General features: G+C 59.2%; 45 protein-coding genes (2 of these 45 only partly in view). 18 read left to right on the forward strand and 27 right to left on the reverse strand.

Annotated elements, in window-relative coordinates:
* Positions 1 to 410 carry the start of an ATP-binding cassette domain-containing protein gene (locus tag ACYJRZ_RS16050; protein WP_459460393.1) on the reverse strand. It extends 1,180 nt beyond the left edge of the window, so only the first 410 of its 1,590 coding nucleotides appear in the window; its start codon is at positions 408 to 410; its stop codon lies off the left edge, out of view.
* On the reverse strand, positions 407 to 2,008 hold the full coding sequence (locus ACYJRZ_RS16055; protein ID WP_459460395.1) for an ATP-binding cassette domain-containing protein: 1,602 nt from the start codon (positions 2,006 to 2,008) through the stop codon (positions 407 to 409). Before ACYJRZ_RS16055 ends, ACYJRZ_RS16050 begins: the two co-directional genes overlap by 4 nt.
* Positions 2,009 to 2,109: 101 nt before the next feature.
* Between ACYJRZ_RS16055 and ACYJRZ_RS16060 the strand changes: the two genes are divergently transcribed.
* The 6 genes from ACYJRZ_RS16060 to ACYJRZ_RS16085 all read left to right on the forward strand — a co-directional run bounded on the left by ACYJRZ_RS16060 (position 2,110) and on the right by ACYJRZ_RS16085 (position 10,221).
* The gene (locus tag ACYJRZ_RS16060) at positions 2,110 to 3,693 is read left to right on the forward strand and encodes a cytochrome ubiquinol oxidase subunit I (protein WP_459460397.1); all 1,584 of its coding nucleotides are present in this window, start codon (positions 2,110 to 2,112) and stop codon (positions 3,691 to 3,693) included.
* A gap of 24 nt (positions 3,694 to 3,717) precedes the next feature.
* Positions 3,718 to 4,872, forward strand: coding sequence for a cytochrome d ubiquinol oxidase subunit II (gene cydB / locus ACYJRZ_RS16065; RefSeq protein WP_459460399.1), 1,155 nt, complete (start codon positions 3,718 to 3,720; stop codon positions 4,870 to 4,872).
* A 17-nt stretch (positions 4,873 to 4,889) separates the two neighbouring features.
* Complete coding sequence (cydX, locus tag ACYJRZ_RS16070; protein ID WP_459460401.1) at positions 4,890 to 5,021, forward strand: cytochrome bd-I oxidase subunit CydX; 132 nt, start codon at positions 4,890 to 4,892, stop codon at positions 5,019 to 5,021.
* 337 nt (positions 5,022 to 5,358) lie between these two features.
* Positions 5,359 to 6,384, forward strand: coding sequence for an HlyD family secretion protein (locus tag ACYJRZ_RS16075; protein ID WP_459460403.1), 1,026 nt, complete (start codon positions 5,359 to 5,361; stop codon positions 6,382 to 6,384).
* Complete coding sequence (gene rbbA, locus ACYJRZ_RS16080; RefSeq protein WP_459460405.1) at positions 6,381 to 9,098, forward strand: ribosome-associated ATPase/putative transporter RbbA; 2,718 nt, start codon at positions 6,381 to 6,383, stop codon at positions 9,096 to 9,098. The genes ACYJRZ_RS16075 and rbbA overlap by 4 nt, the downstream gene beginning before the upstream one ends.
* A gap of 1 nt (position 9,099) precedes the next feature.
* The gene (locus ACYJRZ_RS16085; RefSeq protein ID WP_459460407.1) at positions 9,100 to 10,221 is read left to right on the forward strand and encodes an ABC transporter permease; all 1,122 of its coding nucleotides are present in this window, start codon (positions 9,100 to 9,102) and stop codon (positions 10,219 to 10,221) included.
* Between the two features lie 170 nt (positions 10,222 to 10,391).
* Here the strand turns inward: ACYJRZ_RS16085 and ACYJRZ_RS16090 are convergent, their stop codons facing one another.
* The 7 genes from ACYJRZ_RS16090 to ACYJRZ_RS16120 all read right to left on the reverse strand — a co-directional run bounded on the left by ACYJRZ_RS16090 (position 10,392) and on the right by ACYJRZ_RS16120 (position 17,078).
* Positions 10,392 to 11,915, reverse strand: coding sequence for a UxaA family hydrolase (locus ACYJRZ_RS16090; RefSeq protein ID WP_459460409.1), 1,524 nt, complete (start codon positions 11,913 to 11,915; stop codon positions 10,392 to 10,394).
* A gap of 4 nt (positions 11,916 to 11,919) precedes the next feature.
* On the reverse strand, positions 11,920 to 12,930 hold the full coding sequence (locus ACYJRZ_RS16095) for a zinc-binding alcohol dehydrogenase family protein (RefSeq protein WP_459460618.1): 1,011 nt from the start codon (positions 12,928 to 12,930) through the stop codon (positions 11,920 to 11,922).
* Positions 12,931 to 13,032: 102 nt separating this feature from the next.
* On the reverse strand, positions 13,033 to 13,836 hold the full coding sequence (locus tag ACYJRZ_RS16100) for a transporter substrate-binding domain-containing protein (protein WP_459460411.1): 804 nt from the start codon (positions 13,834 to 13,836) through the stop codon (positions 13,033 to 13,035).
* Between the two features lie 48 nt (positions 13,837 to 13,884).
* Positions 13,885 to 14,613 (reverse strand): amino acid ABC transporter ATP-binding protein, encoded by a 729-nt coding sequence (locus tag ACYJRZ_RS16105; RefSeq protein ID WP_459460413.1) that lies wholly within the window; start codon positions 14,611 to 14,613, stop codon positions 13,885 to 13,887.
* On the reverse strand, positions 14,597 to 15,250 hold the full coding sequence (locus ACYJRZ_RS16110; RefSeq protein WP_459460415.1) for an amino acid ABC transporter permease: 654 nt from the start codon (positions 15,248 to 15,250) through the stop codon (positions 14,597 to 14,599). The genes ACYJRZ_RS16105 and ACYJRZ_RS16110 overlap by 17 nt, the downstream gene beginning before the upstream one ends.
* Before the next feature lie 11 nt (positions 15,251 to 15,261).
* Positions 15,262 to 15,945: an amino acid ABC transporter permease gene (locus tag ACYJRZ_RS16115; RefSeq protein WP_459460417.1), complete on the reverse strand. Its 684-nt coding sequence runs from the start codon at positions 15,943 to 15,945 to the stop codon at positions 15,262 to 15,264.
* A complete protein-coding gene (locus ACYJRZ_RS16120; RefSeq protein WP_459460419.1) occupies positions 15,942 to 17,078 on the reverse strand; it encodes a mannitol dehydrogenase family protein in 1,137 nt (378 codons plus the stop codon). Before ACYJRZ_RS16120 ends, ACYJRZ_RS16115 begins: the two co-directional genes overlap by 4 nt.
* A 185-nt stretch (positions 17,079 to 17,263) precedes the next feature.
* Between ACYJRZ_RS16120 and ACYJRZ_RS16125 the strand changes: the two genes are divergently transcribed.
* Positions 17,264 to 18,160 carry a GntR family transcriptional regulator gene (locus tag ACYJRZ_RS16125; protein WP_459460421.1) on the forward strand — a complete coding sequence of 299 codons (897 nt, stop codon included), beginning with the start codon at positions 17,264 to 17,266 and terminating at the stop codon, positions 18,158 to 18,160.
* 18 nt (positions 18,161 to 18,178) lie between these two features.
* Here the strand turns inward: ACYJRZ_RS16125 and ACYJRZ_RS16130 are convergent, their stop codons facing one another.
* Positions 18,179 to 18,466 carry a helix-turn-helix domain-containing protein gene (locus ACYJRZ_RS16130; protein WP_459460423.1) on the reverse strand — a complete coding sequence of 96 codons (288 nt, stop codon included), beginning with the start codon at positions 18,464 to 18,466 and terminating at the stop codon, positions 18,179 to 18,181.
* Here ACYJRZ_RS16130 and ACYJRZ_RS16135 point away from each other — a divergent pair.
* Positions 18,457 to 19,452 (forward strand): GntR family transcriptional regulator, encoded by a 996-nt coding sequence (locus tag ACYJRZ_RS16135; RefSeq protein ID WP_459460425.1) that lies wholly within the window; start codon positions 18,457 to 18,459, stop codon positions 19,450 to 19,452. The two genes, ACYJRZ_RS16130 and ACYJRZ_RS16135, sit on opposite strands and share 10 nt — an antisense overlap.
* Before the next feature lie 12 nt (positions 19,453 to 19,464).
* Here ACYJRZ_RS16135 and ACYJRZ_RS16140 read toward each other — a convergent pair whose 3' ends face one another.
* The 3 genes from ACYJRZ_RS16140 to ACYJRZ_RS16150 form a co-directional block, all read right to left on the reverse strand.
* Positions 19,465 to 20,994, reverse strand: a complete 1,530-nt coding sequence (locus ACYJRZ_RS16140; protein ID WP_459460427.1) for a UxaA family hydrolase — start codon at positions 20,992 to 20,994, stop codon at positions 19,465 to 19,467.
* A gap of 100 nt (positions 20,995 to 21,094) precedes the next feature.
* Positions 21,095 to 21,826: a response regulator gene (locus ACYJRZ_RS16145; RefSeq protein WP_459460429.1), complete on the reverse strand. Its 732-nt coding sequence runs from the start codon at positions 21,824 to 21,826 to the stop codon at positions 21,095 to 21,097.
* Complete coding sequence (locus tag ACYJRZ_RS16150; protein ID WP_459460620.1) at positions 21,823 to 23,061, reverse strand: GAF domain-containing sensor histidine kinase; 1,239 nt, start codon at positions 23,059 to 23,061, stop codon at positions 21,823 to 21,825. The genes ACYJRZ_RS16145 and ACYJRZ_RS16150 overlap by 4 nt, the downstream gene beginning before the upstream one ends.
* A gap of 297 nt (positions 23,062 to 23,358) precedes the next feature.
* Between ACYJRZ_RS16150 and ACYJRZ_RS16155 the strand changes: the two genes are divergently transcribed.
* From ACYJRZ_RS16155 to ACYJRZ_RS16175, 5 genes are all read left to right on the forward strand, one after another.
* Positions 23,359 to 24,375 (forward strand): substrate-binding domain-containing protein, encoded by a 1,017-nt coding sequence (locus ACYJRZ_RS16155; protein WP_459460430.1) that lies wholly within the window; start codon positions 23,359 to 23,361, stop codon positions 24,373 to 24,375.
* An 81-nt stretch (positions 24,376 to 24,456) separates the two neighbouring features.
* Positions 24,457 to 25,947, forward strand: a complete 1,491-nt coding sequence (locus tag ACYJRZ_RS16160) for a sugar ABC transporter ATP-binding protein (RefSeq protein ID WP_459460432.1) — start codon at positions 24,457 to 24,459, stop codon at positions 25,945 to 25,947.
* On the forward strand, positions 25,944 to 26,888 hold the full coding sequence (locus ACYJRZ_RS16165) for an ABC transporter permease (RefSeq protein WP_459460434.1): 945 nt from the start codon (positions 25,944 to 25,946) through the stop codon (positions 26,886 to 26,888). The genes ACYJRZ_RS16160 and ACYJRZ_RS16165 overlap by 4 nt, the downstream gene beginning before the upstream one ends.
* Positions 26,885 to 27,835, forward strand: a complete 951-nt coding sequence (locus tag ACYJRZ_RS16170) for an ABC transporter permease (RefSeq protein ID WP_459460436.1) — start codon at positions 26,885 to 26,887, stop codon at positions 27,833 to 27,835. Before ACYJRZ_RS16165 ends, ACYJRZ_RS16170 begins: the two co-directional genes overlap by 4 nt.
* 33 nt (positions 27,836 to 27,868) lie before the next feature.
* On the forward strand, positions 27,869 to 28,792 hold the full coding sequence (locus tag ACYJRZ_RS16175; RefSeq protein ID WP_459460438.1) for an SMP-30/gluconolactonase/LRE family protein: 924 nt from the start codon (positions 27,869 to 27,871) through the stop codon (positions 28,790 to 28,792).
* 46 nt (positions 28,793 to 28,838) lie between these two features.
* On the opposite strand, the gene ACYJRZ_RS16180 is transcribed toward ACYJRZ_RS16175, so the two are convergent.
* The 6 genes from ACYJRZ_RS16180 to ACYJRZ_RS16205 form a co-directional block, all read right to left on the reverse strand.
* The gene (locus tag ACYJRZ_RS16180) at positions 28,839 to 31,241 is read right to left on the reverse strand and encodes a cellulose synthase (protein ID WP_459460440.1); all 2,403 of its coding nucleotides are present in this window, start codon (positions 31,239 to 31,241) and stop codon (positions 28,839 to 28,841) included.
* The gene (locus ACYJRZ_RS16185; protein ID WP_459460442.1) at positions 31,232 to 32,281 is read right to left on the reverse strand and encodes a glycosyl hydrolase family 8; all 1,050 of its coding nucleotides are present in this window, start codon (positions 32,279 to 32,281) and stop codon (positions 31,232 to 31,234) included. Before ACYJRZ_RS16185 ends, ACYJRZ_RS16180 begins: the two co-directional genes overlap by 10 nt.
* Complete coding sequence (locus ACYJRZ_RS16190; RefSeq protein ID WP_459460444.1) at positions 32,278 to 34,785, reverse strand: cellulose biosynthesis cyclic di-GMP-binding regulatory protein BcsB; 2,508 nt, start codon at positions 34,783 to 34,785, stop codon at positions 32,278 to 32,280. Before ACYJRZ_RS16190 ends, ACYJRZ_RS16185 begins: the two co-directional genes overlap by 4 nt.
* Positions 34,785 to 36,974 carry a UDP-forming cellulose synthase catalytic subunit gene (gene bcsA / locus ACYJRZ_RS16195; protein ID WP_459460446.1) on the reverse strand — a complete coding sequence of 730 codons (2,190 nt, stop codon included), beginning with the start codon at positions 36,972 to 36,974 and terminating at the stop codon, positions 34,785 to 34,787. The genes ACYJRZ_RS16190 and bcsA overlap by 1 nt, the downstream gene beginning before the upstream one ends.
* A 57-nt stretch (positions 36,975 to 37,031) precedes the next feature.
* Positions 37,032 to 38,015, reverse strand: coding sequence for a cellulose biosynthesis protein BcsN (bcsN, locus tag ACYJRZ_RS16200; RefSeq protein WP_459460448.1), 984 nt, complete (start codon positions 38,013 to 38,015; stop codon positions 37,032 to 37,034).
* A 248-nt stretch (positions 38,016 to 38,263) separates the two neighbouring features.
* Positions 38,264 to 39,172, reverse strand: a complete 909-nt coding sequence (locus ACYJRZ_RS16205) for an alpha/beta hydrolase (RefSeq protein WP_459460450.1) — start codon at positions 39,170 to 39,172, stop codon at positions 38,264 to 38,266.
* Positions 39,173 to 39,505: 333 nt separating this feature from the next.
* On the opposite strand from ACYJRZ_RS16205, the gene ACYJRZ_RS16210 reads away from it, so the two are divergent.
* Positions 39,506 to 41,659: a TonB-dependent siderophore receptor gene (locus ACYJRZ_RS16210; RefSeq protein ID WP_459460452.1), complete on the forward strand. Its 2,154-nt coding sequence runs from the start codon at positions 39,506 to 39,508 to the stop codon at positions 41,657 to 41,659.
* A gap of 253 nt (positions 41,660 to 41,912) precedes the next feature.
* Here ACYJRZ_RS16210 and fhuB read toward each other — a convergent pair whose 3' ends face one another.
* The 8 genes from fhuB to ACYJRZ_RS16250 all read right to left on the reverse strand — a co-directional run bounded on the left by fhuB (position 41,913) and on the right by ACYJRZ_RS16250 (position 53,004).
* Positions 41,913 to 43,904 carry a Fe(3+)-hydroxamate ABC transporter permease FhuB gene (fhuB, locus tag ACYJRZ_RS16215; RefSeq protein ID WP_459460454.1) on the reverse strand — a complete coding sequence of 664 codons (1,992 nt, stop codon included), beginning with the start codon at positions 43,902 to 43,904 and terminating at the stop codon, positions 41,913 to 41,915.
* Complete coding sequence (locus ACYJRZ_RS16220) at positions 43,901 to 44,776, reverse strand: iron-siderophore ABC transporter substrate-binding protein (protein WP_459460622.1); 876 nt, start codon at positions 44,774 to 44,776, stop codon at positions 43,901 to 43,903. The genes fhuB and ACYJRZ_RS16220 overlap by 4 nt, the downstream gene beginning before the upstream one ends.
* A gap of 19 nt (positions 44,777 to 44,795) precedes the next feature.
* The gene (locus ACYJRZ_RS16225) at positions 44,796 to 45,608 is read right to left on the reverse strand and encodes an ATP-binding cassette domain-containing protein (RefSeq protein WP_459460456.1); all 813 of its coding nucleotides are present in this window, start codon (positions 45,606 to 45,608) and stop codon (positions 44,796 to 44,798) included.
* Between the two features lie 59 nt (positions 45,609 to 45,667).
* Entirely contained in the window at positions 45,668 to 46,141 is a 474-nt protein-coding gene (locus tag ACYJRZ_RS16230; RefSeq protein WP_459460458.1) for a GNAT family N-acetyltransferase, read from the reverse strand.
* Positions 46,142 to 46,199: 58 nt separating this feature from the next.
* Positions 46,200 to 46,790, reverse strand: a complete 591-nt coding sequence (locus tag ACYJRZ_RS16235; protein WP_459460460.1) for a sigma-70 family RNA polymerase sigma factor — start codon at positions 46,788 to 46,790, stop codon at positions 46,200 to 46,202.
* 164 nt (positions 46,791 to 46,954) lie between these two features.
* On the reverse strand, positions 46,955 to 47,638 hold the full coding sequence (locus ACYJRZ_RS16240) for a 4'-phosphopantetheinyl transferase family protein (protein ID WP_459460462.1): 684 nt from the start codon (positions 47,636 to 47,638) through the stop codon (positions 46,955 to 46,957).
* Positions 47,639 to 47,674: 36 nt separating this feature from the next.
* Positions 47,675 to 48,994 (reverse strand): lysine N(6)-hydroxylase/L-ornithine N(5)-oxygenase family protein, encoded by a 1,320-nt coding sequence (locus ACYJRZ_RS16245; protein ID WP_459460464.1) that lies wholly within the window; start codon positions 48,992 to 48,994, stop codon positions 47,675 to 47,677.
* Between the two features lie 32 nt (positions 48,995 to 49,026).
* Positions 49,027 to 53,004, reverse strand: a complete 3,978-nt coding sequence (locus tag ACYJRZ_RS16250; RefSeq protein WP_459460466.1) for an amino acid adenylation domain-containing protein — start codon at positions 53,002 to 53,004, stop codon at positions 49,027 to 49,029.
* A 326-nt stretch (positions 53,005 to 53,330) separates the two neighbouring features.
* Between ACYJRZ_RS16250 and ACYJRZ_RS16255 the strand changes: the two genes are divergently transcribed.
* The 4 genes from ACYJRZ_RS16255 to ACYJRZ_RS16270 form a co-directional block, all read left to right on the forward strand.
* Positions 53,331 to 54,482 carry a GNAT family N-acetyltransferase gene (locus ACYJRZ_RS16255; RefSeq protein ID WP_459460468.1) on the forward strand — a complete coding sequence of 384 codons (1,152 nt, stop codon included), beginning with the start codon at positions 53,331 to 53,333 and terminating at the stop codon, positions 54,480 to 54,482.
* A gap of 137 nt (positions 54,483 to 54,619) precedes the next feature.
* Positions 54,620 to 55,801 carry a PLP-dependent transferase gene (locus tag ACYJRZ_RS16260; protein ID WP_459460470.1) on the forward strand — a complete coding sequence of 394 codons (1,182 nt, stop codon included), beginning with the start codon at positions 54,620 to 54,622 and terminating at the stop codon, positions 55,799 to 55,801.
* Between the two features lie 106 nt (positions 55,802 to 55,907).
* Positions 55,908 to 57,152: a diaminopimelate decarboxylase gene (gene lysA / locus ACYJRZ_RS16265; protein ID WP_459460472.1), complete on the forward strand. Its 1,245-nt coding sequence runs from the start codon at positions 55,908 to 55,910 to the stop codon at positions 57,150 to 57,152.
* 99 nt (positions 57,153 to 57,251) lie between these two features.
* On the forward strand, positions 57,252 to 57,671 hold the start of the coding sequence (locus tag ACYJRZ_RS16270; protein WP_459460474.1) for a cytochrome P450. The gene runs 1,062 nt beyond the window's last position; 420 of the gene's 1,482 nt are visible here — the first part of the coding sequence; its start codon is at positions 57,252 to 57,254; the stop codon falls past the right edge of the window.

Raw genomic sequence — 57,671 nt, forward strand, 5'->3', positions numbered from 1 at the left:
AGGCCGGCGCGCAGAGCTGCATAGTCGACGTCCTCGACATCATCCAGATAATCGGCCAGACGAGCCTCGTCGCCGAGCTGCCAGCCTGCGCGTCGTACGGCGGGTGTCGCTGCCATGGCCGCAAAAAGCTCCACCCGGCGACAGATCTGATCGCTGAGTGCGGCCTTATGGCCGATAAGGCGTTCGCCATAACGTGCCGCCGTGCGTCCAACGGCGAATAGACGGATGAAGGCCGAAGGAACATGGAAATTGAAGGTTGCGGCTGCGGCCGTTAGTCCCGCCGTCGCGACAGCGCCCAAGAACCAGGCGGAAACTCCACCCAATAGAATACCGAAGCCAAGTGCACAACAGCTCAACAGCGTCGCACGCCGCCACAATTTCTTATTTGCCGAGCGGGAGGCGCCGATCATGCTGCCACCTCGAGATCTTCGTTCTTTGAAAGGTTGATTGTGAGACGCGCGTTGCTGGCCAGTTCGCCGTCATGAGTGGCAACGACCACCAGTCGGGCGCGTGCTACCTCAAAAAGCGCTTGTCGCACGAGGGCGGATGTTTTGGCGTCGAGCTTGGCCGTTGGCTCATCTGCAACGATCACTTTTCCCGAAAGAAGGGCGCGGGCCACGACGATGCGAAGTCTCTGGCCGCCTGAAAGATTGCTCCCGCCGCCCGCAAGTGGCGCATCGAGGCCACCGGGCAGAAGCGTGTCGTCGAGCAGCCCAACTGCGTGTGCTGCATCGAGCAATCTCTTCTGAGATATGGGCGGGAGCCCCCATGCGATCGCCTCGCCAAGCGTGTGTCCCGCAACGAAGCTCTCGGTCGAAACCCACGCGATCTCCCCTGAAATCGATTGGGCAGGAACTATCGATGGCTCCAATCGAGCAAACCTGCGCAGCAGGGTCGACTTGCCGCAGCCGCTCGGACCGATGATTGCTACCAGACCATGTTCAGGAAGGGGAGGGACGGGGTAGTTGAGGGCGAAGAGGGGTGCCGCTTCGGGAACTTCGACGTTGAGCAGCCGGTCGAGGGCGCTCGCAGCCGTAAGCCCTTCTGCCTTGGCATGATACTGCTCCGAGAATCGCCTGAAAGGCGCGAAGTAATCGGGTGCGATCATCAGGATGAATAGGCTCTGCCAGAGCTCGAGGTTGGAAAAGCCCGGAATCATCAGTAATTTGAGGTGCCCAAGACCGAGGAAGACGGCGAGCAGAGCGATCGACAGCGAGGAGAAAAAATCGATGATGCCGGCATTGATGAATGCGGTGGCGAGAACGCCCACCGTTTCGCGTGTATAGGTCTCAAGTCGCGCGGAGAGCTTCTTCTCCTCCTCTCCAAGGGCGTGATTGGCCAAAATGGTCGGCAATGCTCGAATGCGATCGGCAAATTGACCTGCCAGACGACCAAAGGCGCGTTCCTGAGCCGCCGCGCGGCTGCGGATTGCATCGCCCACCAACGCGAAGAACAGAATCATGAATGGCGTCAGGCAGATGATGAGGACTGCGGCCTGCCAGGAGACGAGCAGGAGCATGGCCGCGGCCAGCAATGGACCGAGACCCATCATCATGGAGGCTATGCGATGGCCGATGACGAGGGAGGCGACCGATTGCGGATAGCGCTGCATTGCGACGACCAGCGTTCCGACGGATAACTGGTTCAACTGCCGCGGCAGCATGGCGTCGAGCCTTGTTCTTGCGACATCATAGAGCTTTGCGGCGATGAAGGCTTCCGCTGCTGCCTGCGTCCTGTCGCCAAACAATCCCGCTATGACAGAGCAAGCAAGAAGGCCGGCCGCAAGGACCGGCAGCGACAGATCGACGGATTGGCTCATGATCAACCGGCCGGCAATCACGGCCGCTGCTGCCGAGAAGCCCAGTCGCAGAATCAGGCGTATGGCCTGAATTGTAAGTACAGCTCGCAAGCTGCCTTTCGCCACTTCGCGCGCAAGCGCCAGCACGTTGATCTTCTCGGCGCTGCGGACGCATTCCGGGTTTGTTGTCGATGTCTTATCTTCGCTCATGCAGCTCTTTTGACATCGATCGGGGTACTTCAGGTTGATCTATATCAACTCGGAGACGGATCATTCGCGCTAAAAAACGGCGACCAAGAAAGGATCTCTCTATGTTCGACCCACTCCTTGTCGACCTATCCCGGCTGCAGTTTGCACTTACGGCGCTGTACCACTTCCTCTTCGTGCCGCTGACGCTCGGCCTCTCAATCATGATCGCGATGATGGAAACGGTCTATGTGATGACGCGGCGAACCATCTGGCGCGACATGACCAAATTCTGGGGCGTGCTCTTCGGTATCAACTTCGCGCTCGGCGTTGCGACGGGGATCACCATGGAATTCCAGTTCGGCATGAACTGGGCCTATTATTCCCATTATGTGGGTGACGTCTTCGGCGCGCCGCTGGCAATCGAGGGCCTGATGGCCTTCTTCCTTGAGGCGACCTTTGTAGGCCTGTTCTTCTTTGGCTGGGATCGCCTTTCACCCCGCGCCCATATGGTCGTTACCTGGTTGATGGCGTTGGGAACAAATCTTTCGGCGCTCTGGATCCTGATTGCCAATGGTTGGATGCAAAATCCGGTGGGTTCGGCCTTCAATCCCGACACCATGCGCATGGAAGTGACCGATTTCATGGCGGTTCTGTTCAATCCTGTCGCTCAGGCGAAGTTCGTCCATACCGTTTCGGCCGGTTACGTCTGCGGCGCAGTTTTCGTTCTCGGTGTTTCTGCCTGGTATTTGCTGCGTAATCGTCATGTCGCGCTCGCGAAGCGCTCATTCGTGATTGCCGCAGCCTTCGGTGTCGCCTCATCTCTTTCGGTCATCGTGCTCGGTGATGAAAGCGGCTACGCCTTGACCGATAACCAGAAGATGAAGCTCGCAGCCATTGAAGCCATGTGGGAGACGGAACCAGCACCGGCATCCTTCACAGCCTTCGGGATTCCGAGCTTGGCGGATCGCAAGACGCATTATGCGGTTCATGTCCCTTGGGTCATGGGGTTGATCGGCACTCGGTCGATCGACAGGCAAATTCCGGGCATCGATGAGCTCGTTGCAAAGGCGGAAGACCGTATCCGCAATGGTTTGGGCGCTTACGATGCGCTAGAGAAGTTGAAGGTGAATCTGGGAGATGCCGCTGCACGGGCGACATTCGACGCAAAGTCCCAGGATCTCGGCTATGCTTTGCTTTTAAAGCAATACGTCGAAGATCCGCGTACAGCCAGTGATCAGCAGATCAAAGATGCTGCGTGGTCATCGGTGCCGCAGGTACCGTGGCTCTTCTTCTCCTTCCGCGTCATGGTGGTTTGCGGTTTTGCCCTGCTCATCCTCTTTGTTACCTCTCTCTGGTACACGATACGAGAACAGGACGCTCCGCGTTGGCTGTTCAGCCTGGCGGTACTTGCGATGCCATTGCCATGGATTGCGGTTGAGCTCGGATGGTTCGTTGCGGAGTTCGGTCGCCAGCCTTGGATCATTGATGGCGTATTGCCGACCTTCCTCGCCACATCGGAACTCGGCATCTACAATCTCATCCTGAGCATCATTGGTTTTACGCTCGTTTACGGTGTGCTTGCTGTCATTGAGGTGCGGCTGATGCTGGCCGCCATCCGCAAGGGGCCCGATGCAACCGCGGCGATGACCGGCGAACGTCCGATCTCCACCGAGAAGGTGGAGCCGGTCTTGCAGGCAGGCCAATAGCCCATTTTAGAGGGAATCAACTCGATGATTGAATTTTTCTTCAGCTATGAAACCTTGCGCATTACCTGGTGGATTCTGCTCGGTGTGCTGCTTATCGGGTTTGCCGTCATGGACGGCTTCGACATGGGCGTGGGGGCGCTCTTACCCTTCGTCGCGAAAACGGACCTTGAACGCCGCGTTGCCATCAACACGGTGGGACCGGTCTGGGAAGGCAATCAGGTGTGGTTCATCCTGGGTGGCGGTGCGATCTTCGCGGCGTGGCCCGCACTCTATGCGTTGAGCTTTTCGGGCTTCTACCTGGCGATGTTCTTGGTGCTTCTTGCCCTGATATTGCGGCCTGTCGCCTTTAAATACCGCTCCAAGAAGCCGGAGAAGGCATGGCGTATGCGCTGGGACTGGGCGCTGTTCATTGGGGGCGCTGTGCCGTCGCTGATTTTCGGGGTTGCCGTTGGCAACGCACTTCAGGGCGTGCCGTTCCACCTGACCTCGGATTTGCGTCCAATCTATGAAGGTACGCTTTTCGGCTTGCTCAATCCATTGGCGCTGTACTGCGGTCTGGTATCGCTTTCGATGCTCGTCATGCATGGTGCGGCCTGGCTCGCCTTCAAGGCCGAAGGCGCCGTCGCAGAGCGCGCAAAGGCCATCGGTTCCAAAGCGGCTATTGGCGCAGGCATGCTTTTTGCCGGTGGCGGCGTGCTGGTCTGGCTTGGGCTGCTCGGTGGCTATCGCGTCACCTCGCTCGTCAAATGGGATGGTCCTTCCAATCCATTGCTGAAGAGCGTGACAAGCGATGGCGGCGCGTGGCTAGGCAATTTCGAGGCTCATCCCATTCTCTGGCTGGTTCCTACTATCGGCATCGTCGGTCCATTTTTCGTGGCACTGGGCTTCCGCACGCGTCGGGAGGGCTTGACCTTTCTTGCCTCGAAGCTTTCGGTCGCGATGATCATCGCGACAGTCGGCCTGGCAATGTTTCCGATGATATTGCCCTCAAGTACACATCCAGCTCATTCCCTGACCGTATTCGATGCATCGTCCAGTCGCGCCACCTTGCGCAACATGCTTCTGGCGACCATCGTCTTCATGCCGATCGTCCTTGTCTATACCGCCTGGGTTTACCGGGTTCTATGGGGCAAGGTGAATGAGACCAGCATCGAAAAGGCCGGGCATTCGGCCTATTGAAAAACGGAGATTAAGCGATGTGGTACTTTGCCTGGATCCTTGGATTAAGCCTGGCCGCTGCCGTGGGTATTCTGAACGCACTCTGGTACGAACTTCGGGTGCTGCGCGAAGAGCCGGCCGACGAAGCGGTGCAGCTGCCCACTCCATAGTAAGACGTATATCGTAAAAGAATCCCACTTGCCCCCCGATGGTCGGGTCAAGTGGGAACAGCATGAAATTGCTTGTATGCAAGTCCTTTTCTGGGAGTGAACCGGCTGCCGAATGCTGGTCCTGGTGATTATCAACGGGGTTACGAGAGCACCGCTATCCCTGTGGAGTGCGCATGGCAGCCATGGGACACAGAGCCGCCGGCGACATAAAGATTTGTCCGCGTCATCGAGACGGCAATGTCGGTTAAATGTGATCTAGGTCAAGGATAGCTGTTTCCGCCGTTCGTAGAAGGCAACATAAAGCCGGAAGAGCATTTCTCGGCTTGAGGATATGTCTATGCGCCAACAAATTGCTCTTATCGTCGCTACCGTGATCGCTCTTGGCCCGTGCGGCGATACTCGAGCGGAAAATGCAGCCTCACACACGCTGGCTGAGATCAAAGCTCTCTGGAACAGCGTTGCTGGCCGAGAACTGCCACAGAACATTGCTATGTCGAATGGCCGCATCGAAGCGCAGCAAATACTGATCTCCGCAAAATTCGCGGGAAGGCTTGCGGTGGTACTTGTCGATGAAGGTCAGATCGTCGACGCTGGTTCTCCGGTCGCCAGGATCGATACCGCCGATCTCGATGCCGAGCTTGTAGGCGCCAGGGCACAAGTGTGGAAGTCGCAGACAAGCGAAATAGAGGCTACTGCCGCGATCGCTCAACGCGAGAGCGAACTTGTGCTTGCGCGCCAGGAACTTGAGCGGGCGCAGGCCATGAGCAACTCCGGTAGCGGAACGATACAGCAACTGGATCTCAGGCGCAGCCAATTGAATGTCGCGGAGGCTGCGGGGCGGGCCGCCCAGGCCACCCTGGATGAGGCACAAGCAGCAACGGAGGCAGCGCGGGCCGAGGTCGTGCGTATACAGTCACTGCTGCAGGATGCCGTGCTCAGAGCGCCGCGGCGCGGACGTGTCGAATACAAGCTTGCGCAGACCGGTGAAGTGGTCGCCGCGGGTGCCCCGGTCGCAACCATGCTCGATCTTTCGGACGTCTCGATGACGATTTTCCTGCCAGCGCGGGTAGCCGGGCGTCTTTCGATCAACGACGAGGCACGCATCATTCTAGATCCTGCACCGCAATATGTCGTGCCGGCGAGCGTCACCTTCGTTGCGTCTGAGGCGCAGTTTACGCCGAAGACCGTAGAAACGCAGGAGGAGCGCGAGAAGCTTGTTTTCCGTGTCAAATTGAAAATAGCGCCAGATCTCCTGAAAGCCTACGAAGCGCGCATCAAAACTGGGGTGAGGGGGATCGGTTATGTTCGAATGGATCCAAAGGCAAGTTGGCCGGCCGAGCTCCAGGTGAAGCTGCCGCAATGAGTGAGGCGGCGATTCGTTTTACCGCGGTAACGCACCGCTACGGCGCACAGACGGCGCTCGATGCCGTCGATCTTGTCGTTCCCTCCGGCTGCATGGCGGGGTTGATCGGTCCGGACGGTGTGGGAAAGTCGACACTGCTTGGCCTTGCGGCGGGCACTATCCGAATCCAGCGCGGACAAATCGAGGTATTGGGCGGTGACATGGCTGGGATGCGTCACCGCCGCGCCGTTTGCGCCCGGATCGCTTTCATGCCTCAAGGGCTAGGGCGCAATCTTTATCCCACGCTGAGCATTGCCGAAAACCTCGATTTCTTTGGCCGTCTCTTCGGACAAGACAGCCGTCAGCGGCAAGCGCGCATGGATGAGCTGCTGCGCGTGACCGGACTTCTTCCCTTTCGCGATCGGCTGGTCGGGCAGCTCTCGGGCGGCATGAAGCAGAAGCTCGGCATCTGCGCATCGCTGCTGCACAATCCCGATCTGCTAATACTTGATGAACCGACGACCGGTATCGATCCGCTTTCCCGGCGGCAGTTCTGGGAGTTGATCGATCATATCCGGGCACAACGCCCACAGATGAGCGTCATTGTCGCAACCGCCTATATGGAGGAGGCAGAACGGTTTGACTGGCTGGCTGCATTGCATGGAGGGCGGCTGATTGCCACCGGCAGCCCGGCCGAAATCATGCAGCGGGTCGGACGACCGACGTTGGAGACAGCGTTTACGGCCTTGATGTCCAACCTGGTTACGGGACAAAGCCCGTTGATCGTCAGTCCGCGCGTCATAGCCGATGGAGTGCCGGCGATCGAGGCGGAGGGACTTACTCGCCGCTTCGGCGACTTCATCGCAGTTGACCATGTGAGTTTCCGAATCCGGAAAGGCGAGATCTTCGGCTTCCTCGGTTCGAACGGCAGCGGCAAGAGCACGACGATGAAAATGCTGACGGGATTGCTGCCGGCCAGCGAAGGTACTGCCCGGCTGTTCGGCCAGCCGTTAAAGGCCGGGGATATCGCCACGCGTAAACGCGTCGGTTACGTGTCTCAGAGCTTTTCCCTTTATAGCGAACTGACCGTGCGCCAGAACCTTGTGCTGCACGCACGGCTGTTTGCGCTTCCAACCGATGAGATCGACACAAGGGTCGCCGAGATGCTGGCCGAATACGGCCTGACCGAAGTGGCAGACCAGCGACCAGAAGATTTGCCCCTTGGCATCCGTCAACGTCTGCAACTTGCCGCCGCGGTCATCCATCGTCCGGAGATGCTGATCCTCGACGAGCCTACATCCGGTGTCGACCCTGTTGCGCGAGACGCCTTCTGGCGATCATTGCTCGCCCTATCACGGGAAAAGGGGGTCACGATTTTCCTGTCGACGCATTTCATGAACGAGGCTGAGCGCTGTGATCGTATCTCGCTGATGCATGCCGGCAAGGTATTGGCGGTCGGAAGCCCGGCCGAACTTTGTACCGAGCGCGGCAAAGCTACGCTGGAGGAAACCTTCATCGACGTCTTGGCCGAGGCCGGGATGGGACAAGAAAGTGGTGCAGCTGGCGCAGTGACGGCGTTTGACGATCGCCTTGCATCACGCTTGCGACTTTTCGACCCCAGACGGCTCTGGGCGTACGCCAGACGCGAGACACTGGAAATATTACGAGACCGGGCGCGGCTCGTCTTTGCGCTGGTCGGGCCTGTAATCTTGTTATTGACCTTTGGCTATGGCATTTCGTTCGATGTCGAGCATTTGCCATTTGCCGTCTATGACCAGGATCAATCAGCCGAAAGCCGACAATTAATCGAGAGCCTGCAAGGCTCGCGCTATTTTGAAGAGAAGAGAGCGATTACATCGGCCGAAGATCTGCAGACACGCCTGCAGGCCGGCGAACTTAGGCTTGGTATCGAGATTCCTCCCGATTACGGCCGCGACCTTATGCGGCAGGAAAAGCCGGAAGTTTCCGTCTGGCTCGATGGTGCCATGCCGTTTCGCGCGGAGACCGCGCGTGGTTATTTATCGGCTCTCGTTGCTTCCTACCTCACCGACTCGTCGGCTCGGCGGACGGGACGCAGCATCTCACCCTATCCCGTCAATATCGAAAGTCGCTTTCGCTACAATCAGGACTTCAAGAGCGCCAACGCCATCGTGCCCAGCGTCATCATGCTTCTATTGGTGCTTATTCCAGCGATTATGACTGCACTTGGCATTGTCAAGGAGAAAGAGACAGGCTCGATCGCCAATTTCCAGGCGACACCAGTCACTCGGATCGAGTTCCTGCTTGGCAAGCAGCTTCCCTACATCGTGATCGCCTTTATCAGCTTCCTGATGCTGCTCGTCATGACCCGCGCAATTTTCGGCGTACCCATTAAAGGCTCCGTAAGTGTGCTGGTTGTCGGTACGATTTTCTATATCTTTGCCACGACTGCCTTCGGCCTTGTCGTATCGAGCTTCGTCCGCAGCCAGGTGGCTGCCATCTTCGCAACTTCCATCATCGCGATGATTCCCGCAGTCAATTTCTCTGGTCTCCTCGTGCCGGTTTCCTCGCTTTCGGGTGGTGGACGAGCCATGGGGCTTCTATTCCCCACGGCCTGGTATCAGCCGCTGAGCGTTGGTGTGATCACCAAAGGACTCGGCCTGGCGGAGCTCTGGCCAAATCTGCTGGCCCTTACCGCCTTTGGTATCGTCTTTGTCGGAGCAGCACTTGCGGCGCTCAAAAAGCGGAGCGGATGACATGTGGGGAAAGTTCAGCCGTATCTTCCGGCTTGGCATCAAGGAGCTCTATAGCCTGAGAGCCGATCCGGTGATGCTCATTCTCGTCATTTACACCTTCACCATCGCGGTCTACACGGTTTCGACCGGCGCCAAGCTCGAAGTCGAAAATGCCTCTGTTGCCGTGGTTGACGAGGACGGCTCGATGCTGTCGGCCCGGCTGAGGGATGCGCTGGTACCCCCCTTTTTCAAGGAGCCCGCGCTGATCGGGGCAAACGAGATCGATGCGGCGATGGATGAAGGGCTCTTCGTCTTCGTAGTAGAAATCCCGCCGAAATTCGAGGAAGACGCGATCGCCGGACGCAAGCCGTCCCTTCAACTCGATATCGATGCAACGGCCATGTCGCAAGCTGGCAACGGCGGCTCCTATATCCAGAGCATCATCCTACAGGAGGTGACGGCCGCACTGCCGAACAGCATGGCTGCCCAGCCGATTAATCTTGTTATCAGCACGCGCTTCAATCCCAATCTGCAATCGACCTGGTTCACATCGGTGATGCAGGTTATCAACAACGTCACGATGCTCTCAGTAATCCTGACCGGTGCTGCCCTGATCCGCGAGCGTGAACATGGCACGATCGAACATCTTCTCGTTATGCCACTGACGCCGGCCGAGATCATGATGTCGAAGATCTGGGCGAACGGGCTCGTCATCGTGTCCGCAGCGGTACTTTCCCTCGTCTTCGTCGTTGAGCGGCTGCTTTCGGTGCCGATTGCGGGCTCGATCGGTCTCTTCATTTTCTGCGCCGTGCTCTATCAATTCTCGGTGACATCGCTTGGCATCCTTATAGCGACCACCTCCGGTTCAATGGCACAGTTCGGACTGATCTCGATGCCGGTGCTGATCGTAATGAACCTGCTGTCCGGCAGCACGACGCCGATGGATAGCCAGCCTCTCTGGCTGCAATATGCGATGACGCTTTCGCCTTCGACCCATTTCGTCAGTCTTTCGCAAGCCATCCTTTATCGCGGAGCTGGGATCAAAGTCGTCTGGCTGGAAGCGGTCGCATTGCTCGTCCTCGGCACGGCCTTCTTCATCGCCGCTCTTATCCGCTTTCGCTCGACTGTCGCCGAAGCCCGGTAGAATCCCCATCTTTGATGCCTGAAGGCAAGTTTTTCAAAGATCGAAAAGGCTCGCGCGAAGCGGCGTCCTGCGCGATCTCGCCATAAATTGTTACGCTGGCCTATGCGATATCGATCTCAAGGGCGGGCCATCCAACAATCAACGCCTTGCCATCGGCAAGTCGCAGACATTCACATTGTGGCGCCGAGCTGCCAAGGGACAAATTCATGGCGACCGTAGCCAAGCAGTTCGGACTTTGAACGCTTGCCCGAGGCAGTGTCGAGGACGGCCTGAAAAATCTGGCGCCCCTTTTCCTCGATGGATACGCCCTCGATGATGTCGCCGCAATTGATGTCCATGTCCTCTTCCATGCGGGCAAACAGTTCGGAGTTGGTGGCAAGCTTGAGGGATGGGGTCGGCTTGCAGCCATAGGCCGAGCCGCGGCCGGTGGTGAAACAAAGCACATTGGCGCCGCCGGCGACTTGGCCTGTAGCGGCGACGGGATCGTAGCCCGGCGTATCCATGTAGACGAAGCCCTTGCGGTCTATGCGCTCGGCATAGCGATAGACACCGCGCAAGGTGGAATTGCCGCCCTTGGCAACGGCACCGAGGGATTTTTCCAGAATGGTCGTCAAACCTCCGGCCTTGTTACCGGGCGAGGGGTTGTTGTTCAGCTCACCTCCCGTTTTCGCAGCGTAATCGCGCCACCAGTCGATCAGGTCGACGATCTTCTGCCCGACCTCTGGGCTTTCGGCCCGCCGCGTCAGCAGATGCTCGGCGCCATATATTTCCGGTGTTTCTGACAGGATCGCGGTGCCGCCGTGGCGCACGAGAATATCGACAGCCGCACCGAGCGCCGGGTTGGCCGTCAGGCCGGAATAGCCATCCGAGCCGCCGCACTGCAGCGCCAGCATCAGTTCGGAGGCTGGAACCGTCTCTCGCACCGACCTGTTGGCAAGCGGCAGCATCTCGCGGATTTTCTCGACGCCCATCATGACCGATTTTCGCGTGCCCCCGACCTCCTGGATCGTCAGGCTCTGGAAATGATCGCCCTCGGCGATGCCGTAAGTCTTCTTCAGGCGCGGGATCTGAAACACCTCGCAGCCAAGCCCGATCAGGAGGACGGCCGAAAAATTCGGATGGCTCGCATAGCCCCATTGCGTCCTTGCCAGAAGGTCGTATTCCTCGCCCTTGCTGCCCATCCCGCACCCGGTTCCATGGGTAAAGGGAACGACACCGTCGATGTTGGGATAATCGGCAAGGATGCCGGAGCGCATGATCTCGTCGGCGATGAAATCGACAACGGTGGCCGAACAGTTTACCGAACTCAGGATGCCGATATAGTTGCGTGTGCCGACGCGGCCGTCCGCCCGGCGGAAACCTTCGAATGTCGCAGGACGCTCGCCCGGCAAAAGCCCGCCATCGGGTTTCGCCTCGGAGCTAAAGGCGTAGTCGCGCTCGAAATCATGGATTGCGACATTGTGCTCGTGTACCCAGTCGCCCGGCTGGATATCGCTTTTGGCAAAGCCGATGATCTGCCCGAATTTGCGTATCGGCTCGTCGCTTGCAATCGGTTGAACGGCGACTTTATGGCCGCGAGGAACGGATGCCGCGACGGTAATGCCGCCATCGATCACCTTGCCTCGCGAAAGGCTTTCGATGGCAATGACGACATTGTCGGCATCATGAAGGCGAAGCGTGCGCGGTGCGGCCATGCAATCACACCTCCAAAATGGCTTTGATGACGCCGGCTTCGGGGCGCAACCATTCGGTAAATAGCCCGGGAGCGTCCGAAAGAGCGCCGCGATGGGTATTGAGGGCAGCCGTCGGCACTCGGCCCGCTTCCATCTGCTTCACGACCTCGGCAAAGTCGTCCGGCTGGGCATTTCGGCTGGCAAACAACGTCGTCTCGCGCTTATGGAATTCCGGGTCGGAAAAGGTGATATCCTGGCGCACGACGCTGACGAGAACATAGCGTCCGGCATGGGCAACGAAGCCGAAGCCGCGCTGCATGGCGCCGGCATTGCCCGTGGCATCGATGACGACATCGAAGAAATCGCCATCGGTCAGGCGTTTGGCCTGCGTTTCCGCCTCTTCGTTGGCGAGGAGGACCCTGTTTGCGCCGAGCGCGTCGATCGTGAAGGCGAGGCGATCTTCGCGCACGTCCATGACTGTCACATCGGCGCCGCGGGCCTTGGCAAAGATGATGGCTGACATGCCGATCGGTCCTGAGCCGACGACGAGGACGCGATCGGAAGCCTGGATACCGCCGCGCTTGACGCCATGGGCGCCAATCGCCAGGAATTCGATCATGGCCGCCTCGTCGAGCGAAGCCTTGCCCGCCGGGATGACATTCCCTTCGGGAACGCAGAGATATTCGCACATGCCGCCGTCCCGATGCACGCCGAGCACGGCGATGTTCTGGCAGGCATTGGTGACACCGCGGCGGCAGGCCACGCATTTGCCACAGGAGAGATAGGGGACGATATAGACGTTGTCGCCCTTCTTCAGCCGCGTCGATCCGGCCGCATCCTCGATCACTCCCGAAAGTTCATGGCCCATGACGCGCGGATATTCGAGGAAGGGATGCTTGCCCTGGAAGATATGGAAATCAGTCCCGCATATGCCCACACGCTTGATGCGGACCAACACTTCTCCATTGGCAGGAACGGGAATATCCCGCTCGATCAACGAGAGCCGGCCTGGTTCGTTGCAGATCAACGCTTTCATCATTCACTCCTCGTCCGCAGGGGCCAGCCCGCTGAACCGCTTTTCGGATCGCAGGGAGCGCCGCACGGGCGGCGCTCCGGCTTTTCAGGATAGCAATTGATCTTACGTCTTCGGCATTTCGGCCGGAAGCGCGACCCCATTATACTTCTGATAAATCGCGCTGAGCTTGCCGTTGGCAAGGTTTTTCGCGATCCATTCGTTCAACGTCGCCTTTAGCGCGTCGTCGCCCTTGCGCAGGCCGATGGCGTAAGGATTGGTCTTGAGGACCAGCTTGACCTCGAGCGGATCGTTCGTCCGGCGTTGATTGACGGCGGCCATGATCTGCGGCGAGGACGCCATGATGTTGACCTGGCCGGAAACCAGAGCTGTGATCAGCGTCGCGTCGTCGTCATAGCGGACCATTTCGGCATCCTTGGCCTGATTGGTCGCCTCCTTGTCATTGGTCGAGCCGCGGGTGGTTCCAAGCCGCTGGCCGACTAGATCCTGAAGGCTCTTGATTTCGGTGCTCTTCGGCGCTGCGATCACAATCTGGATGACGCCGTAGGCATCAGAGAAGTCGATGACCTTCTTGCGTTCCTCGTTGACGCTGAAGGACGCCATGACGATGTCTGCCTTGTTCGTCAGGAGGAACGGCACGCGGTTCGGGCTGGTGACCTGAACGATTTCCAGCGGATAGCCGAGATCCGAAGCAAGAAGCTTGGCGGTCTCGACATCGGAGCCGGTCGGTTGCATTGCCGCATCACTCATGCCGAACGGCGGCGAACCGAGGTCGACCGCGATAAGGAGCTTCTTCCGCGTCTTGATGGTCTCAAGTGTATCGGCCATGGCTTGACGCGCATTGACGCCCAGGAATGTTGCCCCGGCCAGCGCCCCGGTTACGCCTGCAAGGAAAGTTCTACGTTTCATATTCTCCATCCCTTTGTCTTTCCAAAAAAATCTTTTCCCGTTTCGGTCTTAGAGACCGCTACCCACGAAGTCCCGCAGCTCCTTAGTCTGCGGATTGTCCAGCATTGCACCCGGCCCGGTTTCCCAGACCTGCCCCTGGTGCATGTAGACGACCTTCGACGCCACCTTGCGGGCGAAGGCCATTTCATGCGTGACGAGGATCATCGTCATGCCGCCGCGGGCAAGATCCTCCATGACCTTCAGAACTTCACCGGTCAGTTGCGGATCGAGAGCGGACGTCACTTCGTCAAAGAGCATCAGCTTGGGCTTCATGGCCAGGGAGCGGGCGATCGCCACACGCTGCTGCTGACCGCCGGAAAGCTGTTCCGGATAATGCTCGGCCTTGGCCTCGAGACCAACGCGACCGAGCACCTCGCGCGCGAGATCACGGGCGGCAGCCTTTCCGAGCTTCTTCACGCAGGTTGGGGCGAGCATGATGTTCTGCTCCGCCGTGAGGTGCGGGAACAGATTGTAGCTCTGAAAAACGATGCCGACGTCGCGACGCAGCGCGCTCTTGTTGAGCTTGGAATCATGGACCGCGTGATCGCAAACCTCGATCGTGCCGCTCTCGATGGTCTCCAGCGCGTTGATGCAGCGAAGCGCCGTCGATTTTCCCGAGCCGGACTGTCCGATGACGGCGGCAACCTCGCCGCGCCCGACTTCGAACGACACACCGTTGAGAACCTTGACTGCACCAAAGGCTTTGTGGACGTTTGCGAGTTTAACGATGGATGACATTGAGCTTCCTCTCGAGGTTGCGGCTCCACAGAGAGAGCGGAAAGCACATGGCGAAGTAAAAAACTGCCACCACGATGAAGACGGTGAAGGGTTCGAAGATCGAGTTGTTGATGAGCTTGCCGGCCTGCGACAGTTCGACGAAGCCGACAACCGAGGCGAGCGAAGTGTTTTTGACGATCTGCACGAGAAAGCCGACGGTCGGCGGTGTTGCAATGCGCAGCGCCTGCGGCAGGATGACCCTGATCATGCGCTGCCAGCGCGATAGCGCCAGGCATTCGGCTGCTTCCCATTGTGTTTTAGGCACGGACTCGATGCAGCCGCGCCAGATCTCGCCGAGAAAACCGGAAGAGTAGATGGTGAGGCCGGCGGCTGCAGCCACGATTGCCGGAACCTGATCGAAGCCCAGGATCGCAATGCCGAAATAGATGAGGAACAGCAAAACGAGCAGCGGCGTGCCCTGGACGAGCTGGATATAGCCCGCCGCCGCCATCCGCAAGGCGGCGAGGCTGCTGACGCGCGCCAGCGCGACAAGGAAGCCGAGAATGCCGCCGCCGACGAAGGCGATTGCTGAAAGCCCGATGGTCCAGAGCGCGGCCCAGCCTAGAAATTCCAGATGAACGAAGCCGAATGTTGTCATCGTCGCGTCCTTTAAAGTGCTGTGCCGAGCTTGCGCCGGCGCACAAAGATCGCAAGGCCGAGGAGCCAGAGAGCAATGCGTACCACGAAGGACAGGAAGAGATAGAGAATGCCGACGACGATATAGGTCTCGAAGCTGCGGAATGTGTCCGACTGGATGCGGTTGGCGACGGCGGTCAGTTCCTCGGCGGAAATTTGCGAGGTGATCGAGGAAGCGAGCATCAAGAGAACATATTGGCTGGTCAGCGCCGGATAGACGCGCTCGATGGCAGGGCGGATGATCACATGCCAATAGGTCTGGCCGCGCGACAGTCCGAGGCACTCCGCCGCTTCGAGCTGAGCCTTGTGGACGGATTGCAGTCCGGCACGAACGATCTCACATGTATAGGCGCCGACATTGACGACGAGGGCTATGACGGCGGCTAGATTGGCGGAAACATGGACGCCAAGTGTGGCTATGCCGAAATAGACGAGGAATACCTGCACGAGCAGCGGCGTATTGCGGATGACCTCGACGTAAGAGGCGACGATGGTGCGAACCCAAGGCCCTCCATCGGCGCGGCCAATAGCGCAGAGTGTACCGAGAACGAAGCCGATGACGGTGGAAACGACCGAGAGCTGGAGTGTCAGCCAGACGCCGAGTGCAAACTCCTTCCAATAAGGAAGGAGGGAATCAAAATCAAATTGATAGCTCATGCAGTCTCTCCGGAAGCCGGATAGCGCGAGACTATCGATCGAAGGATCGGTGCCTCATAGGCCATCGGCGCCTTCCCGACCCAGCCCAGGAAGGCCGCGATGCGTCGTTCAACCTTTTGAGCATGATGTTGCGCAATATCGGCTATGCGGTGGTTGAGAAACGGATTGGAGAAGCGATCAAGCGTGGTGGCAACGTACGACCGGGCTTCGTCATCCATGCCCTTGAAGGCGAAGCCCGGGATGACTTCGGCGCTATAAAGGGCTTCTAACCGCCGCCTAATGTTCGCATCGCCAAGCATGCCGCGCACCGTCTGGTCGCCCGCATGGCCTTCGGTCTGCCAGATCTCTGCGAGATAGGTATGACCAAGGTTCAGGATATGAAGCTTCAGGCGTTCGTAGGATTCCAGATCGGGCGTAAGCACTATCTGCTCGTGCACGCATGGCAGCTGCACGCCCGGTGCCTGCCGGATCGCCCAGAGCGCATAAGGTTCGGCAATGGCGCCAACCGGCTCGATGGGTTCGGAGACGATCCTGTCGACAAGCGTATCGGCGAAGGCGACCTCGCGGTCGAGCCATACGAAGAAGTCCGCCGGCACATCGTTCAGCTGCGCGCTCTCGACGACCGCCTTCTTGAGAAGCTGGCCATTGCTTGTCACCAGTTCGCAAGGCAATATTACGAGCGGACGCGCGGTTGACTGCCAGCGACAATAAAGAAGAAATGCCAGCTTTGCCGGGAATGATTTCGGGGCGCGATCGGTCGATGAGAATCGGTCCTCGCTGGCCACGGTCCGGTAGCCGGTGTCGCCCGTATTGGAGACAACGAATTCCGCCTCGTGAGTAAACAGCTTGACGATCTCGGCCCAGTCGCTTGCTGCCGACAGGCCGCGGTCGATGCTTTTCACATGCACCGTGCGGTCGATCGTCCTGCCTTCCGACATGCCGCGGATGATGACGGGATAGCCCTCGGGCCGGCCGAAGGCTGCGACGCGGCCACTTCGGCCACTGTCTCCCGAGGTCTGGACAACGGCGATCGGGCCGACCGTCTGGCCGGCTTCGGCGGCCTCGTGGACGAAGAATGCCGCATGCGCCTGCAGGAAGCGGCTGGTCCCGAATTGGATGATGCGGCCGCTCACGCGTTTGTCTTTCCGAAGACGGCGCGAGCCGGTGCCATATTGGCAAAGTCAATCCCGGACAAGCTTCGATCCTCCCTCTCGCTGTCTCTTATATATTTAAGACAGGTGTGATTTCGCGCGTCAACTGTTTTTTATATAAATAAATCGGCTATATATTAGGGTGGATCGCAAGGGGGCACTTTCGAATGAAGGGGAACGCAGTCTACAAAGGTGCATATAATCGCTGTCTGGACTATCTGGCCGATGTGGCGATTGATGCGAAATTGCCATCTATGTCGGAATTGGCACTAAGACTGGCGGTTAGCCGGACAACGGTGCGTTCGGTTTTGGCGACGCTGACAAGTGCCGGAGTTTTGCGGCTCAATGAGATTGGTCATTCCTTGCAGCGCGCGCCGCACGCTCAAGATTACTTCCCCGAAAAGCAGACTATGTCGGCTGCTGCAGCCGTCGAGCGACGGTTCATGGAGTGGATCCTGCAGGGAGACTTTCGTGCCGGACAGCCGCTGAATAGTGCGGAACTTGCGCGCCAGTTTGGTACTTCGACCACGACAATTCGCGAATACCTCACGCACTTTCATCGCTTCGGGCTGATTGAACGCCGCCCGAACAGCGCCTGGGTATTTCGAGGCATCACTGCAGAGTTTGCCGAAGAAGTCTACGAGGTTCGCGAAATGTTCGAGATGCGCTCAGCCTCACACCTGATCCAAATGCCCAAAAGCGCACCTTGCTGGCGCGAGCTTGCCGAGATCGAAACGCAGCATCGCGACATTCTCGCCGACATTGATCGCAGATATAAAGAGTTTCCCGCTTTGGATGAGCGCTTGCATCGGCTGGTACACGACGCATCGCGTAATCGATATGTGATCGAATTCTACAATATTACCTCGGCTATCTTCCACTACACCTATCAATGGAACCGCGATGACGAAAAAGAGCGGAATACCAGGGCGCTGAAGGAGCATCTCAATTATATTTCTAGCTTGTGCGACCGGGACATCGACGCAGTCGAGGCTACGCTTAAGTCCCATCTCGATAGTGCGAGAGTAACGCTGATGAAGTCGATTGAGATAGGCCCCCCTTAGGGTAAAATACCTTTTTGATCATGAGACGACGAGTTGTTCAGTTTCACAATGCTTTGATCCAGATTTGCACGCGAGCCGATTCAACACTCGAGCTAGAATGCCGTTACTGCTGCGCCGTGCATTGTCGATACGATAGGCAAGCTGTGCTCGTGTTAGGCCAAGCAGGCGAGCGGCTGCCGAAAGGTCTCTTGTGCTTGCAAGAAGGGCCTTGCAGTAGGACATAGAGCGAAGTTTCGAACTGGATGTGGTAATGAGGACGGCGAAGATGCTGACCCATTGATGAAATATGGAACGAGATGAACCCATCCCATGCCGAAAGCAGCGGCCCGCGAAAGATTAGGCTCTATGAGCAGCTTCACGAGCGATTGAGAACGGAGATTCTCGCTGGAGCGGTGCCTGAGGGTGTTGTGTTGACCGAGGCCGCCCTTGTCGATCTGGTCGGTAGCAGCCGGGCGCCGGTTCGTCAGGCATTGCAGATGTTGTTCGAAAGCGGCCTGATCGCGCGTCTTGAAGGACGGGGCTTCATCGTCGGCAGCGCGGGAACTCCGCCGAAGCGGATCAAGCTCGGCGATTATCTCGGCAAATTGTTCGATGACGATGGCGACAGGCCGATGTTCGCATGGCAGTCGCTTTACGAGGATGTCGAACGCATCGTCGTCCATCGCTCTTTTTTTGGCCGATATCGCATCAATGAAAACGAGTTGGCACGGTATTTCAGCGTTGGGCGCGCAGTAGCGCGCGATGTGCTGTTGAGACTCGAGACGCTCGGCATCATTGAAAAGGACGATAGTTTTCGCTGGTCGATCGTCCCGCTCGACAGCCAGCGCATCCGCGATCTCTACGAAGTGCGCGAGCAGATCGAGCCGGTCGCGCTTGCCAGCGCCTTGGACGGACTTTCCAGGGACCATGTGGACACAATGCTCGTGCGCCTGTCGCAGGCGCTTGCGGATTATCCCAACGTCTCGGCCTCGGCAATGTACGAGCTGGAGCTGGACCTGCATCTGCGCAGCCTTCAGGCCTGTCCGAACAAGGAATTCCTGAATATTCTGAAGCGAACGCACTGCATCCTGACGCTCAGCAAGCACGTCGTCGGCAGCCGCATCAAGAGGCCGGAATACGAGCCGTTTCTCGGAGAGCATATCGGCGTGTTCGAGATGGTGCAAAAGCGCGACGAGCAAGGGCTGCGGAAAGCCATGCGCGATCACATCAGCAATTCACAGCCTAGTGTGCAGGCGCGCGCCGCCTTTATACGCGAGCATTACCAGCCGGACGAATACAGCTTCATCACCTGATTTGGGACGGCGTCAGGTAATGGCGCCGACCTGCCAGGGAACGAATTCATTATCGCCATAGTCGAAGGTCTCGCTCAAGGTCTTCTTGCCGGAGGCGACGGCGATGATCTCTTCGAAGATCCGTTCGCCGGCCGCCTCAATTGTGTCGTCGCCGCTTACGATGTCACCGCAATTGATGTCCATATCCTCGCGCATGTGGTTGTACATCTCGGTGTTGGTGGCGATCTTGATGCAAGGCGCAGGCTTGAAGCCGGAGACGGAGCCCCGACCCGTCGTGAAACAGATCACATTGCAGCCTCCGGCGACCTGGCCGGTGACTGCGACTGGATCGTAACCGGGCGTGTCCATGAAGACGAAACCGGGTTCGTCGACGATTTCCGAATATTCGTAGACGGCTTTGAGTGGCATGGAACCGCCCTTGGCGACCGCCCCGAGCGATTTTTCGAGGATCGTCGTCAATCCGCCGAGCTTGTTTCCATAAGACGGGTTGTTGTTCAGTTCCGCGCCGTTGCGGTGGGTATAGTCACGCCACCATTCAATCCGGGAGAGCAGCTTTTCGGCGACGGCGGGCGTAACCGCCCTGCGCGTCAGCAGATGTTCCGCGCCATAGATCTCCGGCGTTTCCGCCAGAACCGAAGTGCCGCCATTGCGCACGAGGAGGTCGGAGGCATAGCCGAGCGCCGGGTTGGCCGAAATGCCCGAATATCCATCGGAGCCGCCGCATTCCAGCGCAAGCTTGATACCGGAAAGCGGCTGGACAGTGCGCTTGGCTGAGTTCACCTCCGGCAGCATGTCTTTGATCATTTCGGAAGCGGCGGCGATCGTCTTGCGGGTGCCACCGAGATCCTGGATCGTCATGGTGCGTAGCCGGTTTCCTTCCTCCAGCTTGTAATGTTCCAGGATCGGCGCGATCTGATTGGTTTCACAGCCAAGCCCGATCATCAGGATGCCGCCGAAATTCGGGTGCCGTGCATAGCCCTGGAGGGTACGGGCCAGATAGCGATAGCCTTCCGACTGAGTGTTAATGGCGCAGCCGCCGCCATGGGTCAGCGCTACGACACCATCGACATTGTCGAAGCCCTCAAGCCCGCCGGTGCGATTGAAATGTTCGGCGATGTATTTCGAGACAGTTGCCGAGCAGTTGACCGTCGTGATGATGCCGATGAAATTGCGCGTGCCGACGCCACCTGCGCCACGGTTGAAGCCCATGAAGGTCCGACGGCTCTCGCGCGGCAGCATGCCGGTTTCTTCGATATCGACACTGAACTGATAGGAATGGTCGGATTCGATTACCGCCAGGTTCTGCAGATGAACATGGCCGCCGGCCGGAATGAACTGTGTCGTGACGCCGATCGGCTGACCGAACTTGCGGATCTCCTGGCCTGCCTGGATGTCACGCACCGCCACCTTGTGCCCGCGCGGGATCTGGTCGACAGCAGTCAGGCCGTCAATGCCGGTCGCGCTGCCGGCGCGGATCATCGCGCGAGCGACCGCGACATCGTCAATGGGGTTGAGCAGGATGACAGGCGAAACGGCGGACATGGGAAGTTCCGTATGGTTGGATTAATGTCTATTGCTAGCAATAGACGATTGTTCGAGGGAAGACGTCAAGCAAGATCGACGTCGCTGGCAAGGCTTGCTTTCAGTCGCGCGGTTGGCGCGCCAACCAGGCGGAAAGATCGGCTTCCGCACGTTCGAGCGCGCTGTGGTTGAGTAGTTTTCTTAGGAAGGCCACGGCGACCGCGCGCGCTCTCAGATTAAAACGGCCATCATCCTCTTGGCCGCCGAGCGGCTGATAGACGCCGAGTTTCACATAGAGCTGCTGCAATCGGTTCTGGACGCTGCGGACCGAGAGATTACGCCTTTGAGAGATGGCACGATCGGTCAATCCAAGGGCGATATCGATCAAGATCTCATATTCTGCCTCGGTGAAGCCGTTGACGTTGCCGAGGCTCTTTTGCTGCATGCCGCGCACCTCGCGGTCGATCACGCACTGACTTTCGATGAAGATGCTGCGCAGCGCTAGTTTCAGCCGGTCGTCCGAGGCCGATTTCAGGACATAGCCATAGACCGCGCCGGCAGGCACGATGCGCGAGACGCCGCGAACATAGGCCTCGTCCGAATAGTTCGACCAGAAAAGGATGCGCGTCTCCGGTCGCTCCTTCCAGATCGTGCGGGCCGCCTCGATGCCATTGCGCTGGCTCATCTGCAGATCCATGACAATATGAGACGACCTTAAGTCTCTTGCCAGCCGTTCGCCCGCATTGCCATTTTCAGCCTCCAGCACGCCGTCGCATTCGGGAAGGGCAGCACGGATCGCCTCATTGAGATAGGAGCGATGGAGCGGGTCGTCTTCGATGATCAGAACCTTCATGCGGCAGCTCCTTCGTCCCTCTGCGCCTTGGCGGGCAGGCTGACGCTGACGATCGTTCCACCGGAGGCGGCTGCGGCCTTGATCGCGAAACGCGCTGAGATCAGCCGCGCGCGCGTCCGCATGTTTTCGATGCCGCCGCCAGATAATCTGCGGGTATTTCCAAGTCCGACACCGTCATCCACGACATCAATGGTGACCGCACCCTCAGCCGTTTTCAGATGAACCGCAATGTTGCCGGCCTGGGCATGGCGAATGGCGTTGTTGATGGCCTCCTGCGCGATGCGGAACAGGGCAATGGACACCGACTGTTCAAGACAGTCGATCGCGCCGCCGGTCTCGTCGTCGATTGTCCAGGTCAAAGTCGCGCCGCTTTCCTGGATCGACCGTTCGAGATGGTTCTCGATCGCCTGGGCGAAGCCGAACAGTTGAAGGACAGAGGGCTTGGCCTCCTCGATAATCTGGCGGAGATCGTGCATGCTGTGTTGCAGTCCGCGAAAGAGCGGCTCAAGCGCTTCACCGGTCACATCGGGCTGGCGGGCGAGCCTTTCCAACCGACGGGAGAGGCGGGTCAGATCGGCGAGAATCTGGTCGTGCAGGTCCATGCCGATGCGCTGACGCTCAGCCTCCAGCGCCTCAGTCAGCTTCAGAGCGCCGAGGCGAAGACCCTCCTCACGGGCCCGCGCCTCGGCTTCCACGATGGCCGAGCGTTTAGCCTGGTCGGCGGCGCGGATAGCGAAAAAATGGGGTGCTAGCAGATCGGCAATGACGCGGGCGCTTTCCAAGTGCTGCATCGTGTAGAAGCTGGTCTGGTGGCTCGAGCAGGAAAGCGCACCGATGACATGACCCTGTACCTTCAGGGGCACGTGCACGCGGCTATGCAGCGATTGATGAAAGATTGGGTGTGAAAAAGCGCCCTGGAAATGGAATTGCGGGTCGTTCCAGGCATCGTCGGTTAAGAGGTAATCTGTCTCGCCCCAGAGAAGCGTGCGAATGGGGCTGTTGCTGACCGGCGCCGGAAACCGGCGTCCCCAATCGGTTTCGAGCCCGCTCTCGTAGGCCGTGTGAAATTGCTCGTCCACGAGCATGATACAGACGTCGAGATGGTCATGCGGGATGACATGGCTGATTTCTGCGGCGACAGCCTGGATGACGGAGTGAAAGTCGAGCTGGCCGGCAAGAAGCCTCGATATGTTGAGATAGTGGTCGAAGACCGATTGCGGCGCCAGATCGCGCAAGACACGCCCTCCCCAGGCAATGCGCAGACCTCTGCTCCTCCGGCTGCGCAGCATGCAAATTTCCAGCACCATTAAGCGCCGATCCGAGCGATCCGTCTTGCGGATTTGCGCATCTTTTCTGCGGGATCCCGCAAGGTCCAGCCCTTTAAGCGCCTGTACAAGCGTCACAATCTCGGACATCCTGTTTCTACTGACAGGGTAACCTTCAGTGCAAATACTATTTTCGATCGTTCGTTGAGGAGCGCGCTCGAAAATCTTTGCCTGGAAGATGAAGTACAGGCGCTTTGGGAGGAAAAAATGAATATTGCCAAGATGCTTATGGCATCCGCCGTCATCACATGTGTTGCCGCGCCGGGTGCTGCTTTTGCAGATACGTCATCCAAGAAAATTGCCTTGTCGAACAATTATGCCGGTAACTCCTGGCGCCAAGCTATGTTGACCAGCTGGCAGAAGGTGACGGGCGAAGCGGTCAAGACTGGCGTCGTTGCCGCGGCCGACCCGTTCACGACGGCTGAAAACCAGGCTACCGAACAGGCTGCCCAGATCCAGAACATGATTCTGCAGGGCTATGATGCGATTGTTATCGACGCTGCCTCGCCGACCGCGCTGAATGGCGCGATCAAGGAAGCATGCGATGCCAAGATCGTCGTCGTTTCCTTCGATGGCATCGTCACCGAACCCTGCGCGTGGCGCATCGCCGTCGATTTCAAGGGCATGGGTGCCAGCCAGATCGAATATCTTGCCAAGAAGATGCCAAAGGGCGGCAATGTACTCGAAATCCGTGGGCTCGCCGGCGTCTCTGTCGATGACGAGATTTCGGCCGGTATCCACGATGCTGCCGCCAAATATCCGCAGTTCAAGATCGTCGGCTCGGTTCATGGCGACTGGGCTCAGGATGTGGCGCAGCGCGCTGTTGCCGGTATCCTGCCGAGCCTTCCCGATATTGCCGCGGTCGTGACCCAGGGCGGTGACGGTTATGGTGCTGCCCAGGCCTTTGCCGCCGCCAAGCGTCCAATGCCGACCATCGTGATGGGTAACCGCCAGGATGAGCTTGCCTGGTGGAAGAAGGAGAAGGATGCCAGCGGCTACGAGACCATGTCCGTCTCGATCGCGCCCGGCGTCTCGACGCTCGCCTTCTGGGTCGCCCAGCAAATCCTTGATGGCCAGCCGGTGAAGAAGGACCTTGTCGTGCCGTTCCTGCGCATCGATCAGGACAATCTCGAAACCAATCTTGCCAACACGCAGGCGGGCGGTGTCGCGAATGTCGAATATACGCTCGACGACGCCAAGAAAGTCATCGCGGCGGCGAAGTAACCGATATCTGCGAGCCGTAGAGACGGGCGCTGCCGGTAAAAAGGCGGCGCCTGCCGATATAACGCCCGACCCGGACGATCCATGATTGCAGCCAAAGACAATGTTTTAAAGAGACAGGATGCCGGTCAGCAGGCCGTCGTCTCCGCCCGTGGCATCAAGGTGCATTTCGGTGCTGTAAAGGCGCTCGATGGCGCCGACCTGACGGTTCATGCAGGCGAGTGCATCGGGCTCGTCGGCCATAATGGCGCCGGCAAGTCGACGATCGTCAACGTCATCAACGGCGGCCTCAGCCCGCACGAGGGCAGCGTTACCTACGAGGGAGATGACAGCGTGCACGGCATCAACGCAGCGCGCGCCCACGGGATCCGCTGTGTCTTTCAGGAATTGTCGCTCGCGCCCAATCTCACCGTCGTCGAGAACATGCGGGTGGTCCATCGCGGCCTTGCCGGCTGGAATTGGCGGCGGCAGGCGGCGGCAATCGTTCGCGCCAAGCTCGGCGAAATTTTCCCTGGCCACAGGATCGACGTCATGCGGACCGTCGGCGAGCTCTCGATCGCCGAGCGGCAGATGGTGGAGATCGCGATCACCTTTTGTGCTGTCGGCGAGAAACCGAAGCTGGTGATCCTCGATGAGCCGACCTCCTCGCTCGATGCAGGACTGGCCGCTCAGCTGATGACCTATGTGCGCAGCTTCGTGCAAACAGGCGGGGCGGTTATGCTGATCTCGCATATTCTCGGTGAGATCCTTTCGACCGCAAGCCGAATTCTGGTCATGAAGGACGGCCGCGTCGTCGCCGATCGCATTGCTCAGGATTTCACCGTCAACAGCCTGGTCCAGGCAATGGGCAGTGTTGTCAAGGAACAGGACCGTAAGCGCAAAAGCGCGGAGAATGCCACATCGTCTCCTCTGCTTGCACTGCCGGCGCGGGGAGGAAAGGGCCTTGGCTTCAATGCCCGCAGGGGCGAAGTGATAGGACTTGCCGGGCTCGCCGGCCATGGCCAGACCGACATGCTGCTAGATCTCCATCGCTCGCTTTCACACAACTGGCTGCCGGGCAGGCAAGGCAATATCGCCTTCGTCGCCGGCGACCGGAGCTTGAACGGCACGTTTCCGCTTTGGAGCATCCTGAAAAACCTCAGCATAGCCTCGCTCAGCGATTTTTCGCGTCTGTCGGTCATCGATCGCGGGCGTGAGGATCGTCTTGGAGCGGACTGGAAGGGGCGCATCGAAATCCGTACGCCGACGATGGCGAACGGCATCTTGTCCCTGTCCGGCGGCAATCAGCAGAAGGTTTTGTTTGCCCGCGCCTTGGCCACGACGGCGCCGATCGTGCTGATGGACGATCCCATGCGCGGTGTCGATATCGGTACCAAGCAGGAGGTCTACAGGATCTTGAGCGACGAGGCTTCGTCCGGCCGAACGTTTATCTGGTATTCGACCGAGATGGACGAAATCCGGCTTTGCGACCGCGCCTACGTCTTTTGCGACGGCGCTATTGTTGCGGAACTGATTGGAGACGAAATCACGGAGGAAAATGTGCTGGCGGCTTCCTTTGCCGGGGAGGGCGCATGAGCCGTCCGTCTTCCGCTACCCTGCGCCTGCTCATTCCGGCGCTATCGCTTGCCGTGCTGCTCGCCGCGGTCTTTTATCTGCAGCCGCGCGCCATGAGCTATATCGGCCTCAACCTGCTCTTCAATCTCGCCGTGCCGATTGCGCTTGCGACGATCGCGCAGATGATGATCATGTCGGTCAACGATCTCGATCTGTCGATGGGGACCTTCGTCAGCTTCACGGCCTGCGTGGCGGCGACCTATCTGCAGTCGGCGCCGCTCATCGGGATCCTCATTCTGGCGGCCGCAATTGCCGTCTATGCCGCGATTGGCATCGTCATCTATATCAGGGATCTGCCCTCGATCGTGGTGACGCTCGGTATGAGCTTTGTCTGGGGTGGCTTGGCGGTTCTGCTATTGCCGGCACCGGGCGGTACCGCGCCCGACTGGGCGCGCTGGCTGATGACTTCGAAGCCGCCGCTAGTCCCCATCGCGATCATAGCCAGCATCGTCATCGCGCTGTTTGCCCATCTGATCGTCATGCGCTCCTCTTTCGGGGTGCTGATCCGCGGCGTCGGCGGCAATCAGCGGTCGCTGCAGCGTGCTGGCTGGTCCGTCGTCAGACTGCGTGCCGCGGCCTATGCGCTGGCGGGCTTATTCGCCGTATTGGCCGGTATTGCGCTGGTTGGGCTGACCACCTCGGCGGATGCGAATATCGCGCTGCGCTATACCTTGTTGTCGATTGCCGGCGTCATCCTCGGCGGCGGAGAGTTTACCGGCGGCCGTGTCTCGCCCGTCGGTGCCGTCATCGGCGCACTGACATTGACCCTGGCGGGCTCCTTCCTGTCGTTTCTGCGGATATCGCCCGACTGGCAGATCGGAGCGCAGGGCGCCATCCTGATCATCGTGCTTGCCCTGAGGCTCTTGCTCAATCGCGTCGAAAAGCGGGAGAAACAATCATGATCGCGCTTGCCACGCTCGGCCGCAAACCCTGGATCTGGTCCTTCATCGCCACAATCGCGGTGTGGATCATCACCGTTCTCTTTACCGGCGGCGCCAGCTCCGTCGGCCTGTCGCAGGCGGCACTCACCTTTGCGGCATTCTCTGTCATCGTCGGCGTCGGGCAGATGTTCGTCATCACACTCGGGCCTGGCAATATCGATCTTTCCGTGCCGGCGACCATGACGCTTGCCGGTACCATCGCGCTGAAACTCATGAATGTCGAAGACAGCATGATCGTGCCGGGCCTGCTAGTGTCGGTCGTCATCGGCCTTGGCATCGGGATCGGCAATTATGCACTGATCAAGCTGCTGCGCATTCCGCCGATCATCGCGACACTCTCGATGAGCTTCATCATTCAGTCGACCGCCATCTGGAGCAATCGCGGCCTGCGTATCAAGCCGCCCGAATATCTGGCCGAGTTTACGACATCGGGGGTATTCGGCATACCAAATGTCGCCATCGTCGCCCTGCTGCTGTCGGCACTTGCCTGGATCCTCCTGGAGAAGACGATCTATGGGCGCTGGATCTCGGCGATCGGCCAAAGCATGTTCGCGGCGCGCATGGCCGGTATTCCGGTCGACGGAACGAGGCTTGCGACCTATGTGCTATGCGCCATTCTCGCCTCGATCTGCGGCTATCTGCTCGCAAGCTTCTCTGGCGGTGCCGCCCTCAATATGGGCGCGGAATATCTGTTGATGTCGATTGCCGTCGTCATCATCGGCGGGACGGCTGTTGCCGGTGGCGATTCCAACGTGCCGGGCATATGGGGTGCCTCGCTGTTCATGTTCCTGGTCGTCTCCATGTTGAACACTTACGGTTTCGGCGCAGGACCAAGGCTCGTTCTGACCGGCCTGATCATCATTGCCGTCATTCTCGTGGCTGGCGGCCGCCCCGTTGGCGGGCGCTGAACTCTCTCCCAAAAGACCCCTAGGAAAACTGCGATGTCCAACGACGCTCCTCCTTCCCTTTACGAAATTTACGACACGCGCTTCCGCAATCTGATCGTCCCGAGCGCCGGTCTGGAGGAGCTTTATTCCGATTGCCGCTGGGCGGAGGGGCCGGTGTGGTTTGCCGATGTCGGATGCCTAATCTGGAGCGACATTCCCAACGAGCGCATGCTGCGATGGGTGCCGGGCGGGAATGTCTCGACCTTCCGCTCACCCTCGAACTTCGCCAACGGCAATACGCGCGATCGCCAAGGGCGGTTGATATCCTGCGAACATGGCGGCCGCCGTGTGACGCGTACAGAGATCGACGGCTCGATTACCGTGCTTGCCGAGAGCTATAAAGGCAAGCGTCTGAACTCGCCCAACGACGTGATCGTCCGCTCCGATGGAACGATCTGGTTTACCGATCCGACCTACGGAATTCTCTCGAATTACGAGGGTTATAAGGCGGATCCGGAGCAGCCGACCCGCAACGTCTACCGCCTCGATCCGTCGACAAAGACGTTGGACGTGGTGGTGGATGACTTCCGCCAGCCAAACGGCTTGGCCTTCTCGCCGGACGAGACGAAGCTTTATGTCGCCGACTCCGCCGCAAGCCACGACATCAGCGCGCCCCGCCACATTCGCGTCTTCGACGTCGTGGACGGCAAGAAACTCGCAAACGACCGCGTCTTCTGCAACATCGACACCGGCATTCCGGACGGCTTCCGCGCCGATGTCGACGGCAATATCTGGACAAGCGCAGGCGACGGCGTTCATTGTTTTGCAGCAGACGGCAGCTTGATCGGTAAAATCAAAATACCACAGACGGTTGCTAATCTTACATTTGGCGGCCCGAAACGGAACCAGCTTTTCGTTGCTGCGACGCGGTCGCTTTATCGGGTCTTCACGACGGCAACTGGGGCGCAGGTACCCTAATTGCATGTAAGTCGCTGCGATTGGTGCCTGCAAGCTTTGATGGCACCTAATACTCCCCTCGCGGTGGATGTAGCGTAAGCTGCAGGTCCCGCAGACCGCGGCTGCCGTCTCGGTTCCCGGTTGCGGCGACGGCGGTGAAGATGCGTTCGGCGTCGTCGTACATTTTCAGATTGAGATAGCAATATCCGCGCAGCACCATCAGGTCGACGCGTTCCTGCTGCAGTTGCGCTCGCTGGTCGAGATAGAGCAAAGTCTCGTGATAACGCTTGCCCTCGAAGGCCGAGAGCGCGCGGTCGGCCAGTATGGCGACCTGCAATTCGGCGGCGCGCTGGTGGTTCATCGGTGCCTTGGTGGCGGCGACGGCCGCATCATTGGTGAGGCCTGCCCGCAGATAGGCCAAGCTTTGCCCATAGGCTGCCTCTTCGCGCGACTTCGGGTCCGGGTTGTTCAAGGCGACGCCAAAAGCTTCGACGGCTTCCATGGGCCGATTGAGGTTCATCAGGCACCAGCCACGGGAAAGAGCATTGCCAGGTGTCAGCAACTGCGCATTGATGGTGGTCTTGCATCCAGCCGTGTTCCGTGCCGAGCGGGTGGCGACCCGGATGCTGGTCTGCGGTTCAGCATAATCCTGAGACGGCGCACGACGAGCGGGCGCGATCGGTTGGTCGGGCATCTGCGCGTTGACGTAGGGCCGTGTCGCCGGAGGCTGAGGTGCAGCCTGGGAGACTGCTGGCGGCACATTCTGCGCTGTGCCTTGCGGCATCGATGTTTGGGGCAGAGTTTGTGGTGTCGACGGTCCGGCCTGGCTGGGCGATGGCAGCGGTTCCGATGCCGGCGTGCGTGGGGCTGGCTCGCCGAGCACGGCGATGCGTTGCGAGCGACCGGCCCACAACCTCTGAATTTCGGCAACACCCAGCCGGTCGTTCAATTGATTGCGGGTGATGGCAAGGCCGTAGGCGGAGGGTTCGTCGTCCGGCTTCCAGCGCAAAGCGGTCTCGAACCAGCGGGCAGCGGCCTGCGGCTGGTTCATCAAACGCGCAAACCACCCGAATTGCTGGGCCGTCGGGACATATTTCTGCTTCACGACTTCCGCGGCAATACGACCGAGAACATCTTCACTGAGATTGGCCGGTGGTTGCAGCGCAATCAGATTGGCGGTTGCCGCAAGATAGGTCGCCATCGCATCCTTGGATTCGTTTCGCCACTTATACATGGCGTCTTCGGCCTCCTGCGGCTTGCGATCAGCGATCAGCACCAGCGCCAAGCCCTGTGAGATCGTTGCCGAATCTTCCTTCTCGTGGGCGGCCTTGAACCATTGCTCGGCGTCTGAATAATCGCTTCGGCGCAAGTAATACCAGCCGAGGAGCGCATCATCGGAGGCGAGACCTTGGCTGCGGGCGACACGCTCGACTTGGGATAGATAATCCTGCGATACAGTCAGTTTGGGATCGTCATTGCCCTGCGCAACGAAGCGGCGAGCCAGATCAATCCTTATGCCGTCGAACTCCCGTCCGCCATTGCCGTCTGGCCTTTCAAGAGCCAAAAGATCCTGCATTGGCTGATAGGGCAGGAGGGCCGCCGCCTTCTGGATGGTCGCGAGCCTTTCCTGCGGATTGGTGCAGGTCTTCAGGATATATTTGTAGGCGTCCTGGCCGCGAGCTGCGCGATCCGTGCGGACGAAGGCTTCGGCAACGCGCCAGAGAACATCGATATCACTGCAGGTCAACAGGCTCGGCGTTTTGGCGCCGATGTCGATTACGGTCTGATATTGCTTCAGATCTGACGCGTTGACGAGCCGGGTGCGGGCTTCCGCGATATCGAGCCGCTCCAGCAGATCGGCGGGCGGCTGCCATTCAGCTTCGGCAGCCTGACGGTCGGCGACAGCCTTGCGCACCTCGGCATATCGGCCTTCTGAATAGAGCTGCCACATGGCTTCGAGCTGCTTGTCGCTGTTTTGCGGGATAGCCAGCGGATCGGCAGGCGGCCTCCAATTCGGGTAGAGCGCCTGCAGCCGAGAGATTTCGGCCTGCAGTCTGGCCTTGTCGCCCCGGCTTGCAAAATAGCGCAATGCGCTTTCGTCGACCTTCGGCTGATTATCGACAGCTTGCGCCGGGTTTGTCTGTTGAGCTGACGGCTGCATTGATTGCGGCTGCGCCTGCTGTTGCGAAGCTTGGGCGATTGCGTCGGTGGTGCTCTCACTTGCCGGCTTGGAGGGTGGGTCAGAGAGAACAGCCGATGGTGCAGCCGCCTGTATATGGTCGGCGAGTGCTTGCAAGTCGATCGGCTTTCCGGAGCTACTATCGGCGACGAGTATCGCCTGCGGTTCGAGGCGCGCCGACTTTGCCAGCTTGATCTTGTCTTCCGGCGAATCGTGATCCTTCGTCGCGAGCGTAAACCCCGCCACGGCGACGGCCAGGAAAGCCATGATCAAGGTGGACTTTATAAACACTCCGGATGCTTCTCCGTGACGAAAGCCAGGCTCAACAGCTGCAAGGTGGCCGGGTAGTAAAGTGATGGCGTGAACTGCCGAACCGAAGCAGGCAGTTTCGTACCGCTCACCACACACGCCACAACATCGTTAACAATTCTATAACCCGCGTCGGGAAGCATGTCCTTCGGCTTGCCGGTCGTCAGATCGATCGTGGCCGGCTCATCCTCCGCGACGGTCATTCCCTGCTGCAGACGCGAAAGCAGCGCCTTGTCGTCGACCCCGGCGCGGGCTAGGTAAAGCGGGATCCTGACGCTATTATAGCCGAATTCCGCCTCGAAGCTCTCCGCCGGTTCCGGTTTCGCCTTGAGACTGACCCAGTCGGCAGGAAGCTTGCGCGGGCCAAATTGCAAGGAGCGCAGCAGGGCAAGGCCGTCGTTGCTGAGCTTCTGCCAGCGATCGGAAGGCACCAGCAGCGCCATGACAGGGATTGCTTCGAAGACCCAATAGGATGGATTGACGATCGGCCCGTCTATGCGCCCCGGCGGCCGATAACCCTCCGCGCCTGGGACAAGCAGCGTCGTCCCCGCGGACGTGATAACAAGATGGGCAAGGATGGATCTCGCCATGCTTGCGGCCGCCTGCAGGTAATCCCTGTTGTTCCAAGCCGAACCCGCCAGGGCCAGTGCGTAGGCAATCAGCAAGTCGCCGTCCGAGGCATTATTCGTGTCTGCCACATGGGGGATGACGGCCGGATCCCATTTCCAGACGGCAAGCCCGTCATCGCGCAGCAGCAGCTCCGTGCGGGTAAAATACCAGATCTGTTCGAAATCGGCCGGATTGTTGGCCAGGTAGGCAAGCAGCATGCCGTATCCTTGCCCCTCGCTATGGCTAATGCCGCCATTGCCGTTGTCGATGATGCGACCATTCACATCGAGGAACTTCGCCTTGTAGGCAGCCCAGGCCTGAGGATCGATCGCCGCTCGTTGAGCGGCAGCCGGCTGCGCTGTCGTCAATATGGCCACGCTGCAGATAGCAAGAACAAGGCACCAAAGCTTCATTCGCGCCTGCCGATCTTGGAAAGAACGCTTGCCGTGCTCACGCCGAGCAGGAAGGAGCCGATAACGAATAGCAAGGCATAGGACAATATGTTGCTGGAAAGCCAGTTTGCGGCAATCAGCCGATAATTCGTCAGCGACCAGGGCTGGGAGACGACAAAGCTGAATCGGCTCACGGGCACCGTGTCGATTTTCCCCGTCTTGCCGGAATAGACCGTGATGCGACCGCTGATCTGGGACCAGGTATGCTGCGCGCTCATCGCCTCGGCGCCCGCCCGCAGATCTCCGGCGCTGGGCGCGGTGACGACGGTCCAGGTTGCGTCATTGGTCGGATTTGCCTCCTGGGCGATCAGGAAGCTGTTTGCATTCGATGGTGTGAACATCTGTTCGGAGCTGGGAATAAAGCGCAGCGAGCTCAGAGTAATGTCGAAATTGCGATGCATCCATTGCTGGAAGTTCTGCATCTGCCCCTGCAACATCCCGCCATTGATGCGCGTGCGCCAATCGGCGATCGTCACGGAAGCTTCCGGGATATTGCCCTGGCCAGGGGCGGGCGGACGCCAGGCGACCTGGCTCGCAGCGGAGATGTTCATTTGCGCAAGGATTGTCGACGGCAGCTGCGAAACGGATCCTATGAACAGCGCACTACGGGTGCCGACGGTATTCGGCGAGGCGGTCGGTTCGAAAGGGATGGGGTGACCGGCGGTGAGCGCCATCTGGCCCAGGAGCGTTGCGGTCGCGGACAAGGTGTCGGCATCCGGGCGGTCGATGAAGAGCGCGGCGGGCTCGGTCTCGCGGCTGTAGGGGTAGCCTGTGCCGGCAAGAGCCGCCAGATTCGGGCGCTGTGCGATCCTCGCGAAATCCGGCACCGTGAACTGGCTCGTGTCGAATAATGCAAATCGCGGTGTCGTGCTCGATGTCGCGGCAGGCGCGCAGGCGGTATCCTCATCGGCCAGCAACATGGCTTCAAGTGTGATGGTGTTCAGGCCCGGCTTGAAATGGCGCATGGTGATGCGGATGGGCAATTGCCGGAAAATGCCGCCCCCCGTCGCTGTGATCGGCTTGGTCGTGGCGATGCTGCCATTGACGTAGACGTCGATATGGCTGCCCGGCCGCACATCCTTGGCATAGGCCGCATCCAGCAGGATGGTCGCCTCGCCATAGGCATTCGCATAGAAATCGGAGGGGATTGCCACGTTGAAGCTGGTATGGAAACGACGGCCGGAGAATTCTGTCGTCCTGACGCCCAACTGCTCGAAGGAAAGGCTGGTGCCCGAATAGATCAGCGGCGCGTCGGGTGCGGACCATCGCTGCGTTACCAACAGATCCCGGCGGATGCCTGGCGCGCGTTCGGTCGGCGACACCACCAAGTCGATCGCAGACGAGATCGCCTGCCAGGAGGGGCCGCTGACAAGAAGAAGCTGTTGACCGCTGCGCGGGTCTGTCGCAAAGGCCGCGAGCGCCCCGTTTTGGGCTGCGGCCGGAACGGTAAAGATGGGCTGCAGCTCCGCTGGCGTGCCGACGACCACAGTCATTTTGCCGGGGCCGGGCGTGGGGAGGGCATCCGTGCCGAATGAAAAGGCCTGGTTCGGCATTCCGCTCAGAAGCGCCAGTCCCTGTGCCAGATGCAGGATCGGCTTGGTCGTCTCTGGTTGAGCCAGGGCTGGCACGACGAGATTGAATTGCGTCTTGCCGGTGCCGTCGATACCGATTGCGCGGATGGCATCGGTCGTCGACAGTTTCTCCGCGTCGCGGCCGGCAAAGCTGAGATAGGTTCTGGCGGGATCGATATCGGACCAAAGCTCGTAGGTCGACGCAATGTCACAGTCGACGCGATGGCGTTGGGTCGCCTCGAAGGTCAATAGATTGGCGCCGGGTTGCAGGAGCCCGCGCGGAATGTCGAAGCTGATATCGGACTCGTTGTCCGAGGAGCCGATCTGCTGCTGATGGACGGCGCGGTCGTTCACCAGAACGGTGATCTGCGATGCTTCGGGAGCGACGACAACTGCATTCTGATAGGCAAAGGTGAGTTTCGCCGGGGCTGCCGCCTGCTCGGGCGTCAGGTAGATCGACCAGGACTTGCGATCGGCCTCGCCCTCCAATCGCAGCTTTGCGAAGGGAACGATATAGCGGCGGAAGGCCGAAACGTCGTTGCCGGCGGTCGCCTGCTTTATCTTTCCCGCCGCTTGTGGCGTTGTCTGCCCGGGAGCAACAGGCGGGACTGCCTGTGGCGCAGAGGTCTGCGGCGTAACGGCCGGCGGCGTCACGACCAAAGGTGGGGCGACCTGAGGAGCCGCGGTCTGAGGTGCGATGGTTTGAGGAGTAGTGGCCGGAGGCGCTACTGTTTTCGGGGACTCCCTCTGCGGCGCGGTTTGCGGAATAATAATCTGAGGTACCGTTGGCGTTTCGCCTTTCGGCCGCTCACCAGACATGTCGAACGGCGTCGTCTGTGCCTGTGCTGTGACGGCGCCAAGGAGAAGCAGGAGGAGAGGGAGGGCGCGGTTCATCAGCTTCTCGCCTTCGCATCCCGCCGCTGCTGCGTGCGATCCGAGCCCACACCTTTGAACAGATAGAGCAGGCCGCGGCTGGTCTGATAAAGCGACATGCTCAGGAACCAGAAGGTCCCGCGGATGATGCCAGGATTGCGCCGCCGCGCCTGCTGGAACTTCGTCCATTGATCGGAATTGGCAAAGACGAGATCGGCAATCAGGCGGTGGTCGGCAGCGCCCTTCGGAATATACTGGCAGCCAATGGCGGTGATATCTCCCATCTGTTCGATATTACGGACGATCACCGACAGGGTCACCATCTCGGCGCCGCTATGGGGCTGGAAGCGTATGGTTGCTTCTGAGCCGACATTGACCGGCTCCAGATCCTTGTTGAAGACATTCAATCTCGCACCGTGGACGGAAACGTCCTCGATGGAAGCGGAATGCCACCGGCCATCGATCCCGAACTCGCTGCGGCGATCGACCCGCACGCGCCGTGAAGACGCGCGCTCGCCGCGTTCCGAGACGACGCCAAGCGCACAGCCGGAAAGAACGAGATTGATGACGTTCCAGCCGCCGACGACAAGCGTAACGTCGGCCTTATAGGGCTCCGCATAGACGCGGTAGATTGTGACCGCCAGCGCGATGATCTGAACGGCGAAAATAACGAAGAACGGGCGACTGATTTCCGAAAGCCGGCTGACGGCGATCGACTCGTCCTTGGCAGTGACCTTGAAGGTCGGCTTTCGGGGATTGAGCATGACCGAGATAACCGCCGGCAATAGGTGCACCGTTTGGACATATTCGTAAAGCTCGGAAATCCAGGGCCAGCGGAACGACCCATAGAGGTAGTTCTGCATCATCAGGTTCACGAGCATATAGGCAAGCGTATAGGCGAGAAACTCGCTGCCCGATGCCGTGAAGATCTCGAGATCGAAGAAAAGATAGAAGAGTGGCGCAAACAGGAAGATGACGCGCGGAAACGGAAACAACCAGAATAGCGTCGACGACATGTAGCAGAGCCGCTGCGGCAGCGTCAGACCGCGCTTCAGGAGTGGGAAGCGGAAGCGCAGAATCTGCATCATGCCCTGCGCCCAGCGGCTGCGCTGGCCGATGAAGCTTGCGAAGGTTGCCGGCTGCAAGCCCGCAATCAGCGGCTTATCGACATAGATGCTGTTCCAACCTGCACCATGAAGCGCGAGCGCGGTTTCGCAATCTTCCGTGATGCTGATGCCGCTAAAGCCATTTTGCGATTGCAGCGCCTTGCGGCTAAGCACGGCGGCCGAACCGCAAAAGAAGGCGGCATTCCATTTGTCGAGACCGCGCTGGATGATGCCGTAGAACATCTCGTTCTCGCTCGGCATGCTGTCGAAAGTGCGCAAATTGCGCTCCAGCGGGTCTGGATTGATGAAGAAATGCGGGGTCTGAACCAGAAAAAGCTTCGGGTCGTCCTCGAAGTAGCCGACGGTTTCGCGCAGGAAATCACGCGCAGGCGCGTGGTCGGCATCGAAAACCGCAATCAGGTCGCCGTTCGAATGCTCCAGTCCGTTGTTGAGATTGCCGGCTTTGGCATGTTCGTTGCGGTCGCGCGTCAGATATTCGACATCGAGATCGGCGCAGAGCCTCTTGAGTTCGTCATGGCGTGCGATTGCCGCCTGCGATTCCAAAATCTTTGTCGAATTGCGCTTCTGCAAAGTGCCGCCATCGTCGAGCAGCCATACCCTCAGCTTGTCGGCCGGATAGTCCATCGCCTTGGCGGAGGCAAGCGTGTTGGCCAGAAGATTGGTGTCTTCATTATAGGACGGAACGAAGACATCGACGCTCGGGAAGTTCTTGGTTTCGGAAGCGCGCTTAGTTCGTGGCGGCAGCGGGGTGGCGACGATGAAGAGGCTGAGCATCAGCATCGCTACGTTGTACATTTCGGCGAGATAGAGCAGTAGGCCGGGAATGAAGTTTTCCGGCTGGTTGATGGGGGGTATCGTATAGGACGTGCGCCAATAGACATAGCGCAGCACGATGGCGGTGCCGAAGGCGAGTGCCACCAGCCGCCATGTTCCCTGACGCTTGAGGATCTTGATGATCGCCATCAGGGTGACCACAACGGTGCTGGCAATCAGCTGGGTTTGAAGGTTGACCGGCAAGGTTATAAGGACGATCCCGCATAGCGCTATCACGGCCCATATCAAGATGCTGCGTGCAGTCTGCATCGGTGTCCCTTCAAAGGTATTGCCAGACGCCATCCTGGCGCCCCAAGCGGGCCGCTGCTAGCGGCACCCCTGAGATATGCCAGTTGCCCCGTTACAGTCCGGTAAAGGCATGATGATTTTGCTTGCGGTATTTGCGGGCGGCTGTGCGGCCGATGAACTGCCGCCGCTTCCACCATTTGGCTGCGATGGATCTGCCTGACCATCCGGCAACGGCACGCGCGGTCCGATCATCGGTGGCATCGCTGGTGCCGCTTGCGGCTGAGGCTGGCTCACCACCGGCGGGCGCCTGATTACCGGACGCGTTGTGACGGAGGAGGGCTGATAACCGATGCTAATCGGCGCCGTGCGGTAGGGCGTCGCGTCTGGATAGACGAGTTCGCCCGGTTTGCCGAGAACGGCATCAGCACCGCGCGGCGCGCCAAAAGGGTTAAGCGCGGCGCCGGCAAAATGGCCAGCGATGGTATAGCCGTAGACGGTGCTCAATAGCTGGCGTTCGCTCGCGTGGGCGTCGCAGAGCCGAATGCGTACCTGTACCATGCCAAAATTGCGCTGCTCCTGCTGTGGGGCAAAACCGGCCTTCACTTGCTGCCAGGCGTAAATACATGTATCGCCCACCCGGCTCTGGCCGGAGGCATAGCCGAAGGGACCGTAGTTATTCTGGACGAAAGTCGCCGAGCGGGCGAGCCGAACGCCGGGTACTACGGTCGCCATTTCGCGGGCGATCACGCGGTCTTTGATCGTATCGAACGGCCGGCTTCCGAGCCCCGGATTGGACCCTGTTATGCCCTGAAATTGGATCTTGAGGAAGTTCTGGCCTGAGACGGAAGACGAGGTGGAGAGCGCGATCGTCTGCTCGACATCCTTGCCATGCCTGCGCTCGACCACGTTTATGATCGCCGGTCCGCCTGGCGGCGGAAATGCCAGCGCCTTGTCACTCGTGACCGTTTCCACGCCGATCGATTGGCGAACCTGGCCGGTTGTGGAGCAACCGGCGCCGATGCAGGCCAGTATCATCAACGCTATCGTCTTTGAAAAATGCATCTCTTAGATCGCGGCAATCCCGTGTGGTGACATTCATCGGCAAATCGCGCGACGATCGTTGGAATCAAGTCTTTGTGTCTACTATAACAAATAAAGGCGACTATGGTTAACCGATGGTTAATTTTGGCCGATTGAGATGCCGTAAGAGGCCAGAAATGCACATAGAATACGCCCCTTCGCGTGAATGCACGAAAGGCGATGCCTGGTCGGAGATTAGGCTGCAACTTCAGGCCGCAAGCCTATGAATATCAGGTGGATTTCTTTCTTCGAAATGCGATCTGCACAGCCCGGTTCAGCGCTGTAGGGAGGACCGACATGTGGTTCTCTCCGGCATATTCCTCAAAGGTTATCGTTCCTGTGGATGACGCCGGTTTGGCCCATCTCTCAGCCATGTCGCGGGCGAGTTCTATCGTGCGTGTTTCTCTTGCCCGTTCCTGTCGCTTTTGCTCTTCGGCTGTACCCTTATGGAAGGGCGCCAAGGTCTCGCCTTCATACTGACCGGCGGAAAGATGCAGTTCCATATCGAACGGCTCTTTGTGCCTGTCGAGGAATTCTCTCTCCATCGAAAGAATAGTGGCATCTTCCCAGTAGATCGCCGGGCTTGCGGAAATCCAGCGACTGAAGGCGTCGGGTTTGTAAAACAGCGCGTAGAGCGTGAATAGGCCGCCGAACGAATGGCCGAAAAGCGTCTGGCGCGAACGGTCGACCGGGACCTGCCGTTCTATCCAGGGCTTGAGCTCTTCTTCGATGAGCGCCAGAAAGCGTTCGCTGCCGCCTGTCTTCACATCCGGCGTATCGGGAAAAAACGGGGGATAGACCCGCCCGGGTGGCGGGCTCAAATCCCAGGAGCGGCGAAGCGGATCATATGGCTCGTCCGTGGGATAGCCGATGGCGACGATGACGCCTTCGGCAACATTGGTCCCGTTCGGATAGCTCGCCTGCACCTTCAGCGCGTCGACAGCGGTGGCAAAGCAGGCATTGCCGTCGGTCAGATAAAGGATCGGCCAACCCTCGGGCGGTGCCGGCTTATCGGGAGTGTAGAGAAATATCCGGTGCAGATGCTCGGCATTGTCAAATTTCAGGTCAGCAAATCTACAGCCGGGAAGGGTGACCGGCGCGAGCTTGGCGGCCGCGTTCTGCGACGAATTGTGCGACATGGCCTTCTCCGGCTGACCGATTATGCAGGGCGCTAACGCAACAGCGCCCATATTCAAAAAGATGATGAGAATTCTCATATTATGGGCAATGCGATCTGGCAAGCAGGCCAAATAGCTTGTTAAGCGTAATTTCAGGCGTGCTCCGCCATGCGCCATATGGCCGACGGAGCCGTTCTGCAACATGCGAGTGGAATTCACCAAAAATATGACTCGCACACTCATGTATTCTTGACGCCGGCTGTAAGTGCGGACTAATTTGCGCCATCTTTTTCAAAAACAGGTAGGCGAAAAGGGCTTATGAAGCAGGAATTCCATATTCATATCAGGTATTTAATGCGTAAGAGATTCCAGCTTGCGAGCAGCGCTACGGCCCTTGCAACAATGTTTGCCTTGAGCGGAAATGCCTTTGCGCAGGACGCAACGGCTGATGCGAACAATGGAAATGCCACGCAGCTCGCGCCGATCATCGTCAGTGGCCAGTCGAGTGACTCAAGCGACAACACGACTGTCGCGGCAAAGAAGAGCAGGGGCGCCACCAAGATCAATACGCCGCTCGTCGAGACGCCTCGCTCCGTTTCGGTGGTGACCAAGGAGGAGCTCGAACAGCGTGGCGCTCAGGATATCGTCGAGGCGGTGCGCTATTCCGCAGGCGTTCAGACCGGCTCCTATGGCTTCGATCCGCGCTTCGACCAAGTCTATATTCGCGGCAATGATGTCACGACCTCCGGTGATTATCGCGACGGGCTGCGGCAGCCCTATATGAACTACGCCATGTTCAGGACCGATCCTTATTCGCTCGACCGTGTCGAGATCATCAAGGGGCCGGTATCCGTGCTTTATGGCGCCGGTTCGCCCGGAGGTATCGTCAATAAGATATCGAAGCTGCCGACCGAAGAGACGATCAGGGAAGTCGGTGTTCTCTATGGAACGTCGGATCGTGCCCAGACGATGTTCGATTTTGGCGGCCGGGTCAATCAGGACGATGACAACATGCTGTATCGCATCGTCGGCCTGGCCCGAAAGGGCGACACCAATTTCGATATTGCCGACGATCGCTATCTGATCCAGCCATCCTTTACCTGGAAACCGGATGACACGACGAAAATCACCGTCTATGGCTCGGCGCAATCCACGGAAACGGATGCAAATGTCGGTGCCATGATCGGCCCCGATGGCAATGTTCTCGATTATCGCGATAGCGATCCGGACTACGATTATCAGAGAACCAAGCAGCAGCAGGTCGGCTACCAGTTCGAACACGAGTTCGACGGCGGCTTCACCTTCCGCCAGAACCTTCGTTTTTCGCATCTTGATCTGAAGTCGCGCTATCTCGGCACCTACAGCTGGGTTGGAGATGTCGCCCAGCGCGGTGCGACGGCAATTGGCGACAAGATGAATGTCTTCCAGGTCGACAACCAGCTCGAATCCAAATTCGATACCGGCCCTGCAGCCCATACCATGCTGTTCGGGCTCGACTATACCCGCATGAGCGATTCATTCGCATATGGGATGGATGCAACGACCAGCCCCGCCTATGACTTCGATATCGACAATCCGAGGTATGGAGTATCGGGGCCGACGCCGGCCTATAATTTAAGTCGGGTCAATGGCAGCCTGCAGCAGTTCGGCGCCTATGCCATGGATCAGATCGAACTCGACAAGTGGCGCTTCACGCTTGGCGGGCGCCAGACATGGGTCAAGCAGTCGACCGACACCACCATTGTCTCCACCGATACGACAACCAAAGACAGCTTTAACAAGAATGCGTTTTCCTACCAGCTCGGCGCGCTCTATCTCTTCGACAACGGCATTGCACCCTTCGCTAGCTATTCCACCTCCTTCAATCCCGTCACGCAGCGGTCCGCATCCGGCAGTATCCTCGATCCGACCAAGGGCGAACAGTACGAGCTTGGCGTAAAATACCAGCCGCCGGGCACCGACATTCTCCTCTCAGCTGTCGCCTATCATCTGGTTGAGAAGAACAAGCCGGTTCTGGTCGACCCGCTGATGGGCATCTATGCCTCGCTCGGTGAGGTGACCAACAAGGGGATCGAACTGGAAGCCAGGGCCAATATCACCGACGGCTGGGATGTGGTTGCGGCTTATGCCTATAACCACTCCGAAATCACGCGCGGCGACAATGCCGGAAACGCACCGGCCGTGACCCCCCAGAACATTGCCAGCCTATGGTCGAACTATACGTTCCAGGATGATTCGGCTGCAAAGGGGCTGACCGTCGGTGCCGGCATTCGCTATACCGGCGAGACCTATACCAGCACGGCAAACACCGACAAGAATGATGCGAGCGTCTATCTTGATGCGGCCGTGTCCTACGACTTCGGCGCGGTCGATCAGAAATACAAGGGCCTCACCGCCTCCGTCGACGTCCGCAATATCGCCAACCGCCGCCTGACGGTCTGCAACGAGGGCTATTGCTACCTCGGGCAGGGCCGCAACATCACGGCGTCATTGAAGTATCGCTGGTAAGCTTTTCGGGGCGCCGGGTTTTGCGCGGCGCCCTCATTATTCCGGACGGTCGGCAGCAAAGAAGCCAGCCCCCGTCTCTACATTTTCCTTTCAGCTTCTTGCCAGCCAAAATCCAATCGCTCTTTCAGCACGTCGACTTCTGCAAGTGCCGCTCGGCGACCGCGTGCCGGACTTTAGCGAGCGACACAGTTCCATCCGTTTGATTGGCTGTTCCGAAGGACGCACCGGAAAGTCGAGCTGTTATCATAGACCACTATGCCGCTCTGCGCCGCTTCATCAGCAATATCAGCAGCAGCGGGGTGCCGATGAGCGCGGAAACCAGGCCGGCGGGCATCTGGTAGGGAAAGGCGATCATTCGGCCGAACCAGTCCGCGAGTACCATGAGGCTGCCGCCGGCGAGTGCTGCACCCGCAAGCTGGGGTGACGCACGCCGCAGACCGAGCTCTCGCGCCAGATGCGGCCCCATGAGGCCGATGAAGCTCAAAGGCCCGACGACAAGAGTGGCGGCCGCTGTGATGGCTGCTGCAAGAGCAAAGAGGCACGCGCGGGCAAAGTTGACGCGAATGCCGATCGCCTGGGCTGCCTGAGCCCCAAGCGGCAAGAGGTCGAGCCAGCGATGGGCCAGAAAGGCAAGCGCGAGGCCTGCCGCCGCCGCCATTGTTGCGGAGATTGCCTTCGGTATGTCAATGAGATAAGTCGATCCGCTCATCCATTGCATCACGATCATCGCACGCGGATCGCCGCTCGCGGCCAGCACGCTGATGAAGGCATCCAGCATGGCTCCGAGCGCGATGCCTGTCAGAAGGACCCGTTCCGGCGCGAAACCCGACCGGATGCCGAACAGGAAGATGGCAACGAGGACCGCGAAAGCGCCGAGACCGCCGAAGCCCAGTTGGGCGGCCATGCTGGGAGCAGGCAGAAGGAAAAGAGCGGCGGTGACGCCTAGGGTGGCGCCCGCCGAAATACCCAGAACCTCCGGGCTTGCCATCTCGTTGCCACTGAGCCGTTGCAGGATTGTACCGACGACGCCAAGCATCGCGCCCGCAGCAAAGGCACCGACGATGCGTGGAAGGCGATAAGGCAGCACGTCGAGCAATTGGGAATAGGCAAGTAGCGTCCATGTCCCATCCGGTGCGCGCCCGAAGAAGACCGCGCCGGCTAGGAGAAGGACGAGCGCGGGAACTGATGCAAGCAAGAGTACGCGCGGTGCGCGCGGCGTTCGGTTCGCATTCTGAGAGGGAGACGGCGCGCTGCGTTGCCCAGCCTTCAGGCGCGGCAGCATCAGGAGCAGCAATGGCGCGCCAAGCAACGCGGTGATGGCACCCGTCGGCAGGAAGGTCGAGGAGGCCCCGGAAAGCAGCACGAGAACCTCATCGGTCAGCAGCAGCAAGCCTGCGCCGATGAGGGGCGACCAGATGAGCTGGCTCTTCATCCGTCGGGCGCCGGCAAGCTGAGCGATGCGCGGCGCGATGAGGCCGATGAAGCCGATAACACCGACGGCGCTGGTGACGATCCCGGCAAGCGCAATTGCAATGCAAACGGCAGCAATACGCGTGCGCTTGACCGATAGGCCGAGTCCGCTTGCGCCGCTATCGCCAAGTTCCATGAGCGCTAGCGGCCGCGCCATCAGCAAGGCCGCGATAGAAAGGATGGCGATTTTCGGGAGAAGGGAAAGCGGAATGGTCCAGCTCTGCTGCGCCAGCGATCCGGCACCCCAGATGAAGAGGCCGGAGAGATAGCGATCGTTCATCAGAACGAGAATGGCGGCAAGCGCTCCGCTCCAGACGCCGACGATCAGGCCAGCAAGCACAAGCGCCAAGGGCGAGAAGCCCCGTCTTGCACCGATCAGGAAGACGACGGCAGCGGCAGCGGTGCTGCCGAACAGGGCAACGGCATCGCGGCTGAGACCCTGAAGAGCGGGAAAGACAAGCATGACGGCAACAAGCGCAAGATTGGCGCCTGCGGAAATGCCAAGTGTGGAGGGAGAGGCGAGCGGATTGCGCAGCACCTGCTGGAGCAGGCTTCCCGACAACGAGAGTGCGACACCGGCCAGCAAGGCGGTGACGATCCTCGGCAGGGTCGAATAGACGAGCAGCAGGCGCTGCGGATCGTAACCTGCTTCCTGCTCGAACAAGCGTGAAAGGTCAGGCGCCAGTTGATGCCAGGCAAGCAGGCTGGCGAGCACGAACAACATCAGCGCCACGGCTGGAGCACCGAGGACGTTATTTCTTTCGGCGCGGATCATGCGAATGTTTCCAGATGGTCAAGCAATATGCGCGCGAAGCGCTCCGCTTCCTGCACCATGCCGAACATCAATGTGCCCGGCAGCACGGAGACGCGCCCGTCCCTAACGAAAGGGAGGCTGGTCCACAGCGGACTATTCTGCAGATTGTCGAGAACGTTCGGCGGCAGCAGTGGTTCGAATGCGATGAGGCGCAGGCTTTGATCGAGCGTCGCCAATTGCTCCAGCCCGATCGTCTCGAAGCCCCAGTAATCGCCCGGCCGGGTCCAGGCGTTTTTGAGGCCGATCCTGCTCATGACGTTCTGGTAGAGGCCTGCGCCGCAATAGATGCGGGCATGGCGCGGGTCGACGAAATTGATGAGCGCCAACGGCGGAGGGTTGAGCTTTTTGACGCGGTTTGCGCAGTCGTCGAAGAATTGTTCCGACCGGGCAAGGAATTCTTCCGCCCGTTGCCGCCGGCCGATGGCGTCGGCCAACCGACGCGTCGCCTCGATGGAGCGTGGCAAAGCTTCGCTGCCTTCGGCATAGATCGTCAGTTCCAGGACGCGCGAAATTGCCTCCAGTTGCGGCTTCAAAGGCGCGAGATAGGGCGTCGTCAGGATCAGCGCCGGCTTGACGCTTGCAAGAACCTCGAGATTGATCTCGCTGGTGGTGCCGAGATCGATGACACCACCAGGCATTTTCGGTTCGACGACCCAAGTGTCCCAATCGGCGAGCGAGGCGATGGCGGCGGGCGTGACGCCGAGCGCCAGCAGTGTCGACGCCAGGCCGTAATCGAGGGAAACGATCGGCCCTGATATGGTTTCTGCAGCCACTCCCGCTTGCGGAACGGCAAAAAGTGCCGCAGCGGCAAGCAGCGTGCGGCGGGAGAGCATCAGGTTCTCGAAGCTGCTTTCAGATGACATAGGCAAGCGGCGTTCCATGCACGGGATGAGCGGTGACGCCCATATTGGTGCCGTAGATCGTATTGAGCGTTTCGGCCTTCATGAGGCTCGGCGAAGGGCCTGCTGCAATGAGGCGCCCTTGCTTCAGCGCATGCAGATGATCGCAGAAATGTGCCGCGACATTGATATCGTGCAGGACGAGAATGACGCTCAGATCCTTCGTCCGGCAAAGCTCGCGCACGAGCCCGAGGATTTCCATCTGGTGGGCGATGTCGAGTGCAGATGTCGGCTCGTCGAGCAGCAGGCAGCGGCTGTCCTGAGCGACGAGCATGGCGATCCAGACACGCTGACGCTCGCCGCCGGAGAGCGTATCCACCATGCGGCCTGCCAAGGTATCGACATGCGTCAATCTCATCGCGGTCTCCACCTTCTCCCGATCGAGATCGGTGAAGCGCCCGAGCGCGCCATGCCAGGGATAGCGCCCGCAGGCGACAAGCTCCTCGACGGTCATGCCGGCAGCGGAACTGGTGTCCTGCGGCAGATAGGCGACGGCGCGGGCAAAGGCGCGCATGTCGTAGGAGCTGGCGGCTACGCCATCGAACAGGATGCGCCCGCCGGTCGGCTGAATCTGCCGGGCCAGCAGTTTGATCAGCGTGGATTTGCCGGAGCCGTTATGGCCGATCAGACCGGAAATCTCGCCCGCCTTGAAGCTGATGTCGAGCGGGTGAAGAATGCTCTTGCCGTCGATCTCGAAACGCAGGCTCTCTGTCGAAAAAACCGTTGCGTGATTTTGATCGTTTCCGGCGATCCTATCGTTTTTCATTATCATTCCTGCTGAAGCCCACCGGCTCCCTAAAATTTCGGTCACCGGTGAGCGATGCGTTAGTTGATCGAGGTCAGTGGCTTGACGAAGAAGAGGCACGGATCGCTTTCACGCCAGAGGGTTGGGAATATCTCGGCGCGGATGAAGCCATTTCTGTCGTAGAAGGCGCGGGTCTTTTCATATTGCGGTTCGTCCCGGCCGCGCGGTGCAAGCGTCTTGACCGTCAGAAGCTTGCAATCGGAAGAGCGGGCGAAGGTTTCGGCTGCGGCCAACAATCGCTTGCCGACGCCGCTGCGATGATGCCGGCGCCGGGTTGCGATCACGAGAATCTCCATGGCAGACGGCGGATGGGCGCGCAACGACACGAAGCCGGCGACGGTATCCGCCTCGACGCAGCCGAACATCGGCAGATTTTCCACGGCGCCGGCACACGCATCGATAACACCCGGATCGGCGAACCAGTCGGTGAGTTCCGACATGATGTCACGACAGATGGCACCCTTGGATTCGGTTATCTCGATGGTTTCCTGCATCTATTTCTCCCTTTCCTCTTTGTGGAGCACTGATTGCCGATCTGGGAGCGCAGGGCCATCAAGCCCGCATCTCCCGCCTGCGTGCCGATCGGTTTCGTGCGTTGGCGCCGCCGGCAACGCAATCATGCCCGACTTCGAGCGAGATCGCGGCGAGGCAACGTGAATGCGCTTCCCGCAGAAGACCGCAGACAAGGGCGCAGGATACGCCCGCCTCCTTGGCGATGGTTTTCTGAGGGACATCGTCGAAATAATGCTCCTCATAGAACTTTCTGGTTCTTGCAGGCATGGCCTCGACGGTGCAGCGGAAGGCCTTGTAGGCTTGAGCTTCGTGGAGATGTTCCTCGGGGCTCCCATAGGCGGAGGTATTGCCGCCGACTTCCTCTTCAAGGAAGAGGCCGCGCTCATATTGCAGACGCCGCATGTGATCCGTCGCCAGATTGCGCACCATGCGCATCACATAGGGGGTGGGTGCCGCTATATCCTCCTTGAGCGGCTTGGAGACCAGCTGGAGGAGAACCTCTTGCACTACATCCTCTGCCAAGCTCATGCAGCCGGTGATCCGGCGTGCGACGGAGAGGAGCTTCGGATAGGCGTGAAGTGCTGTTTGGAGTTGCTCATTGGAAGGCGACTGCGAATGGTTGGCAATCATGTCGGGCTCTCGCTGAAATCCAAAGTTGCATTCCGGTGTGCCCCTCTTTTTGACAGGGACCCTATAAAACATGATAATAGGAGTCAAGATAGTGAGGTTGAAAAGTGAAGTGCCTCCTAAATTACGATTTATACGCCTGATTTTATTTTATTTTTCTGCGGCAGCTAGAAGAAAATCCCGCTTTTGTGATGCTGCCATATCGGCGTTGACGCCGCTCTTGATGTTACGACAGCCCATTGAAAATCCCCGCTTTCTGCGTCGCTGACCCGACCGGATTGGACGAAAATCGGTTCATCCGATAGCGAGTTTCTTCTGCTAAAAGTTGCGCTTCCCGGTATCAGGATCACGCTTTGCGGGTCAGCCAAAAAGCCGTGGCCAAAACACTTCAGTGCAGCTTCCTTCTGAACCCAACAGGCGAGAAAAGCATCGTGCCGCTGTCGCCTCTCCAATTGCTGGACTTGGTTGAGCTCCCGTTCGGAAAGAATCATCGGCATGATCTCGGAGGCTTCCTCCTCCGAAAATGCATCGAGACGTTCGATATCGATGCCGATGCTGCCGCCGCGACAGATCGCCAGCGCAATTCGGCCCCTTGTGTGCGATATATTGAAGTCGATGTCGGGGTAATCACGCAGGTAGGGTCTGCCGGAATGGGTAATCGCAAGACAAAGTGCCTGCGGTGCACAATCAAGCCGATTGCCGAGAATGTTTCGACAGAGGACCCGTCCGGCAACGAAAAGGCGCCGCGCCGAGCATGATCTGAATGCTGCGGCACGGCTTTTTTCTGCCTCGCTCAAAATCGCTTCCGGTATAGGCAGGTCATCGGACAAGCACAGGCTATGAAGCTCCACCTGTGCTGTCTCCTCCTTCGGTTGGCCCGTCTTCACCTATTCCGCTGCCTGTCCCAAGTGAGACGGAAGGTTTGTCGGCTGGTCATGCGTTTCCCACTGCACGATCGGATCGAGCTGATCGAGATCGAAATGCTGGCGGCCGAGTAATGCGTTGGCGATGACTGCGCTGCGCCATGCCGTAAGGCTGAGCTGCGGTTCGGCGATGCCGTGGCTATGGCGTCCGGCATTGAGAACGAAGATGCGGTTCTCACGCGGTCCATCCCATCTGAGCGAGAAGTCGCTTTCCAGCACCGGCTCGCCGATGGAGTTGAGTTCGATGCGATTTTCAAGCGAATGCAGGAATTGGGGAAGTGCAAAGTGATAGCCGGTTGCAAGAACGACCATATCGACAGATAAGGTCTCGATGCTGTCATCGAAGCCGTTGCGCATGGTCAGTGCCAGCTCGGGACCGTCGTGCTCGGCTGCGATGACGTTGCGGAAGGGGCGCAGCGATATGCCGTGATCGGGATGACCGACGGCATCGAGCTTTCGCTCGTAGAGCCGGCGATAGAGCTTTTTCAAGGTGGAGGCGGAAACGCCGTCGCTGGCGAGTACCTGCCGGCGCGTATGCGTGATCCGCAGCTCTTCAGGAAGCCCGTGGAAGCGTTCCATATAGCTTGGCGTGAAGAGCTCGTTGGTGAATGGCGTCGCATCGAGCGGCTCGAAATTCGGTCGGCGGCTTATCCAATGGATAGACGAAACGCTATTCAAATCCATAAGCGCGTCGACGATCTCCGCCCCGCTTTGGCCGCCGCCAATGACGGCAATACGTGGTGCTTTGACATCACCGATACGTTGCGTCGCTTCGCTGCTGTGGAAGGTCATGGATTTCGGCAGCTGTTCGGCCCAGGCCGGACGAGACGCAATCTTGCCGACGCCGACGGAGATATTGCGAGCGCTGATCGCACCATCGTCGGTAGCTATGGAGAAAAAGCCGTCATTGGCATGGACCTCCCGGACGCTGGCACCGAAGCGTAGCGACGTCAGCCCGCGCGCGACCCATCCGAGATAGTCGGCGAATTCTTTACGCGGAACAGCTTCATATTCTGCGTTGAGAAACTGATAAAAGCGTTTATGTGCAACAAGATACGAGAGAAAGCTCCAGCGGCTCGTCGGATTGGTGGCGGTGACCAGATCCTTGAGGATGGATGTCTGCATTTCCGCACCCGGCAGCATCATTCCCGGATGCCATGCGAAGGATGGGCGCCGCTCGAAGAAGCGGACGGAAAGTTGCGGTATGGAATCGAGCTGAGCGGCAAGGCTGAGGTTGAAGGGACCGATACCGGCCCCGGCGAGGTCGAGCACGTGCGATGTCATGATGCAGCTCCAGAATGATGTCGAAGAGGGGGTTACTTGACGGTGTCTTTGGACAGCGGCCCCGGCGCAAAGGCATGATCGAGCCGCCGGGCGAAACGCTGATGGAAGGGCGTTTTGCCGATGATCGTCAAATGGTTGGTGCCGGTGACGATCTCCGATGCCGTCGCGTTCGGAGAATATCGCCGCCAGTCGATGACGTTGAGGGCACGCGTGAGAGAATCCTCGGCCGCAAAGGCATGGATGCGGAAATCGGATTGCTCCAGGCGGTAGTTACGGAAAATCATCGCATTGTCGATGAGGATCCAGAAAGTATGTTCTTCCGAGCCGATATCGGGACCATCCGTCGGCAGTTTGACATTATGCTTGACGACATGGTGGAGGAACTGTTCGTAAACCTCCTCGTTCATGGCGGCGAACAGTCTCTTCCAGTCCTCGCGCATCGGCGTGGTCGCAAGCCAGCTCTGCACGGCAGCATGGGTGCGATCACGGATGCCGTCTTCGAAGCGCGGCATGATGCCGACGGTGAACTCCTCGTCCATGTCGCAGACATCGACCATGCCGATCATGCGTAGGTCGATGTCGTTGCCGAGCTGACGCGCGGCCTCATAGGCGAGCAGCCCGCCCCACGACCAGCCGAGGAAGGCGCACGGCCGGCCTTTGGCTTGTCTGCGCACGGCTTCGGCGTAACGCGCGGTGATATCTTCGACGCGGGTACTCAGCGTCTTGGTTTCGGTCAGCGAGTAGCAGATAAAGCCGGTCGCCGGCTGTTCCGGGCCGAGATAATCCACGAGGCGCATATATTCGCGCGTGCTGACGAGAAGGCCCGGGAAGCAATAGAGCACCGGCCGATCGCCATTGCGTCTGAGGTAGACGACATCGACGCCGGCCTCGTCGCGGCTGCCGTCGATGGCGAGCGCAAGATCGCGCACGGTAGGGTGATTGAACATATCGGCGATCGTCAGCGGCCATTCGGGATGGCGCATCTTCAGGCGCGAGACGATGCGCACGGCCATCAGAGACTGTCCGCCGATATCGAAGAAATTCTCCGTGACGCCGATATCGCCGATGTCGAGGATGTCTTTCCAGACCTCCAGGATTGCTTTTTCCTTGTCATTGGCCGGTAGCGCCATTTCGCGTTCGATACGCGGGGCGGGCAGTGCGGCGCGATCCAGCTTGCTGTTCGGTCCCATCGGCAGCCTGTCGATCAGCATTATCGTTTGCGGCACCATGTAATCGGGCAAGGCGGTCATGGCCGTGCGGCGCAGTTCTGTCACGCTCAAGCTCTCGCCCTCTCGCGGCACAACATAGGCGACCAGAGAGCTGCGTCCGCCGTCATTGTGCAGCAGGATGACAGCCTCGGCGACACGCTGATCGGAGCGCAGCACGGCTTCGATTTCGCCCGGCTCGATGCGGAAGCCGCGTAATTTGATCTGGTGATCGACGCGGCCTGCGAATTCGACGATGCCGTCTTCGCGCCAGCGGCCAAGATCGCCGGATTTGTACAGTCGCCCGCCCGGCGTGAAAGGATCCGGGATGAAGCGATCAGCCGTCAGCTCCGGCTGGCCGAGATAGCCGCGGGCCAGCCCGCTGCCGCCGATATAGATTTCGCCGATTACACCGACCGGAACCGGCGCGAGGTCGGCATCGAGCACATAGATGTGTCGATCGCCAACGCCGCGGCCGATCGGCGCGACGGGCCCTTCGAAACGAGTTCCCGCCGGGATCTTCCAGATCATCGGCGTCATGATCGTTTCGGTCGGACCATAGCCGTTGATCAGCAACTGCGCCTTCAGGTTCTCGGTGATCATATCAAACACCGCCTGCGACAGCGCCTCGCCGCCGAAGGAATAGAGCCGCAGCCGCGGGATTTCGTTGTTCTCGCCCGCATATTCGGCAAGGCCGCGCACATAGCTTGTGGGCAGGCTGGCATTGTTGACGCCGTGCCGCTTCATGGCCGCAAAGGCATCTTCGGGCGTGGCAAGCTTGTCCTGTGTCAGCACCACACCGCCGCCTGCCATCAGCGGCACCATCCAGCGCTCATGGCCGCCGTCCGAGGTGAAGGGCAGTACCGGATATTCGCAGGACTCCTCGCTCATTTCATAAATGCGCAGAGTCGCCTTGCAATGATGCGCAAGCGGACCGTGCTCAACCGCTACTCCCTTTGGCACGCCCGTCGAGCCCGACGTGTAGATCACATAGGCAAGCTGCTGCGGGTCAATGATCGTTGCCGGCGCGTCGGCGCTCTCCGTGGACAGGTCGATGACATCGAGATTGAGGTAGGGCGTCGCGATATCGCTCGGCAGGTTGGCGATGTGCTTTGCTCGGGAAATGACGAGCGAGAGGCCCGGAGCTGTCAGGATGTGACGATTGCGCGCCTCAGGATGATCCGGCTCCACCGGCGTGAACGCGCCGCCGGCTTTCAGCACGGCAAGAATGGCGATGATGGCGTCGATCGATTTTTCAAGGGCGATGGCGACGCGCTTTTCCGGGCCGATCCCCATCGCGATCAGCCGATGGGCCAGCCGGTTGGCGGCAGCTTCGAGTTCACCATGCGTCACGGATTTCCCGCCCTGTGCGACGGCAAAGGCGTTGGGCCGCCGTCTTGCTTGCGCGGAGATGACCTCGTGGATCGGCGTGCCGTCGTCGGGCTCCGGCGCGTCGGGGTAGGGTGCGGAAAGCCTATCCAACTCCTCCGGCGACACAAAGGGGATATGTTTGACCTGCGTGTCAGGATTGGTATTCAACTGCGCAAGCGCAACGGCAAGATCGTCGGCGAAGCGTATGATCTGCTTTCGATCATGCTTTTGCGGATCGAAGCCAACGCTGATGCGAAGCTTGCCAATGGACGCCGGGGAAACGGTAACGACCAGATCGGCATCGCGCCGCGCCGGCGGTTCGATAGGGCTGCACAACGCGACGTTGCTCGAGGTTGCTTCCAGGAGACGCAGGGGCGGACGCACATCGAGGAGCGTCTTGACGAGGCCGGTGGTGTCGAAGGATTCGTCCCGTCTTATCAACGCATCGGCAAGAGCCTCGAAGGGCAGGGATTGCCGAGTCACTATCTCGATTTCCCTGACGAATGCGTTTCGTACATCCTTGAGCGTCGTGGTGCCGTCGAGTTCCGGCGTCAGGATCAAAACGTCCTCGCTGCGAGCGGCAACTTTCTGCCCTTGCGGACGCGTGACCAGGCCGATCCTTTGGGTGCCGTATCCGGTATGGCGTCGTAGGGCGATTCCGAGAGCGGCAAGCATGTCGCTGGAGGTGTCAGCGGACGACTTTACCGGCACGTCAAGAATATGCTCGAACCAGGCCTCGTCGACCGTGTTCTTTGCCGCCGATGTTTGTGGCAGGAGTGCCGCAATGTTCTCCTGAGCTGTCAATCGCTGGAACCAGAAGTCGACCAATTCCGGCGCCGCATGGCGTGGTGCACTATTGGCAATCATCCACGAAGCGGCGTCGGGCAGCACCGTCTCTGCGATATCAGCTGGGTGATGGCCGCCGATATTGCGAAGGAAATCCGTCGCAAGCAGATCGAGCGCCGCAGCGTCGGCAAGGATTGCGTGGAGGGAGAATATGGCACCCACTGCCCGCCCTTCCTGGCTCAAGAGGATGAAGCGGGCCGGATTGCCGCCGGTAAGGTCGATCGGGCGAGCTTGTTCGGTCGCCACAGCGGCTCTCAGCGCCTCGTCCAGATTTTCGCCTGCCGACAACGCCGTCTCGATGATGTCGACGAAGCGATCATTTCTTAAGATCTGCTGGATGGCGCCGCCTGCCCGCGCCTCGAATTCCGAGGTGATTAGAGGATGTTGCCAAGAAAGTTTCGATAGACCCGCGCGCGCAAGGTCAAGAGAGATCGAGGGGAAGGCGATCCCGAGTATTTGCCGCCCGTAGACGTCTTCATTACCCGTCTCCGACAGGAGCCAGATACGTGACTGTGCTGGTGATAGCGAGCATTTGGCGAGGTAATCCGTATCGTTTGCTGCCTTGGCGTTCCGATCATGGACAGTCATTTCTTCGCCATTCTCCCTGGACTTATTGAAATACAGATCCGATCGAAAGAAATACAATGACGTATACATCCAAATATCTATGACAGATATTAAGTTCAATCGATTGATATCTATGTCTTATGTCGTCGATAATTTTGGATATTCCGAAAATTACATCGATGTATCTGCATAACGAATGGGGTTTTGGAAAATTCAGGTGATTTTCGAAAAATATTTTTTTGAAAATATTTTGAATTTTCGCCGACGCCATTCGTCACTGCGAAATGAACGCTGCGTGCGACCCGCTAATCTTAGCCGGCGTGGTTCCGAAAATAAGGAGATGAAATATGGATGTTTCCCTGCCGATGAGGAGCGATAAAGCGGCGGAGAAATCCTCTGATCTGCGTCTGCCGGCTTCGGGCTTTGAGAGCAGTGCGCTGGCCTGCGGCCATCCCCTCATCATATCGGCAGGGCCTGTACCAGGGAGTTTCCGCGTCGAGCATCACGGAGTGAAGGTGGCTTCGGGTCATCTATCGGGATCGACCACCAATCTTCTGGTCTTCGATATAATCACGACGGCGGTTCCGCTGCCTTCTGGCGATGATATCGTCAACGCCGTGTCGGAAGCCGTTCTGGCATGCAATCCACATCTGATTTGTTTCGAGATCGCGCTTGCGGATGACGATCTTGCAAGTCGGCTGCTGGAATCTGGCGCAATCGAGCGTAGCGGCGAGCGCCTCATCGTGCGGCCGGAATCCTTTTTCCAGCAGGCAAGATCCTGGCTTGGAAGCGCGCCCAAGGCCTATCCGGAATTGCCGATCCTGACGAATGGTAACCTCCATCCGCAGCGGCCGCCGAAGCCCGTCGGCGGTGTCTACAGCCGCTTCATTCCCTGGCTGAATACGCAGCTTGGCTTCCATGTCGCCGATATCGAGGCCGATCTGCCGCATTTCCATCGCTGGATGAACGATCCGAGGGTCGCCGCCATATGGGAAGACAGCGGCGATCTTTCCTATCACCGCGATTTCATCGCCGGACGCCTTGCCGATCCGCGCACTCTGCCGCTTATCGGAACCTTCGGCGGCGTGCCCTTCGGTTACTTCGAACTCTATTGGGCGAAGGAAGACAGGATTGGACCGCATTACGACGCCGATGGCTATGACCGCGGCTGGCATGTGGCGATCGGCGAGGATGATTTCCGCGGAAAAGCCTTCGTCAGCGCTTGGCTGCCATCGCTGATGCACTACATGTTCCTGGCCGACCCACGCACGCGACGTATCGTCGGCGAACCGATTCATCATCACGCCCAGCAGATCCGCAATCTCGATCTGTCCGGTTTCGCCAAGGTCAAGCATATTCACTTCCCGCACAAGAAGGCGCTGCTGGTCATGCTGCTGCGGGAGCGCTTCTTCATGGATCGGCTGCTGCTGCCGGATCTCACCGGCTTGTCCACGGAGGATGGGCAGCCTGTCCTTGGCTCGCTGGCGCGAGGCGCCTGATGAAAACAGCCGTCGATATGAACGATCCGCGCGTCAAGCGGATCGTCGAATAGCGGGAATGGCTCGCCATTCTGCCGACCGCACCGGGCCGCCTTGTTGGCCAATCGACACTTCACTCCTGACCCAAGAGGACCGCCATGAACGAGACGCCGAGATTCGATGCCTACCGCCACGCCATTCCCGATACGCTGATGCCGCCGCGCGACGATCCGTTCGATGCCGCCGTGCCGCCGATCTACCAAACATCGCTCTTCCTCTTCGATAGCTACAAGGAGCTGGAGGATGTTTTCGCCGGCCGTTCGAAGAAGCCGATCTATTCGCGCGGCGACAATCCGACCGTGCGGCTTCTGGAGCGCAAGATCGCCGAAATGGAAGGTGCGGAAGAGGCACGCGCCTTTTCCAGTGGCATGGGTGCGATTGCTGCCGCGGTTCTCGCCTTCGTCGGCCCCGGCGACCGTATCGTCACCGTGCGGCATGTCTATAGCGATGCCTTCCGCTTCTTCGAAAAGGTGCTGAAGCGCTTCGGTATCAACATCGACTATATCGACGGCACCGATACGGGGGCCATGCTTGCCGCACTTCCCGGCGCCAAGCTCGCCTATCTCGAAAACCCGACCTCGATGGTCTTCGAGCTGCAGGATCTGACTGCGATCGCCGAGGCCGCTCGCCGCCATGGCGTGGTAACGATGGTCGACAATTCCTGGGCTACGCCGCTCTTTCAGAAACCTCTCTCCGTCGGTATCGATATCGTCATCCACGCCGCTTCGAAATATCTTGGCGGGCAGAGCGACACGGTAGCAGGTCTGGTCACTGGCTCGAAGGCGCATATCGACCGGATCAACAGCGAAATCTACCCCTATACGGGTGCGAAGCTCGCGCCATTCGAGGCATGGCTCGTGCTGCGGAATCTCGAGACCTTGCCATTCCGCATGCGCCATCATCATGAGGCCGGGCTCGAAGTGGCGTCCTGGCTCGATGCCCATGCGGATGTGACCAACGTCATGCATCCCGCACTCGGCGATCATGCCGGGAAGCGCACCTTCAGTGGCTTTGGCGGGCTGTTTTCCTTCGAGGTTTCGGACCGCATCGCTGTGGCCGATTTCGTCGATGCGTTGCGCCTCATTCGTATCGGCGTCAGCTGGGGCGGGCCGGAAAGCCTGGTGGTGCCGGCAAAAGCAGCACTCAGCATTTCGCCGGAGACCAACGTCTTCGCGCGCTTCGGTGTCAGCGACCGCACGATCCGCCTGAACGTCGGGCTGCACGCGGCCAAGGAGATCATTGCCGATCTCGAGCAGGCACTTGCGGCCGCCAGGCGCTAACCGGCTGTAGCTTTCTCGTATCCAGAAAGGGGTGGAGTGACATGGTCGCTCCGCCCATACTACTATTCATTGTTGATCCATTCCCGCCCTGACCGATCGAGACAAGATGACCATCCCTTCCAACGAAACGCTAAGCGCGCTTGCAGCCGAATATGGAACGCCGCTCTGGATCTATGATGCCACTGCGATCCGCCGCCGCATCGCGCAACTCTCCGCCTTCGACGTTATTCGCTATGCGCAGAAGGCCTCTTCGAACATTCATATCCTGAAAGAGATGCGCAAAGCGGGCGTGCGGGTCGATGCCGTCTCGCTCGGCGAGATCGAGCGGGCGATGCGGGCGGGTTTTTCCGCTGGCACTGTGTCGGGAGCTGCGGAGATCGTGTTCACTGCCGACGTCTTCGACCGGCCGACCTTGGAACGCGTCATTGCCGACAAGATCGAGGTAAATATCGGTTCCATCGATATGCTGCATCAGTTGGGTGAGCGTTCGCCGAGCCATAGGGTATGGCTGCGCATCAATCCCGGTTTCGGACACGGCCATAGCAAAAAGACCAATACCGGCGGCGAAACCAGCAAACATGGCATCTGGTTCGAGCAATTGTCAGAAGCCGTGGCGCTGACGCGGCAATATTCGCTGAAACTTGTCGGGCTGCATATGCATATCGGCTCCGGCGTCGATTATGGCCATCTGCAGCGTGTCTGCGGCGCAATGATCGGATTCTGTCGCGCGCTCGATGTCGATATCGAGGCCATCTCGGCTGGCGGCGGACTTTCTGTGCCCTATAGGGAAGCTGAAGAAGAGATCGATCCTGCCCATTATTTTTCACTATGGGACAAGGCGCGGCGCGAGATTGAGACACACTTCGGCCATCCGATCCGGCTGGAGATCGAGCCCGGCCGCTTCCTGACCGCCGATTCCGGCCTGTTGCTGGCGGAAGTCAGAGCGGTCAAGATGATGGGCCGCAACCGCTTCGTGCTTGTCGATGCCGGCTTCAGCGATCTTGCCAGACCGGCGATGTATGGTAGCTATCACCATATCTCGGTCATTCCAGGCAAGGCGCCTCGCAATGCCGCCGGAACAATCTTCCCGACTGTGGTGGCAGGCCCCCTCTGCGAATCGGGCGATGTTTTCACGCAGACGGACAATGGCACAGTGGAAAGCCGCGATCTGCCGGAAGCCCATGTCGGCGACTATCTCGTGTTTCATGGTGCCGGGGCTTACGGCGCCACTATGTCGTCGAATTATAACAGCCGCCTTTATGCGCCTGAGGTCCTGATCGACGGCGAGATCCATCGCTTGATCCGCCGCCGCCAGACACTCGATGAGCTGTTCATGCTGGAAGCCATCTAGGCGGAACCGATTTCAAAGCAAAGAAGGAGCCCTCTCTTCAGCCGAGCGGGGGGCTTTTCTGCGGTTGCGAAATGAATATAGTGAACGCGACCGTGCGTCGTGGCGCTCGGCCGTTCTCACATCGTTACCGGCCGCAAGGCGCGAAAGTTCTGCACCGCTATGCTGGCCTGGCTCGATCAGAAAACCGAAATCGTCGAACACGCCGATCAATCGTCGCAATATTTCGAGCCGGCTCATGCCGCCTACTATAGCGGGAGGCCCGGCCAGCCGCTGAAGCTTATGCTGCAGGCGCGCAGCGACTTTCTGTCGATCTGGCGTCGCGCCGATTATCGCGAGCATGTGGCCGAGTTCAAGCTTCTCGGCCGGCAGCTCATCATCGTCAATTCGCCTGATGCCATCCGCTATGTGGTGGCGAAGCGCCATGAGAATTTCGAGCGCAAGACACCGCAGATGCGCCGCGCGCTGGAATATCTTTTAGGCGATGGACTGTTCATTTCCGACAAGGAAACCTGGAAACAA

This window comes from Rhizobium sp. No.120 (assembly GCF_054558365.1).

Coding starts and splice junctions, on each gene's coding strand:
- ACYJRZ_RS16055 (WP_459460395.1), bottom strand. CDS start 2,008: ATGAGCGAAGATAAGACATCGACAACAAACCCGGAATGCGTCCGCAGC.
- ACYJRZ_RS16060 (WP_459460397.1), top strand. CDS start 2,110: ATGTTCGACCCACTCCTTGTCGACCTATCCCGGCTGCAGTTTGCACTT.
- cydB (WP_459460399.1), top strand. CDS start 3,718: ATGATTGAATTTTTCTTCAGCTATGAAACCTTGCGCATTACCTGGTGG.
- cydX (WP_459460401.1), top strand. CDS start 4,890: ATGTGGTACTTTGCCTGGATCCTTGGATTAAGCCTGGCCGCTGCCGTG.
- ACYJRZ_RS16075 (WP_459460403.1), top strand. CDS start 5,359: ATGCGCCAACAAATTGCTCTTATCGTCGCTACCGTGATCGCTCTTGGC.
- rbbA (WP_459460405.1), top strand. CDS start 6,381: ATGAGTGAGGCGGCGATTCGTTTTACCGCGGTAACGCACCGCTACGGC.
- ACYJRZ_RS16085 (WP_459460407.1), top strand. CDS start 9,100: ATGTGGGGAAAGTTCAGCCGTATCTTCCGGCTTGGCATCAAGGAGCTC.
- ACYJRZ_RS16090 (WP_459460409.1), bottom strand. CDS start 11,915: ATGGCCGCACCGCGCACGCTTCGCCTTCATGATGCCGACAATGTCGTC.
- ACYJRZ_RS16095 (WP_459460618.1), bottom strand. CDS start 12,930: ATGAAAGCGTTGATCTGCAACGAACCAGGCCGGCTCTCGTTGATCGAG.
- ACYJRZ_RS16100 (WP_459460411.1), bottom strand. CDS start 13,836: ATGAAACGTAGAACTTTCCTTGCAGGCGTAACCGGGGCGCTGGCCGGG.
- ACYJRZ_RS16105 (WP_459460413.1), bottom strand. CDS start 14,613: ATGTCATCCATCGTTAAACTCGCAAACGTCCACAAAGCCTTTGGTGCA.
- ACYJRZ_RS16110 (WP_459460415.1), bottom strand. CDS start 15,250: ATGACAACATTCGGCTTCGTTCATCTGGAATTTCTAGGCTGGGCCGCG.
- ACYJRZ_RS16115 (WP_459460417.1), bottom strand. CDS start 15,945: ATGAGCTATCAATTTGATTTTGATTCCCTCCTTCCTTATTGGAAGGAG.
- ACYJRZ_RS16125 (WP_459460421.1), top strand. CDS start 17,264: ATGAAGGGGAACGCAGTCTACAAAGGTGCATATAATCGCTGTCTGGAC.
- ACYJRZ_RS16135 (WP_459460425.1), top strand. CDS start 18,457: ATGAACCCATCCCATGCCGAAAGCAGCGGCCCGCGAAAGATTAGGCTC.
- ACYJRZ_RS16130 (WP_459460423.1), bottom strand. CDS start 18,466: ATGGGTTCATCTCGTTCCATATTTCATCAATGGGTCAGCATCTTCGCC.
- ACYJRZ_RS16140 (WP_459460427.1), bottom strand. CDS start 20,994: ATGTCCGCCGTTTCGCCTGTCATCCTGCTCAACCCCATTGACGATGTC.
- ACYJRZ_RS16145 (WP_459460429.1), bottom strand. CDS start 21,826: ATGAAGGTTCTGATCATCGAAGACGACCCGCTCCATCGCTCCTATCTC.
- ACYJRZ_RS16155 (WP_459460430.1), top strand. CDS start 23,359: ATGAATATTGCCAAGATGCTTATGGCATCCGCCGTCATCACATGTGTT.
- ACYJRZ_RS16160 (WP_459460432.1), top strand. CDS start 24,457: ATGATTGCAGCCAAAGACAATGTTTTAAAGAGACAGGATGCCGGTCAG.
- ACYJRZ_RS16165 (WP_459460434.1), top strand. CDS start 25,944: ATGAGCCGTCCGTCTTCCGCTACCCTGCGCCTGCTCATTCCGGCGCTA.
- ACYJRZ_RS16170 (WP_459460436.1), top strand. CDS start 26,885: ATGATCGCGCTTGCCACGCTCGGCCGCAAACCCTGGATCTGGTCCTTC.
- ACYJRZ_RS16175 (WP_459460438.1), top strand. CDS start 27,869: ATGTCCAACGACGCTCCTCCTTCCCTTTACGAAATTTACGACACGCGC.
- ACYJRZ_RS16185 (WP_459460442.1), bottom strand. CDS start 32,281: ATGAAGCTTTGGTGCCTTGTTCTTGCTATCTGCAGCGTGGCCATATTG.
- ACYJRZ_RS16190 (WP_459460444.1), bottom strand. CDS start 34,785: ATGAACCGCGCCCTCCCTCTCCTCCTGCTTCTCCTTGGCGCCGTCACA.
- bcsA (WP_459460446.1), bottom strand. CDS start 36,974: ATGCAGACTGCACGCAGCATCTTGATATGGGCCGTGATAGCGCTATGC.
- bcsN (WP_459460448.1), bottom strand. CDS start 38,015: ATGCATTTTTCAAAGACGATAGCGTTGATGATACTGGCCTGCATCGGC.
- ACYJRZ_RS16205 (WP_459460450.1), bottom strand. CDS start 39,172: ATGTCGCACAATTCGTCGCAGAACGCGGCCGCCAAGCTCGCGCCGGTC.
- ACYJRZ_RS16210 (WP_459460452.1), top strand. CDS start 39,506: ATGCGTAAGAGATTCCAGCTTGCGAGCAGCGCTACGGCCCTTGCAACA.
- fhuB (WP_459460454.1), bottom strand. CDS start 43,904: ATGATCCGCGCCGAAAGAAATAACGTCCTCGGTGCTCCAGCCGTGGCG.
- ACYJRZ_RS16220 (WP_459460622.1), bottom strand. CDS start 44,776: ATGCTCTCCCGCCGCACGCTGCTTGCCGCTGCGGCACTTTTTGCCGTT.
- ACYJRZ_RS16225 (WP_459460456.1), bottom strand. CDS start 45,608: ATGAAAAACGATAGGATCGCCGGAAACGATCAAAATCACGCAACGGTT.
- ACYJRZ_RS16230 (WP_459460458.1), bottom strand. CDS start 46,141: ATGCAGGAAACCATCGAGATAACCGAATCCAAGGGTGCCATCTGTCGT.
- ACYJRZ_RS16235 (WP_459460460.1), bottom strand. CDS start 46,790: ATGATTGCCAACCATTCGCAGTCGCCTTCCAATGAGCAACTCCAAACA.
- ACYJRZ_RS16245 (WP_459460464.1), bottom strand. CDS start 48,994: ATGACATCGCACGTGCTCGACCTCGCCGGGGCCGGTATCGGTCCCTTC.
- ACYJRZ_RS16250 (WP_459460466.1), bottom strand. CDS start 53,004: ATGACTGTCCATGATCGGAACGCCAAGGCAGCAAACGATACGGATTAC.
- ACYJRZ_RS16255 (WP_459460468.1), top strand. CDS start 53,331: ATGGATGTTTCCCTGCCGATGAGGAGCGATAAAGCGGCGGAGAAATCC.
- ACYJRZ_RS16260 (WP_459460470.1), top strand. CDS start 54,620: ATGAACGAGACGCCGAGATTCGATGCCTACCGCCACGCCATTCCCGAT.
- lysA (WP_459460472.1), top strand. CDS start 55,908: ATGACCATCCCTTCCAACGAAACGCTAAGCGCGCTTGCAGCCGAATAT.